The 55,294-nt window shown below is 68.6% G+C and carries 50 protein-coding genes and 2 pseudogenes (1 of these 52 cut by a window edge); 21 read left to right on the top strand and 31 right to left on the bottom strand.

Translation table 11 applies throughout. The features are described from left to right. Positions 1-186, top strand: partial view of a 3-oxoacyl-ACP reductase FabG gene (gene fabG / locus ACAD63_RS22170; RefSeq protein WP_133095610.1) — the 3' end only. Its footprint begins 546 nt before the window's first position; the window shows 186 of its 732 coding nt (coding positions 547-732); the start codon falls outside the window, past its left edge; the stop codon is at positions 184-186. A gap of 20 nt (positions 187-206) precedes the next feature. Next, a complete protein-coding gene (locus ACAD63_RS22165) occupies positions 207-1,421 on the top strand; it encodes a cation:proton antiporter (RefSeq protein WP_434034345.1) in 1,215 nt (404 codons plus the stop codon). Between the two features lie 60 nt (positions 1,422-1,481). Here the strand turns inward: ACAD63_RS22165 and ACAD63_RS22160 are convergent. The 5 genes and pseudogenes from ACAD63_RS22160 to argG all read right to left on the bottom strand — a co-directional run. After that, positions 1,482-1,556: pseudogene (locus ACAD63_RS22160) on the bottom strand (glutathione S-transferase family protein); the annotation flags it as partial. A gap of 32 nt (positions 1,557-1,588) precedes the next feature. Further along, a complete protein-coding gene (gene pip / locus ACAD63_RS22155) occupies positions 1,589-2,542 on the bottom strand; it encodes a prolyl aminopeptidase (protein WP_135703322.1) in 954 nt (317 codons plus the stop codon). 70 nt (positions 2,543-2,612) lie between these two features. Next, positions 2,613-3,002: a type II toxin-antitoxin system HicB family antitoxin gene (locus ACAD63_RS22150; RefSeq protein ID WP_135703323.1), complete on the bottom strand. Its 390-nt coding sequence runs from the start codon at positions 3,000-3,002 to the stop codon at positions 2,613-2,615. A 24-nt stretch (positions 3,003-3,026) separates the two neighbouring features. Then, positions 3,027-3,209: a type II toxin-antitoxin system HicA family toxin gene (locus ACAD63_RS22145; RefSeq protein WP_135703324.1), complete on the bottom strand. Its 183-nt coding sequence runs from the start codon at positions 3,207-3,209 to the stop codon at positions 3,027-3,029. Between the two features lie 128 nt (positions 3,210-3,337). Beyond that, positions 3,338-4,663, bottom strand: coding sequence for an argininosuccinate synthase (gene argG / locus ACAD63_RS22140; RefSeq protein WP_135703325.1), 1,326 nt, complete (start codon positions 4,661-4,663; stop codon positions 3,338-3,340). Between the two features lie 301 nt (positions 4,664-4,964). Between argG and ACAD63_RS22135 the strand changes: the two genes are divergently transcribed. Genes ACAD63_RS22135 through ACAD63_RS22125 form a run of 3 tightly spaced genes read left to right on the top strand, consistent with a single transcriptional unit; the run spans position 4,965 to position 7,941 of the window. Then, a complete protein-coding gene (locus ACAD63_RS22135) occupies positions 4,965-6,128 on the top strand; it encodes a CaiB/BaiF CoA transferase family protein (RefSeq protein ID WP_135703326.1) in 1,164 nt (387 codons plus the stop codon). A gap of 41 nt (positions 6,129-6,169) precedes the next feature. Then, positions 6,170-7,141, top strand: a complete 972-nt coding sequence (locus ACAD63_RS22130; protein ID WP_135703327.1) for a Bug family tripartite tricarboxylate transporter substrate binding protein — start codon at positions 6,170-6,172, stop codon at positions 7,139-7,141. Positions 7,142-7,164: 23 nt separating this feature from the next. Further along, positions 7,165-7,941: an enoyl-CoA hydratase gene (locus ACAD63_RS22125; RefSeq protein ID WP_135703328.1), complete on the top strand. Its 777-nt coding sequence runs from the start codon at positions 7,165-7,167 to the stop codon at positions 7,939-7,941. Positions 7,942-7,963: 22 nt separating this feature from the next. Here the strand turns inward: ACAD63_RS22125 and ACAD63_RS22120 are convergent, their stop codons facing one another. Further along, positions 7,964-8,899: a LysR family transcriptional regulator gene (locus tag ACAD63_RS22120; protein WP_133095603.1), complete on the bottom strand. Its 936-nt coding sequence runs from the start codon at positions 8,897-8,899 to the stop codon at positions 7,964-7,966. A 258-nt stretch (positions 8,900-9,157) separates the two neighbouring features. Here ACAD63_RS22120 and ACAD63_RS22115 point away from each other — a divergent pair, with 258 nt between their 5' ends. The 3 genes from ACAD63_RS22115 (at position 9,158) to ACAD63_RS22105 (ending at position 10,551) form a co-directional block, all read left to right on the top strand. Further along, positions 9,158-9,583: a VOC family protein gene (locus tag ACAD63_RS22115; protein WP_133095602.1), complete on the top strand. Its 426-nt coding sequence runs from the start codon at positions 9,158-9,160 to the stop codon at positions 9,581-9,583. Positions 9,584-9,680: 97 nt separating this feature from the next. Then, on the top strand, positions 9,681-9,884 hold the full coding sequence (locus tag ACAD63_RS22110; protein WP_133095601.1) for a SlyX family protein: 204 nt from the start codon (positions 9,681-9,683) through the stop codon (positions 9,882-9,884). A gap of 109 nt (positions 9,885-9,993) precedes the next feature. Beyond that, positions 9,994-10,551: a DUF1439 domain-containing protein gene (locus tag ACAD63_RS22105; protein WP_135703329.1), complete on the top strand. Its 558-nt coding sequence runs from the start codon at positions 9,994-9,996 to the stop codon at positions 10,549-10,551. Here ACAD63_RS22105 and ACAD63_RS22100 read toward each other — a convergent pair. From ACAD63_RS22100 to ACAD63_RS22085, 4 genes are all read right to left on the bottom strand, one after another. Continuing rightward, the gene (locus tag ACAD63_RS22100) at positions 10,548-11,462 is read right to left on the bottom strand and encodes a DMT family transporter (RefSeq protein ID WP_195430349.1); all 915 of its coding nucleotides are present in this window, start codon (positions 11,460-11,462) and stop codon (positions 10,548-10,550) included. The two genes, ACAD63_RS22105 and ACAD63_RS22100, sit on opposite strands and share 4 nt — an antisense overlap. A gap of 298 nt (positions 11,463-11,760) precedes the next feature. Further along, on the bottom strand, positions 11,761-12,663 hold the full coding sequence (locus ACAD63_RS22095) for an NAD-dependent protein deacetylase (protein ID WP_434034344.1): 903 nt from the start codon (positions 12,661-12,663) through the stop codon (positions 11,761-11,763). Beyond that, positions 12,660-12,875, bottom strand: a complete 216-nt coding sequence (locus ACAD63_RS22090) for an oxidoreductase-like domain-containing protein (protein ID WP_371704433.1) — start codon at positions 12,873-12,875, stop codon at positions 12,660-12,662. The genes ACAD63_RS22095 and ACAD63_RS22090 overlap by 4 nt, the downstream gene beginning before the upstream one ends. Before the next feature lie 145 nt (positions 12,876-13,020). Next, on the bottom strand, positions 13,021-13,395 hold the full coding sequence (locus ACAD63_RS22085) for a hypothetical protein (protein ID WP_434034343.1): 375 nt from the start codon (positions 13,393-13,395) through the stop codon (positions 13,021-13,023). A 211-nt stretch (positions 13,396-13,606) separates the two neighbouring features. On the opposite strand from ACAD63_RS22085, the gene ACAD63_RS22080 reads away from it, so the two are divergent. The 3 genes and pseudogenes from ACAD63_RS22080 (at position 13,607) to ACAD63_RS22070 (ending at position 17,308) form a co-directional block, all read left to right on the top strand. Continuing rightward, positions 13,607-15,937, top strand: a complete 2,331-nt coding sequence (locus ACAD63_RS22080; protein ID WP_135703331.1) for a patatin-like phospholipase family protein — start codon at positions 13,607-13,609, stop codon at positions 15,935-15,937. Between the two features lie 291 nt (positions 15,938-16,228). Then, positions 16,229-16,345, top strand: a pseudogene (locus ACAD63_RS22075) (YeeE/YedE family protein); the annotation flags it as partial. A 114-nt stretch (positions 16,346-16,459) separates the two neighbouring features. Beyond that, on the top strand, positions 16,460-17,308 hold the full coding sequence (locus tag ACAD63_RS22070) for an IclR family transcriptional regulator domain-containing protein (RefSeq protein WP_135703333.1): 849 nt from the start codon (positions 16,460-16,462) through the stop codon (positions 17,306-17,308). 27 nt (positions 17,309-17,335) lie between these two features. Here ACAD63_RS22070 and ACAD63_RS22065 read toward each other — a convergent pair whose 3' ends face one another. Both ACAD63_RS22065 and ACAD63_RS22060 read right to left on the bottom strand, forming a co-directional pair. After that, positions 17,336-18,103 carry a flagellar brake protein gene (locus tag ACAD63_RS22065; protein WP_133095594.1) on the bottom strand — a complete coding sequence of 256 codons (768 nt, stop codon included), beginning with the start codon at positions 18,101-18,103 and terminating at the stop codon, positions 17,336-17,338. Positions 18,104-18,301: 198 nt separating this feature from the next. Next, positions 18,302-19,213 (bottom strand): LysR family transcriptional regulator, encoded by a 912-nt coding sequence (locus ACAD63_RS22060; protein ID WP_434034342.1) that lies wholly within the window; start codon positions 19,211-19,213, stop codon positions 18,302-18,304. A gap of 152 nt (positions 19,214-19,365) precedes the next feature. Here ACAD63_RS22060 and ACAD63_RS22055 point away from each other — a divergent pair, with 152 nt between their 5' ends. Then, positions 19,366-20,001 (top strand): LysE family transporter, encoded by a 636-nt coding sequence (locus ACAD63_RS22055; protein WP_434034341.1) that lies wholly within the window; start codon positions 19,366-19,368, stop codon positions 19,999-20,001. On the opposite strand, the gene thpR is transcribed toward ACAD63_RS22055, so the two are convergent. Genes thpR through ACAD63_RS22040 form a run of 3 tightly spaced genes read right to left on the bottom strand, consistent with a single transcriptional unit; the run spans position 19,985 to position 22,548 of the window. Beyond that, on the bottom strand, positions 19,985-20,554 hold the full coding sequence (thpR, locus tag ACAD63_RS22050) for an RNA 2',3'-cyclic phosphodiesterase (protein ID WP_135703335.1): 570 nt from the start codon (positions 20,552-20,554) through the stop codon (positions 19,985-19,987). The genes ACAD63_RS22055 and thpR overlap by 17 nt on opposite strands. Before the next feature lie 9 nt (positions 20,555-20,563). Beyond that, on the bottom strand, positions 20,564-21,067 hold the full coding sequence (locus tag ACAD63_RS22045; protein WP_135703336.1) for a methylated-DNA--[protein]-cysteine S-methyltransferase: 504 nt from the start codon (positions 21,065-21,067) through the stop codon (positions 20,564-20,566). Beyond that, positions 21,064-22,548, bottom strand: a complete 1,485-nt coding sequence (locus ACAD63_RS22040; RefSeq protein ID WP_135703337.1) for an AlkA N-terminal domain-containing protein — start codon at positions 22,546-22,548, stop codon at positions 21,064-21,066. Before ACAD63_RS22040 ends, ACAD63_RS22045 begins: the two co-directional genes overlap by 4 nt. A 180-nt stretch (positions 22,549-22,728) precedes the next feature. On the opposite strand from ACAD63_RS22040, the gene ACAD63_RS22035 reads away from it, so the two are divergent. Together ACAD63_RS22035 and ACAD63_RS22030 are read left to right on the top strand one after the other, a co-directional pair. Further along, positions 22,729-25,581 (top strand): M16 family metallopeptidase, encoded by a 2,853-nt coding sequence (locus ACAD63_RS22035; protein ID WP_135703338.1) that lies wholly within the window; start codon positions 22,729-22,731, stop codon positions 25,579-25,581. Between the two features lie 193 nt (positions 25,582-25,774). Next, positions 25,775-26,164 (top strand): PHA-granule associated protein 4, encoded by a 390-nt coding sequence (locus ACAD63_RS22030; RefSeq protein ID WP_135703339.1) that lies wholly within the window; start codon positions 25,775-25,777, stop codon positions 26,162-26,164. Positions 26,165-26,243: 79 nt separating this feature from the next. Here ACAD63_RS22030 and ACAD63_RS22025 read toward each other — a convergent pair whose 3' ends face one another. From ACAD63_RS22025 to ACAD63_RS22015, 3 genes are all read right to left on the bottom strand, one after another. After that, positions 26,244-26,807, bottom strand: coding sequence for a hypothetical protein (locus ACAD63_RS22025; RefSeq protein WP_135703340.1), 564 nt, complete (start codon positions 26,805-26,807; stop codon positions 26,244-26,246). Between the two features lie 32 nt (positions 26,808-26,839). After that, complete coding sequence (locus ACAD63_RS22020; RefSeq protein WP_133095585.1) at positions 26,840-27,997, bottom strand: acyl-CoA dehydrogenase family protein; 1,158 nt, start codon at positions 27,995-27,997, stop codon at positions 26,840-26,842. 119 nt (positions 27,998-28,116) lie between these two features. Beyond that, entirely contained in the window at positions 28,117-29,913 is a 1,797-nt protein-coding gene (locus ACAD63_RS22015) for an OPT/YSL family transporter (RefSeq protein WP_135703341.1), read from the bottom strand. A 192-nt stretch (positions 29,914-30,105) separates the two neighbouring features. On the opposite strand from ACAD63_RS22015, the gene ACAD63_RS22010 reads away from it, so the two are divergent. From ACAD63_RS22010 to ACAD63_RS22000, 3 genes are read left to right on the top strand one after another with little or no spacing between them, the layout of a single operon-like run. Beyond that, entirely contained in the window at positions 30,106-31,806 is a 1,701-nt protein-coding gene (locus tag ACAD63_RS22010) for an FAD-dependent oxidoreductase (RefSeq protein WP_135703342.1), read from the top strand. Next, positions 31,796-31,975 (top strand): hypothetical protein, encoded by a 180-nt coding sequence (locus ACAD63_RS22005; protein WP_135703343.1) that lies wholly within the window; start codon positions 31,796-31,798, stop codon positions 31,973-31,975. Before ACAD63_RS22010 ends, ACAD63_RS22005 begins: the two co-directional genes overlap by 11 nt. Positions 31,976-32,008: 33 nt before the next feature. Then, positions 32,009-32,476 (top strand): MarR family winged helix-turn-helix transcriptional regulator, encoded by a 468-nt coding sequence (locus ACAD63_RS22000; RefSeq protein ID WP_135703344.1) that lies wholly within the window; start codon positions 32,009-32,011, stop codon positions 32,474-32,476. Between the two features lie 22 nt (positions 32,477-32,498). On the opposite strand, the gene ACAD63_RS21995 is transcribed toward ACAD63_RS22000, so the two are convergent. From ACAD63_RS21995 to zwf, 6 genes are all read right to left on the bottom strand, one after another. Further along, complete coding sequence (locus ACAD63_RS21995; protein ID WP_133095580.1) at positions 32,499-32,954, bottom strand: YccF domain-containing protein; 456 nt, start codon at positions 32,952-32,954, stop codon at positions 32,499-32,501. Positions 32,955-33,167: 213 nt separating this feature from the next. Further along, the gene (locus ACAD63_RS21990; protein ID WP_195430365.1) at positions 33,168-34,502 is read right to left on the bottom strand and encodes a sensor histidine kinase; all 1,335 of its coding nucleotides are present in this window, start codon (positions 34,500-34,502) and stop codon (positions 33,168-33,170) included. Next, entirely contained in the window at positions 34,502-35,197 is a 696-nt protein-coding gene (locus ACAD63_RS21985) for a response regulator (protein ID WP_434034340.1), read from the bottom strand. Before ACAD63_RS21985 ends, ACAD63_RS21990 begins: the two co-directional genes overlap by 1 nt. Before the next feature lie 2 nt (positions 35,198-35,199). Then, positions 35,200-36,237 carry a glucokinase gene (glk, locus tag ACAD63_RS21980; RefSeq protein ID WP_135703347.1) on the bottom strand — a complete coding sequence of 346 codons (1,038 nt, stop codon included), beginning with the start codon at positions 36,235-36,237 and terminating at the stop codon, positions 35,200-35,202. A gap of 30 nt (positions 36,238-36,267) precedes the next feature. Further along, positions 36,268-36,948: a 6-phosphogluconolactonase gene (gene pgl / locus ACAD63_RS21975; protein ID WP_195430375.1), complete on the bottom strand. Its 681-nt coding sequence runs from the start codon at positions 36,946-36,948 to the stop codon at positions 36,268-36,270. A 15-nt stretch (positions 36,949-36,963) separates the two neighbouring features. After that, a complete protein-coding gene (gene zwf, locus ACAD63_RS21970) occupies positions 36,964-38,421 on the bottom strand; it encodes a glucose-6-phosphate dehydrogenase (RefSeq protein ID WP_133095575.1) in 1,458 nt (485 codons plus the stop codon). A gap of 216 nt (positions 38,422-38,637) precedes the next feature. On the opposite strand from zwf, the gene edd reads away from it, so the two are divergent. Beyond that, positions 38,638-40,467, top strand: coding sequence for a phosphogluconate dehydratase (gene edd, locus ACAD63_RS21965; RefSeq protein ID WP_434034339.1), 1,830 nt, complete (start codon positions 38,638-38,640; stop codon positions 40,465-40,467). 268 nt (positions 40,468-40,735) lie between these two features. On the opposite strand, the gene ACAD63_RS21960 is transcribed toward edd, so the two are convergent. Both ACAD63_RS21960 and ACAD63_RS21955 read right to left on the bottom strand, forming a co-directional pair. Next, positions 40,736-41,626 carry a helix-turn-helix domain-containing protein gene (locus ACAD63_RS21960; RefSeq protein ID WP_135703349.1) on the bottom strand — a complete coding sequence of 297 codons (891 nt, stop codon included), beginning with the start codon at positions 41,624-41,626 and terminating at the stop codon, positions 40,736-40,738. 237 nt (positions 41,627-41,863) lie between these two features. After that, entirely contained in the window at positions 41,864-43,111 is a 1,248-nt protein-coding gene (locus ACAD63_RS21955; RefSeq protein WP_434034338.1) for an MFS transporter, read from the bottom strand. Positions 43,112-43,441: 330 nt separating this feature from the next. Here ACAD63_RS21955 and ACAD63_RS21950 point away from each other — a divergent pair, with 330 nt between their 5' ends. Then, a complete protein-coding gene (locus tag ACAD63_RS21950; RefSeq protein WP_434034337.1) occupies positions 43,442-45,601 on the top strand; it encodes a TonB-dependent receptor family protein in 2,160 nt (719 codons plus the stop codon). A 136-nt stretch (positions 45,602-45,737) separates the two neighbouring features. Here ACAD63_RS21950 and ACAD63_RS21945 read toward each other — a convergent pair whose 3' ends face one another. Next, positions 45,738-47,351 carry a peptide chain release factor 3 gene (locus tag ACAD63_RS21945; RefSeq protein WP_434034336.1) on the bottom strand — a complete coding sequence of 538 codons (1,614 nt, stop codon included), beginning with the start codon at positions 47,349-47,351 and terminating at the stop codon, positions 45,738-45,740. Between the two features lie 125 nt (positions 47,352-47,476). Next, positions 47,477-48,613 (bottom strand): YhjD/YihY/BrkB family envelope integrity protein, encoded by a 1,137-nt coding sequence (locus ACAD63_RS21940; protein ID WP_371704425.1) that lies wholly within the window; start codon positions 48,611-48,613, stop codon positions 47,477-47,479. A gap of 1,159 nt (positions 48,614-49,772) precedes the next feature. Here ACAD63_RS21940 and ACAD63_RS21935 point away from each other — a divergent pair. Further along, the gene (locus ACAD63_RS21935; protein WP_135703352.1) at positions 49,773-50,180 is read left to right on the top strand and encodes a hypothetical protein; all 408 of its coding nucleotides are present in this window, start codon (positions 49,773-49,775) and stop codon (positions 50,178-50,180) included. Positions 50,181-50,327: 147 nt separating this feature from the next. Here the strand turns inward: ACAD63_RS21935 and ACAD63_RS21930 are convergent, their stop codons facing one another. From ACAD63_RS21930 to ACAD63_RS21920, 3 genes are all read right to left on the bottom strand, one after another. After that, the gene (locus tag ACAD63_RS21930; RefSeq protein WP_133095567.1) at positions 50,328-51,695 is read right to left on the bottom strand and encodes a sigma-54 dependent transcriptional regulator; all 1,368 of its coding nucleotides are present in this window, start codon (positions 51,693-51,695) and stop codon (positions 50,328-50,330) included. A gap of 119 nt (positions 51,696-51,814) precedes the next feature. Then, positions 51,815-52,288: a hypothetical protein gene (locus ACAD63_RS21925; protein ID WP_133095566.1), complete on the bottom strand. Its 474-nt coding sequence runs from the start codon at positions 52,286-52,288 to the stop codon at positions 51,815-51,817. An 802-nt stretch (positions 52,289-53,090) separates the two neighbouring features. Then, on the bottom strand, positions 53,091-54,455 hold the full coding sequence (locus tag ACAD63_RS21920) for an NCS2 family permease (RefSeq protein WP_135703353.1): 1,365 nt from the start codon (positions 54,453-54,455) through the stop codon (positions 53,091-53,093). 416 nt (positions 54,456-54,871) lie between these two features. Here ACAD63_RS21920 and ACAD63_RS21915 point away from each other — a divergent pair, with 416 nt between their 5' ends. After that, positions 54,872-55,075 (top strand): cold-shock protein, encoded by a 204-nt coding sequence (locus ACAD63_RS21915; RefSeq protein WP_010811149.1) that lies wholly within the window; start codon positions 54,872-54,874, stop codon positions 55,073-55,075. Positions 55,076-55,294: the final 219 nt, after the last annotated feature.

Below are 55,294 nucleotides of genomic sequence, written 5' to 3'. Positions count from 1 at the left end.
GCGCCCGGCCTGATCGACACCGACATGGTCGAGGCGCACGTGCGCGAGGAAGCGCTGCGCCTGATCCCGGCGCGGCGCATGGGCACGCCGGACGAGGTTGCCGCCACCGTCGCCTTCCTGCTGTCGCCCGATGCCGGCTATATCACGCGGCAGGTGATTTCGGTCAACGGCGGGATGTTCGGGTAAGGCATGGCCGGGGAGATCCGATGAACGCGGTAAGCATCTTCTTCCTGCAGGCCATGCTGGTGGTGGCGCTTCCCTACCTGCTGTGGCGCGGCGCGGGCCTGCAGGCCGCCTTTCCGCTGGTGGCGGTGCAGGTGCTGGCCGGCATCCTGCTCGGGCCGTCGGTGTTCGGCCAGCTGGCGCCCCAGCGCTGGTCGGCGCTGTTCGGCCCCGATCACCTGCCGATGCTGTCCGGCCTGCAATGGCTCGCCGTGACGCTGTTCTGCTTCCTGACCGGCCTGCATTTGCGCGAAGACGCGGCGACGACGCACTGGCATGACACCCTGCGCATCTCGCTGGGCAGCATCGCGGCGCCGTTCGTGCTCGGCGGCGTGACGGGATGGTGGATGATCCGCGCCGGCTGGCCGGTGGCGGGCGAGCATGCCGATCCCTACTGGTTCGCCTGCGCGATGGGGATCTGCACCGCGGTCACCGCGCTGCCCGTGCTAGGCGCGCTGCTGCGCGAGATGCGGCTGACCGGCACGCCGCTGGGCCAGCTCGCGCTGCGCTGCGCGGCGGTCAATGACGCGTGGGTGTGGCTGTTCCTGACGCTGGTGCTGCTGCAGCAGGGCAGCCAGCAAGGCGCCAGCGCGCTGGTGACCGGAGTGCGCGCCGGCGCCTACCTCGCCTTCATGTTCGGCGTGGTGCGCCCCGCGCTCGCCTGGCTGCTGCGCCGCGCGCAGGACACGGAACTGCTGCTGGCGGTCGCCTTCTTCCTGGTGCTGGCGTCGGCATTCCTGGGCGAGCTGGCCGGGCTGCATCACGTGATGGGCGGCTTCGTCGCCGGGCTGGCCTGGCCGTCGCAGGCGGCACAGCGCGTGCGCCAGCAGCTGGAACCGATGACGGTGGTGGTGCTGTTGCCATTCTTCTTCCTTGCCGCCGGGCTGCGTACCGAGATTTCGCTGCAGGAACCGATGACGCTGTGGATCGCCGCACTGTCGCTGGTCGTCGCCATTGCCGGCAAGATGGCCGGCGTTGCGCTGCCGGCGCTGCGCGCGGGCATGGGCTGGCGCAAGTCGCTCGCGCTGGGCGCGCTGCTGCAGACCAAGGGACTGGTCGAGGTGGTGGTGCTGACCGTGCTGCTGGACGCGCGCGTCATCAGCACGACGGCATTCTCGGGGCTGCTGCTGATGGCGCTGGCCAGTACACTGCTGGCGCGTCCTCTGACCTTGCTCGCGACACATGGCCGCTTGCGCTGAGCGGCGGCCGGAGGCGCGAATGGCATCCTGTCGCTTGCCGCCGGCGATCGCCGGCTGCTTTCAGTCCCGGTCCGGCGCGCCCGGCGGAAAGAGCGAGCGATAGGGCCGCGCCTCGTCGACGGCGCGTGCGAAGAGCTGCATCGTGGTCTCCTGTCGGCGCGCCAGCACTACGCCGCGGCGAAGCGGTCCGTGGCGGCGATCAGCTGGTCCATGATCCCCGGTTCCGTCCACGCATGGCCCGCCCCTTCGATCAGGTGAAAATCGGCCTTCGGCCAGGCCTTGTGCAGGGCATGCGCATAGCGTACCGGGCACGGCATGTCATAGCGGCCATGTACGATGACCCCGGGAATATCCGCCAGCCTGTACGCATCGCGCAGCAGCTGGCCATCCTCCAGCCAGCAGCGGTGCGTGAAGTAATGGTTCTCCAGCCGCGCAAAGGCAAGCGCGAAGTGGCTGTCGTCATGCTTGGCGCTGTTGCCGGCATCCGGCAGCAGCGTGATGGTCTCGCCTTCCCACACGCTCCAGGCACGCGCGGCTTCGACCTGCTTGTCCTTGTCGTCGCCGGTCAGCAGCTTGCGATAGGCCGCCATCATGTTGCCGCGCTCCGCTTCGGGCACCGGCGCCTGGAAGCGCTCCCATTTCTCGGGGAACATCTCGGACACGCCATACTGGTAGTACCAGTCCAGCTCTGCCTGCGACACCGTGTAGATGCCGCGCAGCACCAGTTCGCTGACGCGCCGCGGATGCTTCTGCGCATAGGCCAGCGCGAGCGTCGAGCCCCAGGAGCCGCCGAAGACCAGCCAGCGCTCCACGCCGGCAAGTTCGCGCAGCCGCTCGATATCGTCGACCAGGTGCCACGTGGTGTTGTGCTCCAGCCCGGCATGCGGCGTCGATCGTCCGCAGCCGCGCTGGTCGAACAGCAGCACGTCATAGCGCGCCGGGTCGAACAGGCGCCGATGGTCGGCCGAGATCCCGCCACCGGGGCCGCCGTGCAGGAACACCGCCGGCTTGGCGCCCGGCGTGCCGACGCGCTCGTAATAGAGCACGTGGCCGTCGCCGACATCGAGCGTGCCGCAGTGGTAGGGCTCGATTTCGGGGTAGAGGGTACGGAGGGAGGGCATGGGGGGTGGCTCCGGTGGTCTCGAGGCCACAGTGTACGCTGCCGCAATGGGGAATCGCGTCAGCCGCCGATCAGCCTTGTTCCATCTCGTGCTGTGCCGCCAGCGCGAGAAATGCCGATCGGCTCATATGCCGGCTTTTGGCAGCATCATCGATTTGCTGGACCAAGCGCTCTGGCAAGCTGATGTTCACCCGTACGGCTCTTGTGTTGACGCGCGACAAGTCGATGTCGACCAGCATCCAGATGCCGCCCTGATACTGCGGATGATGAAACCAGCGCTCCGGACTGGATGGTTCGGGAATCGGCTCCCCGTCGGCAAAGTGGGCTTCGACAGCCTCCTGCGCGTTGGCTGGAATGTCCGCCCAGTCATCGGCAGCGGAAAAGCATCCGGGGAAATCCGGAAACGAGATGCCGTGGGCGTGCTTTGCGTCGCCGGGCTCGATATGGACGGGATATAGCATGGGGCGATCAGAAAAAATTTTCTGTTACCGGAGGCGGGCCTGCTTGAGGATGCTGCGCACCGTGCCGAGTGGCAGGTCTTTCTTCGGGTGAGGCACCGTTACCTTTCCTGGTTTGGTGGGGTGCCTGAACTGATGGTGCGATCCGACGATGTGCGTCAAATACCAGCCGTCGGACATCAGTTGCCTGATCAGGTCCGCGCTCTTCATTTGCGCAACTTTACACAACACGCGCTGAGCCGTCCAGCCGGTGTTGCCGGAGACGGCGAAAAAAAACCGGCACCCAAAGGCGCCGGTTTTGCTTACCTGGCAAATCGTGCCAACCGGCGCGACCCCACTCAGTCTTCCAGCTTCGGCAGCGAAGCGCTCACCTGCGTCGACAGCAGGCCGGTCTTGGCGTACGTCTGCAGCTTCTCGCGCGTATCGACGATATCCAGCGTGCGCATGGTCAGCTGGCCGATCCGGTCCAGCGGCGTGAACATCGACTCGCCCTTTTCCATCGTCAGCCGTTCCGGCTTGTAGGTCAGGTTGGGCGAGGTGGTGTTCAGGATCGAGTAGTCGTTGCCGCGGCGCAGTTCGATGGTGACTTCGCCGGTGATGGCGCCGGCCACCCAGCGCTGGGCGGTTTCGCGCAGCATGATGGATTGCGGGTCGAACCAGCGGCCCTGGTACAGCAGGCGGCCCAGGCGGCGGCCGTTGTCGCGGTACTGCTCGATGGTGTCTTCGTTGTGGATGCCGGTGATCAGGCGCTCGTAGGCGATGAACAGCAGCGCCAGGCCCGGGGCTTCGTAGATGCCGCGGCTCTTGGCTTCGATGATGCGGTTTTCGATCTGGTCGCTCATGCCCAGGCCATGGCGGCCGCCGATGCGGTTGGCTTCCATGAACAGGTCGACGCTGTTGGCGAAGGTCTGGCCGTTCAGCGCGACCGGCTGGCCTTCCTCGAAGCGCACGGTGACTTCCTCGCGCTTGACTTCGACGTCATCGCGCCAGAACTGCACGCCCATGATCGGCTGGACGATGCGGATGCCCGAATCCAGGTGCTCCAGGTCCTTGGCCTCGTGGGTGGCGCCCAGCATGTTGGAGTCGGTCGAGTACGCCTTTTCGGCCGACATCTTGTAGTCGAAGCCGTTCTGGCGCATGAACTCGGACATCTCGGCGCGGCCGCCCAGTTCGTCGATGAACTGCTGGTCCAGCCACGGCTTGTAGATCTGCAGGCCGGGGTTGGTCAGCAGGCCGTAGCGGTAGAAGCGCTCGATGTCATTGCCCTTGAACGTGCTGCCATCGCCCCAGATGTTGACGCCATCTTCCTTCATCGCGGCGACCAGCATGGTGCCGGTGACGGCGCGGCCGATCGGGGTGGTGTTGAAGTAGGTGATGCCGGCGGTGGAAATGTGGAACGCACCGCACTGCAGGGCGGCGATGCCCTCGGCCACCAGTTGCGTGCGGCAGTCGACCAGGCGGGCTTCCTCGGCGCCGTAGGCCTTGGCGCGGCGGGGGATATCGTCGTAGTCGGGCTCGTCGGGCTGGCCCAGGTTGGCGGTGTAGGCGTAGGGGACGGCGCCCTTCTGGCGCATCCAGAGGAGTGCCGCGCTGGTGTCAAGGCCGCCGGAGAAGGCGATACCGACGCGCTCGCCGGTAGGAATGTGCTGCAGGATGGTAGTCATCGCCAGAAATCTAAGTGAATTTGTCGGCTCTTGGGCGGGCTCCCGCCGCGTCGCCCGGAAGGGTGCCAGCGCGCGGAAGCACGGCGACGCGGCCGGCCGAGTCACGGGCCGAGTCAGTGCCAAACGCGAATTGTGACACGGCAGCGCCCACGCGCCAAACGCAGGCCAATGCCGGGTCGCGGGCCGCACCCCGGCGGAGCGTTGAAAAGCCGCGAACGCGCCCTTCAAAACTCTCGACTGGTTAGCTCCCGGGACCCCTCCCTATACTGCGCCGCATCGTCGTTTTGAGAGCGGAGTCGTCATGCTGCATCGCGCCCTGCAAGGGATCCGGGTCCTGGACCTGTCGCGCATCCTCGCCGGTCCCTGGTGCACCCAGAACCTGGCCGACCTGGGCGCCGAGGTGACCAAGGTCGAACATCCCCGGCGCGGCGACGACACCCGCGGCTGGGGCCCGCCCTACCTCGACGCGCCGGCCGGCACCGAAGGCGGTCCGCGCCTGTCGGGGTACTTCATCTGCTGCAACCGCGGCAAGCACTCGGTGGCAATCGACTACAGCACGCCGGAAGGCGCCGCGCAGGTGCGCGAGCTGGCGCGCGAGGCCGACGTGCTGGTCGAGAACTACAAGGTCGGCACGCTGCGTCGCTACGGGCTCGACTACGAAGCCCTAAAGGCAATCAACTCACGCCTGGTCTACCTGTCGATCACCGGCTTCGGCCAGGACGGGCCGATGGCCGACAAGCCCGGCTATGACTACGTGTTCCAGGGCATGGGCGGCTTGATGAGCTATACCGGCCAGCCCGACGGCGCCCCGGGCGCGGGGCCGCTGCGCACCGGCGTGGCGGTGGTGGACCTGAGCACCGGCATGTATGCGACCTCGGCGGTGCTGGCCGCGCTGTACCAGCGGCAGTCGACCGGTGCGGGCGCGCATCTCGATATCGCGCTGCTCGACGTGGCCGTGGCGATGAATGCCAACCAGGCCGCCAACTACCTGGTCTCTGGTCAGAACCCGCAGCGCAGCGGTAATGCGCATCCCAACTGCGCGCCGTATGAAGTGTTCCGCTGCGCCGACGGCCACCTGATCCTGGCGATCGGCAATGACGGCCAGTTCGCGCGCTTCTGCGCGGTGGCGGGCATGCCCGAGCTGGCGCAAGACCCGCGCTACGCCACCAATTCGGCGCGCATCGAGCACCTGCCGGCGCTGCGCGCGCTGCTGGCCGAGCTTTTCCCCACGCGCACGCGCATCGAATGGACCGAAGCGTTCGACGCCAACGGCGTGCCCTGGGGCCCGATCCACACCATGGACGAAGTCTTCGCCCACCCGCAGGTGCAGCACCGCGGCCTGATGCGGGTAGCGGAGCATCCCGTCATGGGCCGCGTGCCGATGGTGCGCAACCCGATGCTGGCGGGCCACGACGGCCCGCTCATGCCGCCGCCGCTGCTGGGCGAGCAGAGCGCCGCGAATTGATTGCCCTGCAAGACACACAAACCCTGCTCCGGAGACAACCGATGAAGCCAGTCCTTTCCACCGTTGCCCTGTTCGCAGCGCTCGCCACTGCCGGCGCCGCGCAGGCCAGCGCCTACCCCGACCGCCCGATCAAGCTGGTCGTGCCCTACGCCGCGGGCGGCACCACCGACATCATCGCCCGCATCGTCGGCACCCATCTGGGCCCGGTGCTGGGCCAGCCGGTGGTGGTCGAGAACCGCCCGGGCGCCGGCGGCGCGGTGGGCAGCGCCTATGCCGCCAAGCAGCCCGCCGACGGCTACACGCTGGTGATGGAGGTGGAAAGCTCGCACGCGGTCAATCCCAACGTCTACGTCAAGACCGCGTATGACCCGGTGAAGGACTTCGCACCGATCAGCAACCTCGCCGACGTGCCGAACGTGCTGGTGGTCAACCCGTCGTTTCCGGCCACCGACCTGCAGGCGTTCATCAGGCTGCTGAAAGCCAATCCCGGCAAGTACTCGTTTGGCTCGTCGGGCAACGGCGGCCTGAGCCACATGAACGGCGAGCTGTTCATGAACGCCACCGGCACGCGCATGCTGCATGTGCCCTACAAGGGCCTGGGCCCGGCGCTCAACGATGCGGTCGCGGGCCAGATCCAGGTCGTGTTCGACAACATCCCCTCGTCGTCCGCGCTGATCCAGGGTGGCCGGCTGAAGCCGCTTGCGGTTGCGGCGAAGCAGCGCCTGAAGGTGCTGCCCAACGTGCCGACCTATGCCGAAGCCGGCCTGCCGGCGATGAACAACCCGTCGTGGTTCGGGCTCGGCGCGCCGGCCGGCACGCCCGCCCCCATCCTCGACAAGCTGAACCAGGCCGTGCGCAAGGTGCTGGCCGAACCCGACGTGATCGCCGCGATCGAGAAGCAGGGCGCGATCCCCGCGCCCACCTCGCGCCAGGCCTTCTCCGACCTGGTGCGCGGGCAGAATGCGCACTGGAAGAAGGTCGTCGACGATATCCGGTTCACCAGGCTCCAGTAAGCCAGCCACCAGCAAGGAACGACATGAGCGAAACCATCCAGGAACAATACGCCGGCGTCGACGTCGACGCGCGCGGCATTGCCACCGTCACCATCCGCGACGCGGGTTCCCTCAACATCCTCGGCACGCCGGTGATCGCCTCGGTCACGCGCGCGATCGAGGCGCTGGCCGCCAACGATGCGGTGCGCGTGGTGGTGCTGCGCGGCAGCGGCGACAAGGGCTTTGTCGGCGGCGCCGATATCAAGGAAATGGCCGCGCTGGACCGCGCCAGCGCGCAGGCATTCATCAGCGGCCTGCGCCGCCTTTGCGACGCGGTGCGCCATTGCCCGGCGCCGGTGATCGCGCGCATGCCGGGCTGGTGCCTGGGCGGCGGGCTGGAGCTGGCGCTGGCGTGCGACATCCGCATCGCCGCCGACAATGCGCAGCTCGGCATGCCCGAGGTCAAGGTCGGCATCCCGTCGGTGATCCACGCGGCGCTGATGCCGCGCCTGATCGGCAATGCGCGCGCGTCATGGCTGCTGCTCACGGGCGAGATCGCCAACGCCGAAGACGCGCTGCAGTGGGGGCTGGTCAGCCGCGTGGTGCCGCTGGATGCGCTGGACCAGGAGGTCGAGCGGGTGGCCGCGCTGCTGGCGGGCTTCGGTCCCGTTGCCGTGCGTCAGCAGAAGCGTTTATTGCGCGAATGGGAAGATGCGCCGGTCGATGTTTCGATCAACAACAGCGTGGCGGAATTCGGCAGCGCGTTCGACACCGGCGAGCCGCAGCAGCATATGGCCACGTTCCTGAACCGGAAGCGCTGACCTGCGCGCCCTGGTTGCGCTATTACGGCGCCGTGCCGGCCACGGCGCCGCCCTCGCGCGTGGCCACCACGCGCGGATCGTTGAGCAGGAACTGCGCGAACGCCTCGGCAAATGACGGCAGCTTGCCGTCGGCGCGCACGATCAGGTTGAGCTCGCGCAGTGCCCAGGGCTCGGCCAGCCGCACCCCCGCCACGCGCGCATCGCGCAGCGCTTGTGCCGCCACGCTGCGCGGCACGAGTGCCACCCCGACCCCCGCCTCGGCCAGCGACAGCACCGCGTCGAAGCTGTGCGCATGCAGGCGCACGTTAGGGCTCTTGCCCGCGCGCTGCGCCATGTCGCGCAGGAACAGGAAGTTGCTGCTGGTGCGGCTCATGCACACAAAGTCGAAAGCCAGTGCCGCGCCGAAGCGAACCTCCGGCTCGCGCGCCAGCGGATGCTCCGCCGCGACCGCCAGGATCAGTTCGTCGCGCGCATAGCGCACCGAGCGCACGCCGGTGGTCTCGAAGTCGCCGGCGAGAATGCCGACGTCGGCTTCATGCGCCGCGACCGCGGTCAGGATCGACTGGCTGGCGCGTTCTTCGAGGTCGATGTTCACGTCCGGGTTGGCCAGCAGGAAGCGGCTCACGCTCGGGATGATGAAGCCATTGAGCGAGCTGCTGTTGGCCAGCAGCCGGATATTGCCCTTCAGTCCCGCCGAGAAACGGCCCACCTCGCCGTGCATGCGCTCGACGCCGAGCAGCAGCTCGCGCACATGGACCAGCAATGTCTCGCCGGCCGGCGTCAGCTCCATGCCGCGCGCGGTGCGCACAAACAGCGGCGTGCCCATCGCATGCTCGAGGTTCTTCAGCCGGTAGCTGGCCGCCGACGCGGTGATATGCGTGGCCGAAGCGCCGCCGGAAAGACTTTGTGCATCGGCGATCGCCTGGAACAGGCGCAGGTCGGTCAATTCGTAACGCAAGGCAGCTCCGGATGTCTAAGGTGTTCAGGCGAGAGCCGGATAGTGACGGTTCGCGGGCATTCTACAGCCCGGCATGCACGCCCCAGCCGAGGCCGATCCCGCATTGATGTGGACACCAGCCACTTGGTTTGCTAAGGTATTGTGGACGGCGTACACAAATCGTTGCGCCCGTTGCCGGATCCCCGAGGCCATCGTCCGTACGCCGGCTAGGTTCTTCCTGCCTGCCCCGCCCGGGAGGCTCTCTCTACAGGAGTTGTCATGCAAGTCCAGCCCTATCTCTTTTTTGAAGGCCGTTGCGATGAAGCTGTCGAGTTCTACAAGAAGACCCTTGGCGCCAAGGTCAATATGCGGATGACGTTCAAGGAAAATCCCGAGCCGCAAAAGGCCGACCCCGGCTGCCAGGCGCCTCCGGGAACGGAAGACAAAGTCATGCACATGGAATTCCAGATCGGCGACAGCGTGATCATGGCTTCCGACGGCCGCTGCTCGAACCAGCCCAAGTTCGAGGGCTTCGGGCTGACAATCAGCTTTGCCGACAAGGCCGGGGTGGAAAATGCCTTCAACGGCCTGAAGGAAGGTGGCCAGGTGGTGATGCCACTGGACAAGACTTTCTTCGCCGAGCAATTTGGCATGGTGAGCGACCGCTTTGGCGTCATGTGGATGCTGATCACCGAGCAGAAGTAAGCGCGGCGCGTGCGGTTTCGCCGGCGGCATCGGCATACGGGATTACAATGCGCGCCGCCAGCCGGAGAAACCGGCGAACCCACGACAGCCACGCGCCATGGACGAACGCATCACCGAACTCGAAATCAAGCTCGCCTTCCAGGAAGACCTGCTCGAAACGCTCAACACCACGGTGGCGCGCCAGCAGCAGCAGATCGACCTGCTGCAGGAGCAGTTCCGCGCGCTGTACCAGCAATTGCGCAGCGCCACGTCGACGGCGGCAGAGTCCGATCCCCTGCAGGAAATCCCGCCGCATTACTGACCTGCGCGCATGCGCGCCGGGGCTATGTGACGGAACGCCATCCCGCGCGCGCGGTCTGACTGGCTGACTCCATCCACGCCGCGCCGTCAAGGCGCGCACCATCCGCCACATGCGCCTGCGCCCCTCCCTGCTCCTTGCCGCCGCGGCCGTCTTCGCCGCGGCTACGCCCGCGCTGGCCGGCTACAACGTCTGGACCGGCGAATACACGCTCACCCGCCAGGAACTGCAGGCCGCGCTGGATCAGCGTTTTCCCGCCACGCTGCGCTACGCGGAAGTGGTGACCGTACAGCTTAGCCACCCCCGGCTGGTGCTAGACGAGGCCAGCAACCGGCTCATCACCCATGTCGAGGCCCGCCTGACCAACGCGCTGCTGCCCTCGCCGCCGGTCGACGGCAAGCTGGCGCTCAACAGCGGCGTGCGCTACGACTCCGGCAAGCGGGCCGTGCTGCTCGACAACCCCACGGTGCAACAGGTGGAAGTTGCCGGCATGGCCCAGTACCGCGAGCAACTCAACGCCATTGGCGCGGTCGTTGCGCAGCAGCTGCTGAAGGACTATCCGGTCTATACCTTCAAGCCCGAGGAACTGCACTTCGGCGGCAAGGAGGTCGAGCCGGGGACCATCACGGTCGGCAAGGAAGAAGTGCGGGTTGAAGTGAAGAACCGCTAACGCCGCGCCGTTTCGCGCGCGCCGCGGAACACCAGCGCCAGTCCCGCCAGCACCGCCGCCATCCCGGCAAGCGCCAGCGGCGCCATCCGGTTGCCCAGCAGCAGGTAGTCCAGCACCGCGGTGCCCGCAGGCACCAGGTAGAACAGGCTGGTCACATTGACCAGGTTGCCCGCGCGGATCAGGCGGTAGAACAACAGCGTGGCGCCGATCGAGATGCCGAGCGTCAGCCACAGCAGCGGCAGCGCGAACGCCAGCGATACCTCGAAGGCAAAGGGCTGGAACGGCAGGCACAGCAGGCATGCCGCGAGGCTGGCGCCATACTGCAGCGGCAACACCTGCGCCGGCGCGCGCGCGATGCGCTTCTGCAGGATGGCGCCGACGGTCATGCAGGCCAGCGCTGCCAGCCCGCACGACACGCCCGCCACAGAAAGCCGTGCCAGCAGCAGGCTGTCGGCGACCACCAGTGCCAACCCGGCGAGCGCGAGCGCCAGGCCCGCGATGCGGGTGGTGCTGTAGCGTCGCTCGGTCAGCAGCAGGGTCAGCATCGGTTGCGCGCCCAGCACGGTGGCCAGCACACCAGGCGTCATGCCATGGTCGAGCGCAAGGAAGTAGAACACGGCGTAGCCGCCAATCAGCAGCAGGCCGGTCAGCGCCACATGCAGCCGTTCGCCGCGCGGCGGCAGCAGGTGGCCGCGTGCCAGGCCGATGGCGCCAAGCACCGCCAGCGTGATGGCGAAGCGCAGCGTCAGCAAGGCAAAGGGCGTGGCATGGTCCAGCCCGAGGCGCGCCGCGATGGCGCCGCTGCTCCACAGCAGCACGAACAGGGGTGTGGCCCAGAACGCGGCGGATACCGCATGCCGGGCGTGGGTCGCGGCGCCCAGTTGCGCCGCGCAGTCTTTTTCGGTGGTCATGGATGTCATCTGTCGAAAGCCTGGCAGACCCCGGCGCGCAAGCGCGCATAGCAACTGCGGCAGCCGGCAGCGGCGCACAGGCGCGCGGCTGCCGTGCCGTCAGGCACGCGCAGGCGTGAAAACCGGGGAGCTGTGATGCGGGCCGCGATGCGCGCCCGTCAGCCGCGTGGCGGCGGGGGCGGATGCGCGCCGGCGGAGAACGGCGGCGGTGCGACAGCGACGAACGCAGGCTGGCGACGCACGCGCGGCATCGCGTCGCACGGTGGCGCGGCGATGACGGGGCGTTGGCGGTCTGCGTTCATGACGAAATCGGGAAAGGATTCGAAGATCTGGCGATGCTATGCCTGCAAGGCGGCCGCGTCAACGGGTGGTGTGCCGGGTCGCGCCGGAGTTCGAGCTGCGCCACCAGCGCCTGCAACGTGGGCGCGCAGCCGGCTTCGACCTTCAGCGCCAGCATATCGTCCGCGCGCGTGGTGCCCAGGTTGAGCGCCGCCACCTGCTTGCCCATCTGCCCGGCCCAGACACAGAAGCGGTAGCCCGAATACACCATCAGCGACGAGCCCACCACCAGCACCGCGTCGGCGGCCTCGAGCGCCGCGCGCGCGGCATCGACGCGCACGCGCGGGACCGACTCGCCGAAGAAGACCACGTCAGGCTTGAGGATGCCGCCGCAGCGCCCGCACTCGGGCACGCGGAACTGCGCGAACAGCGGCGATTCGAAATGCACGTCGCCATCGGCGGCGGGCTCGGCGATCACGTCGCGCAGCGCGGCGTTCTGGTCCAGCAGCCAGTCCTGCAGGCCGGCGCGGTCATGGCGTGCGCCGCAGTCCAGGCAAATGGCGCTGGCCAGGCTGCCGTGCAGCTCGATCACGTCGCGGCTGCCGGCGCGCTGGTGCAGGCCGTCGACATTCTGCGTGACCAGCGCGCCCAGGCGGCCATGCTCGCCCAGCCGGGCGAGCGCATGGTGCGCGCCGTTGGGCCGCGCCTGCCACGCCACCGGCCAGCCAAGCATGCTGCGCGCCCAGTAGCGCTGGCGCCCGGCGTGCGAGCCTAGGAAGGCCTGCAGCGTGATCGGTTGCGAACGCTGCCACTGGCCGCGCGCGTCGCGATAGCCGGGGATGCCGGAATCCGTGCTGATGCCGGCGCCGGTCAGCACGAACAGGCGCGGATGGCGCCGCACGAAGTCGAGCAGCGCGTTCAACTGGCCGGATCCTCCGCGTGCCGCGCCGCGTGGCGCGCCTCCCACGCGCGCAGTTCCTCGCGATAGCGGTCCAGCTCCTGGTAGTAGAAATCGAAGATGCACGGATCGCAGCCGGAGCCGCAGCATTCGTCGTCGCCGGGCCGTTCGGGCGGCACGGGGCGCGGGTCGTCCGCGGGGTTGGCGACAGGGTTGACGGGAGACACTTGGGACACGGACTGCACGCCGCTGCGGGCGGAAATGGCGGATCAGCCGCCAGTATATGCCGCCGGCGCCAACCACGCCGCCCCCACGCCGCCCACCACGCCGCCGACCACCCCGCCACCCGCCACGTGGCTGCAGCGCCGGGCCAAGTGGCGCTCAGTGGTTCAGCAGCACGCTTCCGACCGGGATCACCAGCGCGGTGCCGGACAGGCAGGCGATGTCGTCGTCGGCAAGCCAGCGCGCCACCACGTCTGCCAGCCGCGCGCCGATGCGGGCCAGCTCGGCCGGGTCGGCCAGGTAGACGGCGTCAATCACGTCCTGGTCGAATGCCAGCGACGCGCTGATGCGGCAGCGGCCGGGCGAGCCGGGCGGCTCGGCCTGCCAGCTCACCTGCACCTCGCTGCCCCCGGCGCGATGGTATTCGGCCGACATCGGGAACAGCCGGCAGGTATGTTCGCGGGTCCACTCCACCAGTGCGGTCATGGCGATTCCCCCTCTCTGCGGGCTGCGCCCGCCCTGGTCTGCGTTCATCTTAGTCACTGCAAGCGGCCTGTGCAGTGCGCTCCCGGCAGCGGATACCGATCTGCACGCTTCCGAGCGGCATGATGAATTGTTTTGCGGCGCGCACTCCAGGCGGCCCGTGCGCCGCGTTTTGCCCGAAGATAAGCCGACGCCCATCCCGGCCGCGCACAGACCGGGCAACCGGCGCCGCATTGCGGCTGCCTGCTGAACGGACGACGACATGAAGGCAGCCACACCCTGGGGGTTGCGGATCCTGCGGCTGGCAGCGCTCGCGCTGGCGGCTTGCCTTGCCGTTGGCGCCCGGGCCGCGCCGGACGCAGCGCCGGACGCAACGCCTGACTCCGCACTCGCGCCGGCACCAGCGATCATGCCCCCGGCACCCGCCGCGATCGACACACCCGCCGTGAGCGCCGCGCCGGCCCGCGGCGCGCGTCCGCGCATCTGCCTGGTGCTGTCCGGCGGCGGTGCGCGCGGCGCCGCGCATATCGGTGTGCTCAAGGTGCTGGAGGATCTGCGCGTGCCGGTGGACTGCATCGCCGGCACCAGCATGGGCTCGCTGGTGGGCGGCGCCTATGCCACCGGCATGTCGCCCGCCGAGATGGAACGGCTGGTCAGCGGGCTGAGCACCGAAAAGCTGTTCAAGGAACGCCCGCCGCGCAAGGACCTGACCGTGCGCCGCAAGCAGGACGATTTCACCAACCTGTTCACGCCCGAGATCGGCGTGCAAACGAGAGGGCTGCTGCTGCCCAAGGGCGCGGTCTCGGGCGTGCAGCTTGAGACGGTGCTGCGCCAGCTGGCGCGCACGCCCGGCTACCGCGACTTCGACAAGCTGCCGATCCCCTACCGCGCCGTCGCCACCGACCTCGTCGCCGGCACGCCGGTCGTGTTCAACGCCGGCGAGCTGGCCAACGTGATGCGCGCCAGCATGTCGGTGCCGGGCGCGGTGGCGCCGGCGGAATACCAGGGAAGGCTGCTGGTCGACGGCGGGCTCACCGACAACCTGCCGGTCGGCGTGGCGCGCGCGATGGGCGCCGATGTCATCATCGCCGTCAACCTCGGCACGCCGCTGATGAAGCGCGAGGAGTTGACCTCGGTCATCGGCGTGACAGGCCAGATGCTCAACATCCTGACCGAGCAGAACGTGCGCGCCTCGCTGGCCTCGCTGGGCCCCGCCGACGTGCTGATCGAGCCCGCGCTCGGCGATTTTTCCGCGACCGACTTCGACCACCTGACCGCCACCATCCCCATCGGCGAAGCCGCGGCGCGCAAGGTGGCCGAGCGCCTCGCGCCGCTGGCACTGCCGCCGGCGCAGTATGCGCAGCTGCGCGCGGCGCAGCAGGCGGTGTCGCCGCCCGACACGCGGCCGGTGGATGCGATCGAACTGGCGCCGCTGCACCGCGTCAATCCCGAGTTTGCGACGGCGGTGATGGAGACCAAGCCGGGCGAGCCGCTTGACCAGGCCACGCTCGACCAGGACATGCGGCGGCTGTTCGGCACCGGCGACTTCGAGCACGTCAACTACGGCATCATGGAAGAGCCGGGCAAGCGCATCCTAGTGGTCAATGCGGTCGAGAAATCGTACGGGCCGGACTACCTGCGCTTTGGCCTCGGGCTCAGCACGGACTTCCGCGGCGATGCGTTCTTCAACCTGATCGGCAGCTACCGGCGCACCTGGCTGAACTCGCTTGGCGCCGAATGGCGCACCGATCTCCAGGTGGGCCAGACTACTTCGCTGACGAGCGAGTTCTACCAGCCGCTGAACACGCGCCAGTACTTCTTCATCGCCCCGCGCATCGAGCTGGAGCGCCGCCCGGTCAACGTGTTCCAGGGCAGCACCCGCCTGGCCACCTATGACCTGCGCCGCCTTGACGTAGCGCTGGACGTGGGCAGCCAGTTCACCAAGTACGGTGAGCTGCGGCTGGGCGTGCAGACCGGCACGCTGGACGCCACGCTGAGCACCGGCCCGGAGGCGCTGTCGCCGGGCCCCGGCAGGATCAAGCGCGGCGCAATTACCGGCCGGCTCTTCTTCGACCAGCTCGACAGCGTCGACTTCCCGCGCTTCGGCTATGCTGGCTCGTTGCGGGTCTATGCCTCGCAACCGGGACTCGGTGCCGACGATTCCTATATCAAGGCGCAGGGCGACCTGGTGTATGCCCATTCGATCGGAAACCATACCGTGTCGCTCGGGCTCAAGGCCGGCACCAATGTCGGCAACCCGCTGCCGCGCTATGACCTGTTCCAGTGGGGCGGCTTCCTGCAGCAATCCGGCTATGCGACCGGGCAACTGCTGGGCGGCAACCTGCAGTTTGCGCGGCTGGTCTACTACAACAAACTGGCGCGGCAGACGCTGCTGCAGGGCATCTACGCCGGCTTCTCGCTGGAGGCAGGCCGCATGGGTGCGCCGCTGGTGCCGGGAAGCCCGACCGGGCTGCTCAAGTCGGGATCGCTGTTCCTGGCGCTGGACAGCCCGCTCGGGCCACTCTATTTCGCCTATGGCCGGGCCGCGGCCGGGACATACAGCTTCTACCTCTTCCTCGGCAAGCCGTTCTGAGACGCGGGTCCACCGCAACGTGGGCCGCGCGTGTGATGCGAGCGTACCCCACCGAAGTTGTATGTAATGTCTTAATTCAAAGGTCTATACTTTTCCCGTCAGCAAGACCCCCTCTTGAATGACGACCCTTCCCCGGTCGCCGCTGCCCCAGCGGCGACTTTTTTATGGGCGGTCGCCGCATTCGGGCAACGGCCGCGAGCATGGTTGCCCACCTCCTATCCCCGCCTCGGGCCGCGCTGCCGGCCGCACTCGCGGAGGTTTCCATGCAGATCGGTTTCACCATTTCACAGCGGCCTGTCGCGTGGTCCGGTGCGCTCGCTGGTGGCCACGCTGACCTTCATGGCGGCGGGCTTCCTGACGGTGCTGGTGCAACGCCACCTGCTCGGGAGGTATCGCATCGATCACTAAACGCGCATCGTGGCCACCGGGACACAGTTGGATGCACGCAATGCTGGCCCGTTGCGCCAAGCCGGTTTAAGATTGCGCGATTATCGAACAACGAACCCGGACAAGCACAGCCCAATGGAAGTCCTCCGCCCCATCGGTCTCGGCCATGCACAGGCCGACACCGTCCGCGTCGCCCGGCCGCAGGCCGATTTGCTGAGCAGCTTTGCCGGCGATCCCAATTTCATGCTGTCGCTGGCGCGCGGGCTGACCGTGCTGGAGGCCTTCTCGGAACGCAAGCGTCCGCTGACCATCTCGCAGGTGGCGCAGCGCACGCAGCTGTCGCGCGCCTCGGTGCGGCGCTGCCTCTATACGCTGGAGCAGCTTGGCTATGTCAGCCAGCAGGAGGGCCAGTTCGCGCTGCGCCCGCGGGTGCTGCACCTGGGGCATGCGTATTTCTCTTCGACCTCGCTGGTGTCGCTGGCGCAGCCGATCCTGGACAACCTGAGCGCGCGCATCCACGAGACCTGCGCGCTGGCCATCCTCGACGGCACCGACATCCTCTACCTGGTCCGCTCCGAAGTGCAGCGGGTCCTGAACTACTCGCTGGGCATGGGCAGCCGCCTGCCGGCCTACTGCACCTCCAACGGCCGGCTGCTGCTGGCGCACCAGCCGGCCTCGGTGCTCGACGGCTTTTTCGAGCATGCCGAGCTGCGTCCGCGCACGCTGCAGACCAAGGTGTCGCGGCAGGAGCTGGAGGCATGCTTCGCGCGGGCACGCGAAGTCGACTACGTGATCGTCGACGAGGAGCTGGAGCCGGGCCTGCGCGCGATTTCCGTGCCGGTGCGCTCGGCCTCCGGCATCGTGCTGGCTGGCCTGAGCGTGAGCGTGCGCGCCGCGCGCGTACCGGAAAGCGAGATGATCACGCGGCTGCTGCCGCCGATGCGCGAAGCCGCGGCGGCCATCGGGCGGCTGATCGGCTCCTGACGGGCCGCGCCTCGCGCGCCGGGATGTTCAGCCCCGGTGCGCCAGCTCCAGCGCGAATACCAGCCGCTGCAGGAAGTTCTCCATACGGCCGTCCGGATTGATAAAGGCGCAGCCGAAGTGGTGGATGGCGTTGCCGTCATGGCCGACCAGCCAGTGGCCAACCACCTGCAGGTCGAGCTCGACCTTGCCCAGCTCGCGGAAGTCGAGACGGCACTTGGCCACGGTGGTACCGACCGGCAACTGTTCCTCGGTGACGCTCTTGGAGCGCAGCCCGACGCCGGACAGCGACAGGTCGGCAATGTCCAGGCACAGCAGCGCATTGTCGGCGCCCCGGATTTCGCAGCGGTAGCCCTTGGTCACCAGTGTGCGCGCGCGGAAATGGCGGCGGCGCTGGAAGTGATAGAGCTTCTCCGGAAATTCGACGACAAAGGCCGGGCCTTGCTCGAAGCGGGTCGCGGCCGGCTGCCCCACCATAAAGTTCACCGGCACGCCGCGCAGCAAACCCGAGAATGCATTCTCTTCCGAGGTCATCAGCGACTGCCGCTCGGCGTCGGCATTGCACCAGTCGAACACGAAGGTCCGGTTGACCGGATCGACCTGCAGGATCGAGGTGACGAACTGGTGCCCGGTACGGGTGCGCACGCTCAGCATGCACTTCTGCCACGACAGGTCGCGCAGCACGGTGCCGATCTGGGAGTTGTGCGTGAGGCGGTAACGATCGTCCGCCGGCGTGTCGGCGGCGGCAGTGTCGGTCTCGGTTCCGGTGCCGGCCCCGGTGGCTTCGTGCTGATTCATGGATTCACGCAACGTCTGGTATAGCGGGATGCCGCCGGCTGGGGGTGTAGTGGGGGCGCGGCAGCCAGTCGGCCTGCCGGCCGCGCGCCGCATGTTAAGCGCGTGCCCCCGCGTCCGGCAAGACTCATGGCGACACCTTCGGCAAAACTGTGGCAGAACTTGAGCACAGACTTACGGGGGGTAGCGCCTGCGCCGCTTTCAGGCGTCCTTCGGCTCCAATGGCGGCCCCGCCGGGGATGCGGCCGGCGCCAGCATTGCCTGCGCCTCGTCGCGCAGCCACGCGAGCAGCAGCAGCCGGCGCGTGTCGTGCTCGAACGGCGCCGGCGACAACAGATGGTACGCCGACCCGTCCGGCGTGAAGCCGAACGGGGCAGCCAGGCGCCCGTCGGCGATCTCGTCGGCGGCCATCAGCCGCGAAGCCATGGCCCAGCCGAGGCCCGCCGCCGCGGCCTGCAGGCTCAGGTAGAAGTGCTCGTACCAGGCATCGCCCTCGAAGCGGACGGCCTGCGCGTCAGGGCCGGCGGCAGCCAGCCAGCGTTGCCAGGCATAGGGCCGGGTGCGCGTATGCAGCCGTGCCGGAACAGCGGCGGGACCCTGGGCCAGCAGCGGGCGGCACACCGGCCCGACCCATTCCTGCGCCACCTCGCGCGCGTGCCAGCGCGGCTCGAAGGCGAAGTCATTGCGCCGCAGCGCCAGGTCGGCGCCGCTGCGCGCGAAATCGATCGGGCCGCCCGCCGCCATCAGGTGCAGCGGGATGTCAGGGTGGCGCGCGGCAAAGCGCGGCAGGCGCGGGATCAGCCAGCGCATTGCCACGGTCGGCTCGCACGACAGCACCAGCGCCCGGCCAGGCGGCTGGGTGCGGATGCGCGCCGCGGCGCCGGCCAGCATCTCCATTGACTGTGAAGCGGCGGCGAACAGCGTGCGCCCCGCATCGGTCAGGAAGACGCCGCGGTTGCGCCGCTCGAACAGTGCCACGCCGAGCGTGTCTTCCAGCTGGCGGATCTGCCGGCTGACCGCGCCGTGGGTCAGGTGCAGTTCTTCGGCCGCGCGCACGAAGCTCTCGTGGCGTGCGGCAGCCTCGAAAAAGCGGATCCAGCCCAGCCAGTGCATCGGGATTTTCAGTCAGTTTTTCTCACGTATTTGCGCGAGTATATATCGGTTGTGAGTCTCGTTTGTGGCACGCAGAATTGGGTACGCTTTGCCGTGCCGGCCTAGTCCGGCGGCGGCGATCGGCTCTCAACCCCAACGTAACCTCACACAAAATGATTCCAGTTGCCCTTCCAGTCGTCGAACCGCTGGCGGTCGCCGCCGTGACCGTGCTCGCCGTGGTCAGCCCCGGCCCGGATTTCGCCATGGTGACCCGCAACAGCTACCTGTACGGCCGCCGCGCCGGGCTGCTCAGCGCCCTTGGCATCGCAATGGGGGTGCAGGTCCATGTGCTGTACACGATGTTCGGCGTGGCGCTGCTGATGGCGCATGCGCACAGCGTGCTGACGGTGGTGAAGGCGCTGGGCGCGGCCTACCTGGTGTGGATCGGCCTGCAGACGCTGCGCCGGCGCGCGCCGCTGGCGGTCGACCTGCACGGCGCCCCGGCACTGCGGCCGGCCGCGGCCTTGCGCATGGGCTTCCTGACCAATGCGCTGAACCCGAAATGCACGCTGTTCGTGGTCAGCACCTATACGCAGGTGGTCGACGCGCACACGCCGGTGCCGGTGCAGTTCGGCTACGGTGCGTTCATGTCGCTGGCGCACCTGGCGTGGTTCAGCCTGGTGGCCGGTGTATTCGCCGCGCCGGCGTTGCGGGCGGCGATGCTGCGCCGCCAACGTCTGCTGGACGGCGCCATCGGGTCGGTGCTGTGCGGGCTCGGGGCCGCGCTGGGGCTCAGCAACCTGGCGTAGCAGCAGGCCGGGCCAGTGGCCACGCCTGCAGCACGAGGTGCTCCGCGCCCTGCGGTCCCAGCCGGCTTTCGAACAGCACCAGCCGCTGCACCGGCCAGGGATCGCTGGCGAGCATCCGTTGCGCGTCGAGCCAGGCGCGCAACATGGCCTCGGGTACCGTCGGGCGGCAGCGTGCCAGCGTCAGGTGTGGGTGGTAGCGGCGGCGCTCCGGCTCGATGCCGGCGGCCTGTGCCAGCGCCTGCCCCACCGCGGCATGCAGCGCGCGCAGTGCGTCAAGCCCGGGACCCGGCGCGAGGCCGGCCCACAGCACCGAGCCCTGGCCGGTCCGGAAGCGGCCGGTGCCTGCAGCCTGCAGCGTGAAGGCGGGCGCTGCGAGTCCGTCGAGCGCGGCGTTCAGCTGCGCCTCGGGCACGCCGCATTCGCCGAGGAAATGCAGGGTCAGATGAACCTGCGTGGCCGGCACCGGGCGCAGGCCGGTCGCCTCCGGCAGGGTCGACAGCAACCGCTCCGCCCGCGCCGGCGGCACTTCCACGGCGAAAAACAGGCGCGGCATGGCGCCGGCTCAAGCGCCCGCCGGGCCGACACCCTCGCGCCGCAACAGCGCGCGCTTGCGCTCGATGCCGCCGGCGTAGCCCGTCAGCGCGCCGGCAGTGCCGAGCACGCGATGGCAGGGCACGATGACGGACAGCGGGTTGCGCCCCACCGCGCCGCCGACCGCGCGCGCGTGCGTCGGCGGCAGGCCGAGGGCGCCGGCCAGTTCGCCGTAGGACGCCGTTGCGCCGCATGGAATGGCCTGCAGCGCGTGCCAGACGCGCTGCTGGAACGGGCTGCCCGCGAAGCGCACCGGCACGGTAAAGGCGTCGCGCTTGCCGGCGAAGTATTCGGCCAGCTCCAGCGCGGCGCGTTCGAGCACGGCCGCCTCCTGCAGCGATGCTTCGCCACTGCTTGCTGCGACGTTGGCGGGATAGTACTTCTGCCCCGCGAAGAAGACGCCGGTCAGGTGCGTCCCTTCCGCGCGCAACAGCATGGTGCCCAGCGGGCTGTCGATCTGGCGATAGCTGCTCATGTCATGGTCTCCGGTTCGGACGCGGCGGGCGCGTCCTTCATGGTCTCATAGCGATGCCACAGGTGGACCGCCGCATAGGCGCGCCACGGCGCCCATTGCGCAGTGCGCGCGTGCATTGCACTGACGGTGCCGACGCCCAGCACCTTGCGCAGCGCATAGTCGGTGCCAGGGAAGGCATCGGGCCAGCCCAGCGCGCGCATGGCGACGTACTGCGCGGTCCAGTCGCCGATGCCGTCGATGGCGCGCAGCGCCGCGACGGTCGCTTCGGGCGGCGCGTGCGCGTCAAGCGCGAGTGTGCCGTCGGCCACGCGCTGCGCCAGCGCCTGCAACGTGTGCGCCTTGCCCGCCGGCACGCCGGCGTCGCGCAGGTCCTGCGGCGGCATGGCGGCGATGGCGGCGGCGCTCGGGAACAGGTAGCGCAGACTGCCCGGCAGGGCATCGGGCAGCGTTGCCGCCGAATCCGCGCGCTGCGCCAGTGCGGCCAGGATGCGGCGCGCGTGCGCCACCGAAATGACCTGACCCACCACCGCACGCACGGCAATCTCAAACCCGTCGACGCTGCCCGGCAACCGCATGCCCGGCACGGCCTGCGCGAGTTCGCCGAGATGGCGGTCGACCACATCGGGGCGGCAGCCCAGGTCGCACAGGCGCCGCACCTTGCCCAGCGCCTGCGGGATCGCGCGCGCCAGCGACGCCGACAAGGTCACGCGCAACACCATGCGGCGCGGCACATGCTCAATGCGGACCCAGCCGTCATGCACGGTGCCGCCCGCTTCCACGCGCAGCGTGCGCGCATAGGCGCCGTCGCGGATCTCTTCGATGCCATCCACCGCGCGCGCGGCCAGGAAGCCCAGCAGCGCCTCCCACGCCAGCGGCGGCCGGTAGCCAAGCTCGAACACGAGCCGGTCGGCCACGCCGTCGGCAGCGCGCCGGCGCAGCGCGAGCGGGGTCAGGCCGTAGCGCGTCTTCAGCACATCGTTGAAGCGGCGCACGCTGCCGAAGCCGGCCGCCAGCGCCACCTCGGTCACCGGCAGCGCGGTGTCGGCCAGCAGGCGCTTGGCCAGCAGCAGCCGCTGGGTCTGCGCGTACTCGAGCACCGAGACACCGAACTGCGCATCGAACAGGCGCCGCAAATGCCGCTCGGTCACGCCGATGCGCGCGGCCAGCGTGGTGACGCTGCCTTCGGCCATGAAGCCTTCGTCGATCAGCGTGGCGGCGGCCTGCGCGAGCCGGCCCGAGATATCGGCAAGCCCGTGCCCGGGCGCCAGTTCCGGGCGGCAGCGCAGGCAGGGCCGGAAGCCGTGCTTCTCGGCGGCGGCGGCACTTTCGTAGAAGGTGCAGTTCTCGCGCTTGGGGGTGCGTACTGCGCACACCGGCCGGCAGTACACACCGGTCGAGGAGACGCCTACGAAGAAGCGCCCGTCGAAGCGGCGGTCATGCGATGCCACGGCCTTGTAGCAGGTGTCGGGATCAAGGTTCATGCAGGCATGCTACCGCTTCGGCCGCCTGGGCACCGGCTGGATTCGGACATTTCCCTCTGGCATGCAGAGGTGGGCTGCGGCACAGTTCCGGGTATGGGCGGCGGCTAGAATTGCGCTTTGCGCCACTGCCGCGCCCCCCTTCAGCTCATTACCCGGCAGCCAGCCCACACCGGAGATGCCATGCGCCGTTTTGCCCTGCACCTGTCGATGCTTGCCTTGCTGGCCCCGCTGCCCGCGCCGGCGCAACCCGTGCAGCCGGTGCCGGCGGCATCGCCTGCGCAGGCGCAGCAGGTCGCCACTGTGGAGGGCATCACCGAATACCGCCTGCCCAACGGCCTGCGCATCGTCATGGCCCCGGACGCGGCCAAGCCCACCACCACGGTCAATATCACCTACCTCGTGGGCAGCCGCCACGAGAACTATGGCGAGACCGGCATGGCCCACCTGCTCGAGCACCTGCTGTTCAAGGGCACGCCTTCGCTGCCGGGCAAGGCCATTCCGACCGAGTTCGCGCGGCGCGGCATGAGCGTCAACGGCACCACCACGCAGGACCGTACCAATTATTTCGGCACCTTTGCCGCCAGCGACGAAAACCTCGACTGGGCGCTGCGCATGGAAGCGGACCGCATGGTGAACAGCGTGCTGTCCAAGGCCGACCTCGACAGCGAGATGACTGTGGTGCGCAACGAGATGGAAATGGGCGAGAACAGCCCGTCGCGCATGCTGATGCAGCAGACCATGTCCGCCGCATACCGCTGGCACAACTACGGCAAGGCACCGATCGGCGCGCGCAGCGACGTCGAGAACGTCAGCATCGACAACCTGCGCGCGTTCTACCGGCGCTACTACCAGCCGGACAACGCGGTGCTGGTGGTGGCGGGCAAGTTCGATCCCGCCGCCACGCTGGCACGCATCGAGCGCTACTTCGGCCCGATCCCGCGCCCCACGCGCGTGCTGCCGCCCGAGCATACGGTCGAGCCGGCGCAGGAAGGCGCGCGCGAACTGGTGATCATGCGGCCCGGCGACAACAGCCTGGTGGCCGCGCAGTACCACGTCAGCCCCGGCGCACATCCCGACACCACGGCGCTGTCGCTGCTGACGATCATCCTCGGCGACACGCCCGGCGGGCGCCTGTACAAGGCGCTGGTCGAGCGCGGCCAGGCCGCTTCGATCGGCAGCGCGTTCTATGCGATGAAGGACCCCGGCACGCTGCTGTTCATGGCGGAGACGTCCAGGGACCAGTCGCTGGCAGCCGCGCGCGCGGGCCTGATCACGCAGGTCGAAGGCTTTGCCGAGGCCCCCGTGACCGAAGCCGAGCTGGAACGCGCACGCGTGCGCATGCGCAATGCCTACGACCACTACATGAGCGACCCCGGCGCGCTTGGCATCGCCCTGTCGGAGGCCATTGCAAAAGGCGACTGGCGGCTGTTCTTCCTGAACCGCGATCGCATCGAGACCACCACGCTGGCGGACGTGCAGCGCGTGGCACAGAACTACCTGCAGTCGTCAAACCGCACCGTGGGCCTGTTCGTACCGTCCGCGCAGCCAGCCCGCGCGCAGGTGCCCGGCAAGCCTGATGTCGCCGCGATGGTCAGCGGCTACCAGGGCAAGCCGGCGCTGGCCGCGGTCGCGCCGTTCGACCCCAGCCCCGCCAATATCGACGCACATACCACGCGCCAGACGCTGGCCAACGGCATGCAGCTAGCCCTGTTGCCCAAGCCCGCGCGCGGCGAGGTGGTGCATGGCGTGCTGGTGCTGCGCATGGGCGACGTGCAGAGCCTGCAAGGGCTGACCACGGTGGGGGCGATGACCGCGTCAATGCTTCGGCGCGGCGCCGCCGGCATGAACCGCGAGCAGATCGCCGATCGCATCGAGGCGCTGCGCGCGCGCGTCGGCATCGGCGGCAGTTCGGAGCGCGTGACCGTCAGCTTCGAGACACGCCGGACGCAGCTGCCCGAACTGCTGGCACTGCTGCGCGAGATCCTGCGCGCGCCGGACTTTCCCGAAGCGGAGTTCGAGACGCTGCGCAAGACCAGCATCGCGGATATCGAAAGCATCCAGAGCCAGCCGGGCGTGATGGCGTCGAACGCACTGGGCCGTCACGGCGATCCGTATCCCATGGGCGATCCGCGCCACGCGCGCAGCTTTGCCGAGAACATCGCCGACCTGCGCGCGGCCACGCTGGCGCAGGTGCGCGATTTCCACGCGCGTTTCTACGGCGCGGGCAATGCGCAACTGAGCCTGGTAGGCGACTTCGATGCGCCGGCCGCGGCGGCGCAGGTCGCGCAGCTGTTCGGCGACTGGACCGCGGCGCAGCCGTTTGAACGCGTCGACCGGCCGTTCGTGCCGATTGCGCCGGCCGAATTCACGCTGCCCGCGCCGGGCAAGGCCAATGCCGTCTACGTGGCCGCGGCGCCGATCGACCTGACCAGCGACTCGCCGGACTATGCGCTGATGATGATCGCAAACCGCGTGCTGGGTGGTGCCAGCCTGCGCAGCCGGCTGGCCGACCGCCTGCGCCAGCAGGAAGGGTTGAGCTATGGCGCCAGCAGCTGGGTACAGGTGGGCGCGCTCGACCGCGCCGGCCGCTTCGGCGTGCAGGCGCAATACGCGCCGCAGAACCTCGCGCGCTTGCAGCGCGCGGTCGCCGACGAGCTCGAGCGCTTCACACGTGACGGCATCACCGCACCGGAACTGGCAGAAGCGGTCAGCGGCCTGCTGCAGCAGGGCACGGTCAGCCGCAGCAATGACGCGGCGCTGGCGGGTGCGCTTGCCAACCAGCTCTACCTGGGCCGCACCATGGCCTTCACCGCGGAACTCGAGGCTCGGCTGCGCGCGGCCACGACGGAATCGGTCAACGCCGCGATCCGGCGCTATATGCAGGCGGGTGGCATGTCGCGCGTCTATGCGGGCGACTTCAGCGGCGCGCCTGCGGCGCAGCCGACTCAGGCACGCGAGGCGGCCAGCGGCAGCCAGGCAGGCGGCGGGGCGAACACTGAAGCCGCCGGCGCCACATCGGCCGCGCAGCCCTGACATACCGGGGAAACAAAGTTCGGCTGCACTGGCGGGAAGCGCAGGACCGGCCAGGCAGCAGCTGCCCGGGCGGCTAGGCTAACGGCCGGGGCGCGCAAGGCCGGGCATGTAGGCATCGCCGCGGTGCAGGCTCTTGCCGCGACCCCGGGTTGACTGTATATTCGTACAGTATAAGTCGATACAAGAGGTGTGGATGTCAATCGTGCGAGCTGGCAGCAAGGCAGAAGCGCTCCGGCTTCTGGCCTCGGAAAACGTGCTGGCGCTGGAGCTGGACTACGAGACAGGCTGGCAGGATGCGGTCGAACTCGGCAGGCTCGGAGAAAAGCGCGGTATCAAGGTGCAGTATCGCGGACAGGAAAGCATCGCCGTCCGCTCCCGCGAAGCCCTGATCGAAGGGCTTGCCAAACCCAAGGGCACGTTCCGCCAACGCAATCTCTATTGCCAGTTCGATCTCGGCACGCTGGCGGACCATGAACTGCTCGACCTCGAGGCCAAGGCCACGCGGCTCGGGGACTATATTCTCGCGGGCCACCTGCTGCGCGATGTCGATGGAGTGTGGCCGCAGCCAAAAAGCGAGCAATAAGCGAGCAATAAGCGCTGCAACCAAAAGCAAAGGCCGCCATGCCGGCGGCCTTCGACCTTCTATATTGCACGCGGCGCGATCAGTGCCAGACCCGCGTCGCGTTGGCCCATCGCGCCGCGCACGATTGCGTGGCGGCAGCGGCGATTGACTCGGCCGCATCATCGGCAAGCTCGCCGGCATCGGCCGGCGACACCTGCGCGGCGCTGTCCAGCGCCGTGCGCCACATGACTGCCGACACCAGCGTCTTGCATTGGCGGCGTTCGCCATGCGCCAGCGCCAGCAGGCGCTCGTAGCCTTCCATCACGATCAGGCGGTCGCCGCGGCATGGCTGCAGCTGCAGCGTGTACAGGTGATCGCATTCGCAATGCAGGCTGCCGCCGCTTACCGCCAGCACGATCGCGCCGGGCAGCGCAATGCCGCTGGCCTGCACCTTGCCGCGCAAGCGCGCCAGGTGCGCGTGCGCGCGCGGGTCGCTGTCCTGCGCCATATTGGCCGGCACCGCGCCCAGCGCCATCAGCTCCGCGGGCGATACCGCCAGCGTGTACGCCTGTAGCGCAGTGCGATAGGACGCCACCACCGCGCGCAGGCGGTGCGGCGTGTCAACGTCATGGCCTGCCGGCCCGCGATCCTGCCAATCGTCCATGTCGACTCCTGCCGCGCCGGGCGTTTGCATGGTCAGTCGCGCAGCAGCTGCTTGGCGATGATCAGCTGCTGGATCTGCGTGGTGCCTTCATACAGGCGCAGCAGGCGCACGTCGCGGTAGAAGCGCTCAGCCTTGTACTCGGCGATATAGCCGGCGCCGCCGTGGATCTGCACCGCGCGGTCGGCCACGCGGCCCACCATCTCGGTACAGAACATCTTGGTGCAGGAGGCCAGCATGCTGACTTCCGGATCGCTCTTGCCGGCGGGCTTGGCGTCGTAGCGCTGCGCGCAGTCACGCACCATCGACAGGCCGGCGTAGAGCTCGGCCTGGCTGTCGGCCAGCATCGCCTGGATCAGCTGGAAGTCGCCGATGGGCTTGCCGAACTGCTTGCGCTCCTTGGCATATGCCACCGCGTCGGTGATCAGGCGATGCGCCATGCCGCAGGCCAGTGCCGAGATATGCAGGCGGCCGCGGTCGAGCACCTTCATGGCGGTCTTGAAGCCCACGCCCGGCACGCCGCCGATGATGTTGGCGGCGGGCACGCGCACGTTCTCCAGCACCACGTCGCAGGTCTTTGTGCCGCGCTGGCCCATCTTCTTGTCCGGCTTGCCCAGCGAGATGCCCGGGGTGTCGGCCGGCACGATGAAGGACGAAATGCCCGAGGCACCCGCACCGCCGGTGCGCGCCATCAGCGTGAAGGCGCCGGCGCGCGGTGCGTTGGTGATAAAGCGCTTGGTGCCGTTGATGACGTAGTGGTCGCCGTCAAGCTCCGCCCTGGTCTGCAGCGAGGCTGCGTCGGAGCCGGCATTCGGTTCGGTCAGCGCAAACGAGATGATCAGGTCGCCGCTGGCGATACGCGGCAGGTAAGACTGCTTCTGCTCCTCGGTGCCATCCATCAGGATGCCCTGCGAGCCGATGCCGACGTTGGTGCCGAACACCGAGCGGAAGGCAAACGCGGTGTGGCCGAGGTCATACACCACATCGCATTCCTGCGACATCGACAGGCCGATGCCGCCGTAGTTTTCGGGAATGGAGATGCCGAACAGGCCCATCTCCTTCATGTCCGCGACGATATCGGCGGGGACGTCGTCGGTCTCTTCCAGCGTGTCCTCGGCGGGCTTCAGGCGTTCGTCGATGAAGCGCTGCACCGAGGCGCGCAGCAGGGCAAAGGATTCTTGGTCAAGGGCCATGAGGATTCTCCGGGTCAGGCAATACGTCGGTCTGGCCGACATGGTACGCCGGCGGCGCGATTTGACAATCCACTGGAGATTGGACAGAAGCGTCAACAAAATTTGACAATCCGCCTGTGTCAGTTCCACGTCACTGCGAGCAGCCCGGCCAGGCCGAGGGCCAGTGCCGCCAGCGCGTCGCCGGCGATCAGGCCGCCACCCAGCAGCGATGCGGTGCTCATGTCCTCGGGCAGCGCCTGCCGCTCACGCCTCGCCCCAGGCCTGCGCCCGGCCAAAGCGCCGCCGACGCTTGCCGCCACGCCGCCCGCGGCCATCCAGCCGGCCGCCGCCAGGTTGACGAAGCCGCCGAAGGACGATGCATAGGGTGACGGCAACAGCACCGCATCCAGCAAAAAGTCCGCCACCCTGCCCCGCCGGCCAGACTGCGCGAAGCGCTGCCACGCCGGGCCGCCCAGGATGACCTTGCGCAGCACCGCCGTAGCCAGCCCCAGGGCCAGCCCGAGCGCGACCGCGGCATGCTGGGCGGCGCGCGGCTGCGCCAGCCCGTGCAGCACGCCGACGATCTTGTAGGTCATGGCCGAGGCCCAGCGCGCCGGCTGCTGGTCCGCCGGCAGTTGTGTCTGGTCCAGCGCCAGCACCGGATACGCCTGCATGAACAGCCGCGCCATCGCCACGGCCACAAGCGCGCCTACCACGATGCCGGCAACCTGGTAGCCGAACTGCACCATGCGGTCGCTGCCCAGGCGCCAGCCGGTGGAGCGGTCCTGCTGCATGTCGCTGGCTTCGGCGGTCGCCACCAGCAGCACCGTCGCCGCGATCAGGCCGACATGCGGCGCGCGCAAGCCGGCCGCGGCCATCAGGATCACCGTCAGCACGAAGGCGGACGAGATCGGGTTCTGGTCGACCATGCCGACCGAGATGCCGTTGACCAGCGCGAACACCAGCACCAGCAGCACCGCCATCAGCTGGAAGACCGGCGGCTGGCCGAACCACGCGACGCCCGCCGCGACCGTGGCGGTGCCCCACAGCAGCGCCCACGCGGCCACCCAGGCCATGCCGGGTCCACGCCGCGCCTGCGCCTTTCGCGGGGCCCGGCTACGCCACTGCCGCCACGCCTGCGCCAGCAGCAGCGCGACATCGAGCGCGGCCGCCCCCATGATCATCCCCAGCGCCACCAGGAAGGTGGCCTTGCGATATGGTTCGCCAGGCGCGAGCCATCCCACCGACACGAACCACGGCGTCAGCGCCCAGCCGGCAAGGCCGCCCACCAGCGCGGCAATGCCGATGCGCGCCCCGACGATCATGCCCGCGCCGAATGTCGCCGCCGACAGGTCCAGCGCCGCCAGCCACGACACGCGCGCCGCGCCCAGGCCGCTGGCCAGCCCCAGCGCCATGCCGCCGCCCAGCCGCGCCACCGAGCGCCGCAGCAGCACCGGGTCGGTCAGCGCGCGCAGGATATTGGCAACCGCCAGTCCCGACGGGAACGTCAGCTGCATCCGGTCCACCAGCAACGGCGTGTACAGCATGCCGATGCCCACGCCGTACATGCCGATGCACAGCATGTAGAGCACCAGCTGCCACAGCGGCGGCTGTGCCAGGCCGAGCCAGGTCATCGCCTGCAGCACCACCGCCATGCCGCCCATGCCAGCCACCGATGCCGCCGCGGTCTGGATGTAGTTGGCGCCATGCCGGCCCGGGGCGCCGTAGCTGGCCGTCACCACCGAGCCGAGTATGCCGGCCAGCACCTGGCCACCGACAAAGAAGCCCAGCGAGAAATTCATGTAGGCGGCGGCAATGCCGCCAAGTGGACCGAGCACCAGCATGCCGGCCGCGCCCAGCAGCGCGTGGTAGCGCCAGCTGCCGGCAGCGGGCAGCCAGCTGGCGCGGTGCACGGCGTCGGTGGGCAGGGTTGGCATGGCGAAGGTTCGCAGGCAGCAGTAGCGGGGTGCGTTCTGCGAAGCATAGGCCACGGTACCGGGTAGGCGATGTGCGACTTGTCTCTCTTTACAGGGCGGCGCCGCCGAGCCAGCCGGGTAAACACTGGTTTCGTGCGCAACCATCTGGGATATAGTTGCGTACGAAACCAATTACATCAAACGAGACCAGCCATGACCGACTCCACCGCACCACGCGCGGCCGTGCCACCGGTACCGCCTCCCGCGACGCCGCGCCCCTGGCCCCGACACGTACCCGTGCTGATCGCCGGCGGCGGCCCGGTCGGGCTGGCGCTGGCGGCACTGCTGGCGCGCTACGGCGTCGCCTCGCTGGTAGTGGAGGCCGACGACGGCTACTGCGCCGGCAGCCGCGCCATCTGCATGTCGCGCCGCTCGCTCGAGATCCTGGGCTGGGTCGGCGCCGACCAGCAAACGGTCGAAACCGGCCTGCCCTGGGTAGGCGGCCGCAGCTACTACCGCGACGCCGAGGTGCTGCATTTCCGCATGCCGAGCGAGCCGGACGAGCGCTTTGCGCCGATGGTCAATATCCAGCAGTACTACCTCGAAGCATTCGCGCACGAGGCCGCGCTGCGGGGCGCCACGCCGGCCGAGGTGCGCTTCGGCGCGCGCGTGCGCACGGTGCGTCCGCATGACGGCGGCGTGGTCGCGGAAATCGAGAGCGCCGACGGCGTGGTGCAGGTCGACGCGCAATGGCTGGTCGCCTGCGACGGCGGGCGCAGCACGGTGCGCGAGCAACTGGGCCTGCGCATGGAAGGCACCCAGTACGAAGGCCGCTATGTCATTGTCGACATCGTGCAGAAGACCCGGCGCGAGGTGGAGCGGCTGGCCTGGTTCGACCCGCCGTCGAATCCGGGCTCGACCATCCTGATGCACCGCCAGCCCGACGATGTCTGGCGCATCGACTACCAGATCCGCGACGACGAGGATGCCGAGGAAGCGGTCAAGCCGGAGAACGTGCTGCTGCGCGTGCAGAGCCACCTCGACATGATCGGCGAGACCGAGCCCTGGCAGCCGCTGTGGATCTCGATCTACAACGCCAAGTGCCTGACGCTGCAGGACTATCGCCACGGCCGCGTGCTGTTCGCCGGCGACGCCGCGCACCTGGTGCCGATCTTCGGCGTGCGCGGGCTCAACTCCGGGCTGGATGATGCCGGCAACCTGGCGTGGAAGCTGGCAGCGGTCGTGCGCGGCCAGGCCGCGGACAGCCTGCTCGACTCCTATTCGGCCGAACGCGTCCACGCCACCCGGCAGAACATCGCCTACGGCGCCAAGAGCACCGAATTCATGGCGCCCCCCGACTTTGCCTTCCGCCTGATGCGCGAGGCCACGCTGCGGCTGGCGCAGGGCGGCAGCCCGGTGCGGTCGCTGATCAACCCGCGCCAGTCGGCACCGATCGCCTATGCCGGTTCGCCGCTGAACGGCGCCAGCGACTTCGGCGCCGACTGCCCCGGCGCCGCGCCCGGGTTGCCCGCTCCGGAGGCGCGCGTCGCCAGCGCGGAAGGCATCGGCCACCTGACGCAATGCTTCGGGCAGCGCTTCACGCTGCTGTACTTCGGTGATTCGCCAACGCTGCCTGCCCCGCTGGCCGCGCTGGTGCAGGCCTATCCGCATACACTGCAGGCCCGCGTGATCGTCAACGGTAACGCCGGCCCCGCGCAGGGCGCACTTGCCGATGTCGCCGGCCAGGCGCAGGCGCGTTACGGTGCCCGGCCGGGTACGCTCTACGCGATCCGCCCCGACGGGTACGTGCTGTCGCGCTGGCGCGCGCCCGCATGGGACGAGGTCGGCGCAACCCTCGCCCCCCTGATGCAAACCCCGCAATCCCAACCCGCCGGAGCCCGCCATGCAAGCTGATGACCTCGACCTCGCCTATACCCGCCTGTGCGAGGCCTTGGGCCGCGTTGGCGAAGCACGATCTCCGCTGCTGCTGGCGATGATGTGCCTGGGGCTGATGAGCCGGCAGGATTCGCTGGCACCGGTGCTGGCATTGATCGACGAGGCGGAGGCACGCAGCCAGGCGTAGGCACTACAATGCCGACGCCGACCGGACATCGCCATGAAACCACTGCCACGCCTGGACCAGTTCCTGACCTACCGCCTGCACCAGGTCAACAAGCTCAGCGACAAGGACAGCGCCGCCGCCTACCTGGAGCAGTGCGGCCTGCTGCTGAGCGAAGGCCGTTGCCTGGCCGCGATCGGCGCGTTCGCGCCGCTGTCGGTCAACGCGCTGGCGCACCGCGCCAACCTGACCAAGGGCCAGGCGAGCCGCTCTGCGCAAGCGCTGGTGGAACGGGGGCTGGTCAGCAAGGAAACCAGCGCCGCCGATGGCCGTGGCGTGGTGCTGTCGCTAACCGCGCAGGGCAAGCCGCTGTACCGGCAGGCGATCGCCATGATTGCGCGGCGCAATGACGAGATCTTCGGCTGCCTGAGCGAGGATGAGCAGGCGCTGCTGGGCAGCCTGCTCGACCGGCTGGTCGCGCACGCTGCCCGGCAGGACGGCGCGGCGGACAGCGACGAGGACTAGCCGCAAAGACCAGCGACGACGCCTAGCGACGCAAGCCGTCCACGTGCGCGCGCGCACCGTCGCGGCGCGCGGCGTCGGCTACTTCGTTGGTGACCACGGTCTGGCCGATCGGCGCCAGCGCGATGCCGGCCAGCTTCAGGTGCTGGATCGCGAACGGGATGCCGATGATGGTGACGAAGTTGGCGACCGCCGCCATCACGTGGCCGATCGCCAGCCACACGCCGGCAAACACAAACCACAGCACATTGCCCACCAGCCCCAGCGCGCCGGTGCCGACATCGTCGCGCCCGGTCAGCTCGCGCCGGCTGATGGCCTGCTTGCCGAACGGGAAGAAGGTGAAGCCGCCGATCACGAAGCAGGCCTTGCCCCACGGGATGCCGACGATCGAGATAAAACAGAGCAGCCCGGCCAGCCACCAGGCCAGGCCCATCACCACGCCGCCGAGGATGAACCAGAGGAAGTTGCCGATTGCGCGCATGCGAGCCTTTTGTATGTGAACAGGAGAGGACTTCGATGATACGCGCGGCGAGGGAGCGTACCCGTTTCTGCGTGCCCGTTTCTGGCCACTGGCAATGACTCCTGTGCATGGCTCGCGGGGCTGAATTGCGATCGCAAACCTGCAGCGGCGCGCCGCATGGCATTGCGTCGCACCTGCAAAGCGTACCCATTTCTGCGTGACTTTGGCCGGGGCTCAGGCCGCTGGAAATACAACCCTGACACGCAGCCCCGGCCGCGCGTCTTCCAGCGCCACGCGCGCCCCGTGCGACTGCGCGATCTCCGCCACGATCGCCAGGCCCAGCCCGCTGCCGCCGGTCGGCGCCTCCGGCACGCGGTAGAAGCGGTCGAACACGCGTTCGTGCTCCCCGGCCGGAATGCCGGGGCCGTTGTCGCTGACCACCAGCTCGACCGAACGCCCGTCGCTGCCGCGCGCGACCTGCACGTCGACGCGGCTGCCGGCCGGGATATAGGCCAGCGCGTTGTCCAGCAGGTTGGTCAGCAGGATGCGCAAGGCATCGGCATCGCCATGCACAATGGCAGGCGCCGCGTCGGCGTCGGCATCGCCATCCACGCCCAGGTCGATATCGCGATCCAGCGCAGCCTGGGCCAGCTCCGCCACCACGCCGGTGGCCAGCGCGCGCAGCGCGACCGGCTCGTGCGGCGGCGTGGCAGCGCCGGGCTCCTGCCGCGCCAGAGTGAGCAGCTGCGTGACGAGATGGGTCAGCCGCTCCAGCCCCTGGCGCAGCTTTGCGAGCGCCTCGTCGCGCGCAGCGCCGCTGTCGGCACGCTCGACCAGCTGGGCCTGCAGCTGCAGCGCGGCCAACGGCGTGCGCAGCGCGTGCGCGGCGTCGGCCACGAAGGCGCGCTGCGTGTCGATGGCGTGCGAGAGCCGCGCCAGCAGCTGGTTCAGCGCGGCGCTGAGCGGCGCGATCTCGTCCGGCATCTGCCGCAGCGCCAGCGGCGCGAGCGTGGTGGCGTCGCGCGCGCGCACTTCGGCAGCAATCTCGCGCAGCGGCCGCAGCCCGCGCCCCACCGCCATCCACACCAGCCAGCCCAGCAGCGGCAGCAGCAACAGCAGCGGCGCCACGGTACGCAGCGCCATGCGCGCGGCCAGCGTGCGGCGCGCGCTCATCGGCTGCGCGATCTGCACCACGGTGGGCCCGAGCTGCATGCTGTACAGCCGCCATTCGCCCTGCTGCGTGGTCACATTGGAGAAGCCCAGCTCGGCGCGCGCGGGCAGCGCCGGGTGCGAGTGCGACAGGTACAGGCTGCGCCCGGAGCCGTCCCAGATATGGATGACGACATCCTCGTCGGCATGCGACAGGTCGCCGGGCGAGCCGATGAAGGGCGGCACCACGGGGTTGGCAAACTGGCTCGGCAGCGCCGCGGCCATCTGCTTCATCTGGTAGTCGAACAGCGCGTTCGCTTCCTGGCGCGCCTGGCCGTAAATCAGCGCGGTGGCGATGGCAATGCCGGCGAGCAGTCCCGCTGCCAGCCACCACAGCAGCGTTCGCTGGATGGAGCGCATCAGCCGGGCTCTCCCTCGCCGTCCAGGCGCGGCACCACGTAGCCCACGCCGCGGATATTGCGGATCAGCGCGGTGCCGAATTTCTTGCGCAGCGCGTGGATATAGACCTCGACGGTATTGCTGCCGACCTCGTCGTCCCAGCCGTACAGGCGCTCCTGCAGCTGCGGCACCGACCAGACCTTGCCCGGCCGCGACATCAGCGCCGACAGCAGCGCGAACTCGCGCGCCGACAGCCGCACCGGCTCGCCGCGTTGCGTGACCTCGCGCGTGGACGGGTTGAGCACGATCTCGCCATAGGTCACCAGCGGCTCGGCCCGTCCCGCGGCGCGGCGCGCGAGCGCGTGCATGCGCGCGGCCAGTTCCTGCAGGTCGAAAGGCTTGACCAGGTAGTCGTCGGCGCCGGCATTGAGGCCGGCGACGCGGTCGGCGACCGCATCGCGCGCGGTGAGGATCAGCACCGGCGTTGGCACGCCGCGCGTGCGCAGCGTGCGCAGCACGTCCAGCCCCGAGCGGCGCGGCAGGCCGAGGTCGAGCAGCACCAGGTCGTAGCAGGCCTCGCCGTCCTGCGACGACGTGGCCGCGGCCAGGCCGGCGTCGCCGTCGCGTACCCAGTCGACGGTGAAGCCCTCCTGCCGCAGCGCCTGCCTGACGCTGTCGCCGATCATGGCGTCGTCTTCCACCAGCAGCACGCGCATGGCTAGGCGTTCCCCGCTTCGCGGTCCAGGCGCTCGGCCAGCGCGCGCGCCAACCCCGGCAGCGCGGGGTGGCGCGCGGTGACGACATGGACCGGCACGTCTTCGAGCCAGCCGCGCATGCGGCCCTTGGCGACAAAGCGCTCGGCGAAGGTGGAGGCCTGCAGCGCCGGCACGAAGCGCGGCAGGATGCCGCCGCCCAGATAGACGCCGCCGCGGGCGCCCAGCACCAGCGCGATATCCGCCACGACCGAGCCCAGCAGCCCGAAGAACACCGTCATGGTGCGCTGGCATAGCGGGTCGTTGCGCTGGAACGCGCCGTCGGTGACCTGCTCCGGCTGCAGCGGCGCGAGCAAAAGCGTACCCGTTTCTGCGGCCAGCGCGGCATGGATCTGCGACAGCCCGGCACCCGATAAAAGCCGTTCCGCGGACACCCGGCCGAGCTGGCGATGCACCGCGCGCCACGCCACCCATTCATCGTCGGTGGCCGGCATCAGTTCCATATGGCCACCCTCGCCGGCCAGCGCCACCATCTGCCCGCCCGGAGCGGGGACCAGCCCCGACACGCCCAGCCCAGTGCCCGGCCCCACCAGCGCCAGCGGCGCGGTCGGCACCACGGTGCCGCTGCGCACCCGCGCCAGGCCGTCCGCCGGCAGGTGCGGCAAGGCCAGCGCCAGCGCGGTGAAGTCGTTCAGCGCCACCAGAGTCTGCAGGCCGAGCGCGCGGCGCATGCCCTCGATCGAGAACGACCAGTTGTGGTTGGTCAGCTTGACCTGATCGCCGGTGACCGGATTGGCCAGCCCGACCGCCGCATGGCGCGGCAAGCGCTGCCCGGTGGCCGCCAGGCCATCCAGGAACTGGCGCATTGCGGCTTCGAGCGAGGGAAAGTCGGCGACCTTGAGCGCGGTCACCGGCCCGATCTGCATCGGCGCGGACTCGATCGCGAAGCGCACGTTGGTGCCGCCGACATCGCCGAGCAGGCGCGGGAAGGTGGCGCTGGCGCTGGCGCGGGCGGTCGCGGGAGTGGAGGCGGTGTCAGCCATGGCGTCGGTCACGTCCCCTTCAGTCAGAATTCAGGCCTTGAACACATCGAATCCATGCCGGTGGCGCGACGCCACCAGGCTCACCGGCAGCGCCGGCGTCGGCCCCTGCAGCACGCGTTCGAGCACCTTTGCCTTGGCTTCGCCAGTGACGGACAGGAAGGCGCGTTCGGCCGCCAGCAGCGCGGCCAGGTTCAGCGTGATCCGCGCATGCGGCGCGGTGCCCGGATGCGTCAGCAGGTAGGCCGGCTGCGGATCGCTCAGCGCGTCCTGGAGTTCGGGCGCGTCCGGGAACAGCGACGCGGTATGCCCATCCTCGCCCATGCCGAGCACCACCACGTCAGGCTGGCGGAACGCGCGATTCGCGCGCGCCACCGCCGCGGTTGGGTCGGCCACGTCCTGCGCATCGGCTACCAGCGGGATAAAGGCGGCGCTGCCCGCGGCCTCGCGCAGCAGGTGCGCGCGCACCAGCGCGGCATTGCTGTCGGGGTGGTCGGGCGGCACCACGCGTTCGTCGACCAGCGTCACCGTCACCGCTTCCCAGCGCAGCGGACGGTAGCGCAGCCGCTCGAACATCGGCACCGGCGAGCGTCCGCCGGACACCGCCAGCACCGCCCAGCCGTTGACGCGGATGGCGAGTTCGAGCGCATTGCTGATCGAGATGGCCAGGGCCTCGGCCTGGTCCATCGGGGTGGGATGTTCAAACAGGCGCATATGGTTCCCTCTGGTTCAGGCTTCTTCGTGCCACAAGCCGCCGTCGCGCGACATCAGCGCCGACGACGCGGCCGGGCCCCAGGTGCCGGCGGTGTAGGGCTTGGGCGGTACCGTGCTGGCTTCCCATGTATCGATGATGGGCTCGACCCAGCGCCACGCCTGCACCTGCTCGTCGCGGCGCACGAACAGACCCAGCCGGCCGCGGATCACGTCCAGCAGCAGCCGCTCGTAGGCGCCGGCGCGGCGCACCTTGAACGAGTTGGCGAAGTCGAGGTCGAGCGAGGTCGGCGTCAGCTCGAGCGTGTCGCCGGGCTGCTTGACCAGGCAATACAGCCGGATGCTTTCTTCGGGTTGCAGCTGGATCACCAGCCGGTTCTGCGGCGACAGCGTCAGCGGGCGCGGAAAGATCGCGTGCGGCACGTCGCGGAAGTGGATCACGATCTCGGCCACGCGTGCCTGCATGCGCTTGCCGGTGCGCAGGTAGAACGGCACGCCTTCCCAGCGCCAGTTGGCGATCTCCGCCTTGATCGCGACAAAGGTCTCGGTGCGGCTGTCCGCGGCGATGCCGGCCTCATCGGTGTAGCCCGGCACCGGCTTGCCGCCGATGGCGCCGGCGCGGTACTGGCCGCGCACGGTTTTCTCGGCGACGTCCTGCGGCGTGATCGGCTTGAGCGCCTTCAGGATCTTGATCTTCTCGTCGCGGATGGCGTCCTCCGATAGGCTGGCGGGCGGCTCCATCGCCACCATGCACAGCAGCTGCAGCAGGTGGTTCTGCACCATGTCGCGCAGCGCGCCGGTCTGGTCGTAGAAATCGCCGCGCGTTTCCACGCCGAGCTCTTCGGCGATGGTGATCTGCACGTCCCGGACCCACTCGCGCCGCCACAGCGGCTCGAACAGGGCATTGCCAAAGCGGATCGCCATCAGGTTCTGCACCGACTCCTTGCCGAGGTAATGGTCGATACGGTAGATCTGCTCTTCGGCGAAGTAGTTGGCTACCGCCGAATTGATCGCCTCGTTCGAGTCGAGGTCATGGCCCAGCGGTTTTTCCAGCACGATGCGTACGTTTGGCGCCGTGCGCGTATTGAGCCCGGTGCGGGCGAGCTGCTCGCAGATCGACACGAACAGGTGCGGCGCGGTGGCGAGATAGCACACCACCACTTCCGGCCTGCGCGACAGCACCTTGTCGGCAAGCGCATCGAAATGCGCGGGCACGCGTGCGTCGGCCTGCACGTAGGTGATGCGCGCGCAGAACTTCTCCCATGACTCCGGCGGCGCATGGGCCAATGCGGGCCGCACGGTCTGCTCCAGCGACGCGAGGTAGTCGCCGGTCGACAACGGCTGGCTGCCGGTGGCGAGGATACGCGCAGCCGGATGCAGCAGGCCGGCGTGGTGCGCGTCGAACAGGGAAGGCAGCAGCTTGCGCCGCGCCAGGTCGCCGGTGCCGCCGAACAGCACCATGTCGAAATCAGGCATGCTCACCCTGTGCTCCTTGAGGATTCGGGAGGATTCGAGTTGTGGCGGCCATCGCGCGCTGGCGGGCCGTGTTGCGGCAAGTTTACGTGAGTCGCTACGGCTTGGCGAGGCAAGCGTACCCATTTCTGCGTGGCGCGCCCGGGCCGCGGGCGGGCCTCCGGCGTGCAGCGCCCGGCAAAGTGCGCTAGGCTGAAAGCTCCCCCGCAGGAGAACCCCATGCCACGTCATCCAGTGCTCGAGCGGGTCACCGCCCGCATCGTCTCCCGCAGTGCCGCCACCCGCCAGGCGTACCTGGACCGCACCCGCGCCATGGCCGGGCAGAAAGTGGAACGCGCCCAGCTCTCCTGTACCAACCTGGCCCACGCGGTGGCCGCGATGCCTGACGAAGCAAAGATCCGGCTGAAGGCCGACGAGCGGCCCAACCTGGCGATCGTCTCCGCCTACAACGACATGCTGTCGGCGCACCAGCCGCTGGCGGCCTATCCCCAATGGATCAAGGAAGCCGCGCTGGAGTCCGGCGGCACCGCGCAGTTCGCGGGCGGCACGCCGGCGATGTGCGATGGCGTGACGCAGGGCCAGGACGGCATGGACCTGTCGCTGTTCTCGCGCGACGTGATCGCGCTGGCTTCGGCCGTGGCGCTGTCGCACCAGATGTTCGATGCCGCGCTGTACCTGGGCGTGTGCGACAAGATCGTGCCCGGCCTGGTGATGGGCGCGCTGTCGTTCGGCCACCTGCCCGCGGTGTTCGTGCCGGGCGGGCCGATGACCACCGGTATCAGCAACGACGAGAAGGCGCGCACGCGCCAGCTCTATGCCGAAGGCAAGATCGGGCGTGAGGCGCTGCTCGAAGCCGAGACCCGCTCCTATCACGGCCCCGGCACCTGCACCTTCTACGGCACCGCCAATTCCAACCAGATGCTGATGGAAATGATGGGGCTGCACCTGCCGGGCACCGCCTTCGTCAACCCCGGCACGCCTCTGCGCGAGGCGCTCACGCGCGAGTCCGCGCGCCAGGCGCTCAAGCTGGTGCATGGCGGCGAGCGCTACACGCCGGTGGCCGAGGTGCTGGACGAACGCGCCTTCGTCAACGGCATCGTCGGGCTGCTGGCCACCGGCGGCTCGACCAACCACACGCTGCACCTGATTGCGATGGCGCGCGTGGGCGGCATCGTGCTGGGGTGGGACGACTTTGACGAGCTGTCCGCGGTGGTGCCGCTGCTGGCGCGCGTGTACCCCAACGGCAAGGCGGACGTAAACCAGTTCCAGGCGGCCGGCGGGCTGCCGGTGGTGATCCGCGGGCTGCTGTCGCTGGGACTGCTGCATGACGACGTGACCACCATCTTCGGCCGCGGGCTGGAGGACTATACGCGCGAGCCAGTGCTGCGCGACGGCAAGCTGGGCTGGATCGACGGCCCGGCGGCGCCGCTCGATGACAGCATCGTGCGCAGCGCCGACAAGCCGTTCTTGCCGGACGGCGGCATCAAGGTGCTGGACGGCAAGCTGGGCCGCGCGGTGATCAAGACCTCGGCGGTCAAATTGGAGCACCAGGTCGTTCAGGCGCCGGCGATCGTGTTCGAGCGTCAGGACGACCTGCTGCACGCATTCAAGCGCGGCGAGCTGGAGCGCGACTTTGTCGCGGTACTGCCGTGGCAGGGCCCGGCCGCATGCGGCATGCCCGAGTTGCACAAGCTGACGCCGACGCTGACGGTGCTGCAGGATCGCGGCTTCCATGTCGCGCTGGTCACCGACGGGCGCATGTCGGGCGCATCTGGCAAGGTGCCGGCGGCGATCCATGTCTGTCCCGAGGCGTTGCGCGGCGGCACGATCGCGCGCGTGCGCACCGGCGACATGATGCGCGTGGATGCGCCCGCGGGCGTGCTTGACGTGCTGGTGCCGGAAGACGAATGGCGCGCGCGCGAGGCCGCCCATCCGGACCTCAGTGCCAACCGGCACGGCGTCGGCCGCGACCTGTTCGCGGCCTTCCGCAGCAATGTGAGCACGGCCGAAAGCGGCGCCTGCACGCTGTTTGCCAACGAGGGCAAGTAGCGCACGTTCGGCGGTATTCGGCGGCAGCGTCTGCGTACCCGTTTCTGCGTGCTGTCACCGGGAATGCGGCGCCTCGCCGATAACCGGCGGACTCGCAAATTTTTATGTAATTAGTGAATATTGATCGCGCGATGTCAGACGATCACAGACAAAGACATGGCGCGCCACACCGAAAGGGCATAACCGGGCGCCAATTGGTTTCCCGCACAATCCGCCAGCAGTGCGTACCCCGTCTCCCCAGCCCTTGCCCGGCAAGGCTGGCGGCGAGTCACGCGGAGCGCGACGATCCCGCGCGCCAGGTGCCGGGCGTGACCCCGAACGCGGCACGGAAGCGGTGGCTCAGGTGGCTGGCCGAGGCAAACCCGGCACGCACGGCTACTTCATGCAGGCCAGGCCATGGCTCGGCCAGCAGCTGGCGGGCGCGCTCGAGCCGCGCCCTCAGGATCCAGGCATGCGGCGGCATGCCAAACGAGACCCGGAACATGCGCGCGAAGTGGAACTCCGACAGGCCCGCCAGAGCGGCCAGCTCGCCCAGGGTCGGGTTGTGCGCCGGATGGGCCTCGATCCAGTCGCGCACCGTGCGCCTCGCCTGCGCCGACAGGCCGCCGCGCCAGTCCGCCGGCGCGGCGCGCCCGGCATGCTGCAGCACCAGGTGGCTGACCGCCTCGTGCGCCAGCGCATTGCAGGCCATGCGCGCATCGGGGTGGTGCCAGTCGAGCGCGGCCAGCCGCTGGCTCAATGCGTACAGGAACGGATCGTCGGCAAAGGTCAGGTCGCGCAGCGCCACTGAACGCGGCTCGCGGTCGAGCAGGCGCACGCAGTGCCAGGCCAGCATCTCCGGCCTGAAATACAGGTGAACGAAGCGCTGCGGGCCGCCCACGTGCCAGCGCGACTCATGGTCCGCCGGCAACAGGCAGAGCCGCCCGGGCGCGCCCTTGTTGCCGGGCTGGTCGCGCCGGTAGGTGCCAAGGCCGCCTTCCAGGTAGACCGAAACCGTGTGATGGCCGGGATGGGCGTAGGCGGTATCGTCGTCCCGGTTGCGCCATAGCGCCACGCCCAGCCCATCGCCCAGCATGGCCGCGCGCTCCAGCGACGCGCGCGAGCCGGTGAGCGCGGCGAAGACCGCGTGGCGCTGGAGCGGATCGGACGGAGCGGCCATGTGACGGGGGCTGACAGGAGCTGGCGGGGCGACGTCGGCGGGGCGCCCCGGGGCAACTTTCAGCGACGAAAGTTGGTCCGGAAAGCCGCCGCACAAAGCTGGACTATACCGTCAGCCGGGCGGTGGCTGCTCATGCGGCAGCCAGCCAAGGACTAAGCAGGAGCTACGCAGAAACGGGTACGCTTCGTGGCCCCACCACAGCCTGGACAGATCTGGGCGGCGAACAATCTGCGCTTGTCAGGTGGCGAGTTCATGCAGCCGGTCGCGCGAGGCCAGCGCCGGGAACAACCGCATCCACACCGCCACCACCAGCAACGTGCCGACGCCCCCAAGGATCACCGCGCCCACTGGCCCGAACAGCGCGGCGGTCACGCCGGATTCGAACTCGCCCAGCTGGTTGGAGGCACCGATGAATACCGAGTTGACCGCGCCGACACGCCCGCGCATGTCGTCGGGCGTATCGAGCTGGACCAGCGTCGAGCGCACCACCACGCTGATCATGTCCGAGGCGCCAAGCACCACCAGCGCGGCCATCGACAGCGGCAGCCACGTCGACACCCCAAACACCACGGTGGCGACGCCGAACAGCGCCACCGCGCCGAACATGATGCGCCCGGAGCGCCGGTTCAGCGGATGGCGCGCCAGCCACAGCGCCATGACCAGCGCACCGACCGCCGGCGACGAGCGCAGCAGCCCCAGGCCCCACGGCCCGGTATGCAGGATGTCGCGCGCATAGATCGGCAGCAGCGCCACCGCGCCGCCCAGCAGCACCGCGAACAGGTCCAGCGAGATCGCACCCAGCAGCACCGGCCGGCTGCGGATATAGGCAAAGCCGGCAAACACCGTGCTCACGCTGACCGGCGCGGTCAGCCGCTGCGCGGCCTGGCGCAGCGTGATGCCGCTGACCAGCACCGCGGCGATGACGAACAGCGTCGCGCTCAGCGCGTACACCACGCCGGGGCCCGCCACATAGGCAAAGCCGCCGATGGCCGGGCCGATGATGATCGCAGTCTGCCCGGCGGAACTGGCCAGCGCCACTGCGCGCGGCAGCTGGCGCGGCGCCACCACGCTGGGCAGCAGCGCCTGCAGCGTGGGGTTCTCGAACGCGCGGGTGGCGCCGATCAGTGCCACGAAGATAAAGATGTGATGGCTGTCGATCCAGCCGGTAAGGCTGGCCACCGCCATGCCGGCGGCCAGCAGCGCTTCGATCGACTGGCACGTGCGCACGATGCGGCGCCGGTCGAAGCGGTCGGCAACGTGGCCGGACATCAGGATCAGCACCACCGAGGGCAGGAACTGCACCAGCCCGACCATGCCCAGCATCAGCGGGTCGCGCGTCAGGTCGTACATCTGCCAGCCCACCGCCACGGTAAAGATCTGGTAGCCGATGGTGGTGCACAGGCGGGCGAACCAGTAGCGGCGGAACGCGGCGTCGCCAAAGACGCTATCCGGCTCGGCGGCCGGGACGGTGGCAGGGGAAGACATGGATGCGAAGGACGGGATCGGACTGCGAAGGCGCCGCGGCAAAGCGCAGCAATGTGCTGCAAAGGCGCCCGGCAAGCGGCGGAGTAAAGCCACGATTTTACGGTGGCTGCTGAATTAGTGCATACACGTGCATGCCCTGCGCGCCAGCAGTCAAGATAAGTGGATCTTTTGTCATATTTTACAGTGCAAATGTATCCAAGCTGATGCATGGATGCGACAAACGTCCCCGTTTGATCTGACTAATCGCGTCTGAGAATCACTCGCACTTATAATCCGGCCCCATTCGGCGCATCCGCCAGTGGACTGCGCTGCCCTTTCAGGATTTTCATCTTGCAGCCCGCTTTCCGTCCCACCGCCGGTGCCATCGGCGCCGCCCTGTTGTTCGCCCTCCCCGTCCATGCCCAGAACGCAGCCACGGCTCCCGCAGCCGGCAGCGCCAACGCGGAAACCACCCTCAATGCCGTCACCGTGGTCGGCAACTGGCTCGACAACGCCGATGAAGCCAAGGTGCTGGAGCACCCCGGCGCCCGCACCATCGTCGACCGCGTGACTTTCCAGGAAGCCGGCGCCAACAACGTGCGCGAAGTGCTGCGCCGCGTCCCGGGCGTGCAGGTGCAGGAGAACAACGGCACCGGCGGCAGCGATGTGTCGCTGAACGTGGGCGTGCGCGGCCTGACTGCGCGCCTGTCGCCGCGCTCGACCATCCTGATGGACGGCGTGCCGCTGGCGGTGGCGCCCTATGGCCAGCCGCAGCTGTCGATGGCGCCGCTGTCGCTGGGCAACCTGGAAAGCATCGACGTGGTGCGCGGCGCCGGTTCGGTGCGCTACGGCCCGCAGAACGTGGGCGGCATCATCAACTTCGCGACGCGGTCGATCCCGCAGACCTTCGCGGCCGACGCCTCGGTCTCGACCGACATCTACAGCCACGGCGGCAACGTCAAGACCAACCCGACCGCGTTCATCGGCGGCACCAACGACAACGGGCTGGGCGGCGCGCTGCTGTATTCGGGCATCCACGGCAACGGCTATCGCGAGAGCAACGACCACGTCAATATCGACGACCTGCTGCTCAAGGGCAACTACCGGATCTCGAAGACCGACGAACTGAGCGCTGCCTTCCACTACTACGAGGGCAGGGCCGGCATGCCCGGCGGCCTGACCCCGGCGCAGTACGCGGCCGACCCGTTCCAGTCGGTGCGGCCCTATGACAATTTCGACGGCCGCCGCAACGACTTCAGCCTGAAGTACAGCCATAACGACAACAACCGCAAGTTCGAGGTGCTGACGTACTACACCGACAGCTTCCGCGGCAGCAATATCGAGCAGCAAGGCACGGGCGCACAGGCCAACCGGCGGCGCCTGACCTCGGCGCCGCGCAACTACCATACGTTCGCGATCGAGCCGCGCTACTCGCAGCTGTTCCGCGGCGAGAACATGAGCCATGAGGTCAGCGTCGGCTACCGCTTCCTGCGCGAAGCCAGCGACGAGAAGGCCTCGCGCACGGTGTTCTACACGCCGGGCACCATCGATCCGACCACGCTGCCGTCGCCGGTGTACCAGTCGCGCACGGGCGGCACCACCGCCAACGCGGTCTATATCGACGACACCATCAACGTCGGCAGCTGGACCATCACGCCGGGCCTGCGCTACGAATTCATACGGTCGTACGTGACCGACAACTTCACCGGCGCGCGCAACGATGTCTCGTCCAACGAGCCGCTGCCCTCGCTGGCGGTGATGTACCACGTCAGCGACCAGTGGAAGCTGTTCGCCAATGCCGGCGTCTCGTTCGGGCCGCTGCAGTACTTCCAGATCGCGCAGACCACCAACGGCCTGACGCCGGAGAAGGCGAAGACGTACGAAATCGGCACGCACTTCAACAGCAACGGCTGGGGCGGCGAGCTGACGCTGTTCAATATCGACTTCGACGACGAGCTGCAGCTGCGCGGCGGCACCGGCGGCGCGCCGGACGCGTGGACCAACCTCGGCGCCACCACGCACCGCGGCGTGGAATCATCGCTGCGCTATGACTTCGGCGCGCTCGACAAGTCGCTGGCCGGCCTGTCGGCGTATGCGACCTACACCTTCACCGAAGCCACCTACAACCAGGGCAACTTCGCCGGGCGCGACCTGCCGTTCTATTCGCGCCATGTGGCCACCGTGGGCATGCGCTATGCGCGCAACCGCTGGGCGTTCAATATCGACGGCTACGCGCAGTCGAAGCAGCATTCGCCGGGCGACCCGAGCACGTCGACCACGTACCAGACCGCGGAGAGCGCCAATGGCGCGCTGGGCGACATCCCTGGCTATGCACTGCTGAACATGCGGCTGGGCTACGACTTCGGCAAGTCGGCGCAGAACCTGAAGGTGGCGGTGGGGGTGAAGAACCTGCTAGACAAGCGCTATTTCACGCGCTCGACGGACAACAATGCGGGCAAGTATGTGGGGATGCCGCGGACTTTCTATATCCAGGCGTCGCTGGCGTATTAAGCTGGCGCAAGTAAGGCGGCGTGTTTGCTCCCCTCTCCCCCGGCCCCTCTCCCGCAAGTGGAAGAGGGGAGCAAATCCCCCGAATGCAAAACGGCTCGCCAAGGCGAGCCGTTTTGCATTGTCAGCGACGGGATCGTCAAACGATCTCGCGTGTCTCCAGGAACTGCAGCTCCGGGAACCGCTCCTGCGTCAGCCGCAGGTTCACCATGCTCGGCGCCAGGTACACATGGTCGCCGGCGCCGTCCAGCGCCACGTTATGCCCGGCCTTGGCGATCAGCTTCTCGATCTCCGCGGGCGAACCCTTGAGCCAGCGCGCCGTGGCGCACTCGTGCGACTCAAAGATGGCATCGACGCCGTACTCATGCTCGAGCCGGTGCGCCACCACGTCGAACTGCAGGATACCGACCGCGCCCAGCACCAGGTCGTTGGAGGCGAGCGGACGGAACATCTGCGTCGCGCCCTCTTCCGCCAGCTGCTGCAGGCCCTTCTGCAACTGCTTGACCTTGAGCGGGTTATTCAGGCGCGCGCGGCGGAAGAACTCCGGCGCGAACGACGGGATGCCGGTGAACTTGAGCGGCTCGCCTTCGGTAAAGACATCGCCCAGGCGGATGGTGCCGTGGTTGGGCACGCCGATGATGTCGCCGGCGTAGGCCTCTTCCGTCGTGTTGCGGTCCTGCGCCATGAAGGTGATGGCGTTGTTGATCGCGACGGTCTTGCCGGCGGAGACGTGCAGCAGCTTCATGCCGCGCTCGAAGCGGCCCGAGCAGACGCGCACGAAGGCGATGCGGTCGCGATGGCGCGGGTCCATATTGGCCTGGATCTTGAAGACGAAGCCGGTGAACTTGCCTTCGTTCGGCTCGACCACGCGCGTGTCGGTGTTGCGCGCCAGCGGCGGCGGTGACAGCTCGCACAGTGCGTCCAGCAACGACTGCACGCCGAAGTTGTTGATCGCCGAGCCGAAGTAGACCGGGGTCTGCTTGCCGGCGAGGAACGCTTCCTTGTCGAAGGTATGCGACGCGCCGCGCACCAGTTCGATCTCGACGCGCAGCTCGTCGGCCTGGCTGCCGAGGATGCGGTCCAGTTCCGGGTTGTCCAGGCCATCCAGGATCGCCGCGGTGCCCTTGTCGCCTTTCGGGTCGAACAGCTGCACCTTGTCGTCGATCAGGTGATACACGCCGCGGAACTGCTTGCCCATGCCGATCGGCCAGGTCATCGGCGCGCACTGGATCTGCAGAACGTCCTCGATTTCATCGAGCAGCTCGATCGGCGAGCGGCCCTCGCGGTCGAGCTTGTTGATGAAGGTGAGGATGGGCGTATCGCGCAGGCGGCAGACATTGAGCAGCTTGATGGTCTGCGCTTCCACGCCGTTGACCGAGTCGATCACCATCACGGCCGAGTCGACCGCCGTCAGCGTGCGGTAGGTGTCTTCCGAGAAGTCCTCGTGGCCAGGCGTGTCGAGCAGGTTGACGATGTTCTCCTGCGCGTTGCGGTCCGCGTTGTTGCTGGCATGCCCGCGGCCATACGGGAACTGCATCACCGACGAGGTCACCGAGATGCCGCGCTGCTTTTCCAGTTCCATCCAGTCGGAGGTGGCATGGCGGTCGGCCTTGCGCGCGCGCACCTCGCCCGCGACCTGGATGGCGCCGCCGAACCACAGCAACTTTTCGGTCAGGGTCGTCTTGCCCGCGTCGGGGTGGGAGATGATGGCAAAGGTGCGTCGACGCGCAATTTCGGATACGAGCGAGCTCACGGAATCTGGCTGGGAATAGGTAGAGGGAACAGAGGGTGCGGCATCAGCCGGCACCCGGACCGGCGCCGCCGCAGGCGGCATTGCGCCGGGCCCTGCGGGACTTACGGAAGGAATGGGGCGCTATTTTACCGGTTCACGGGCCAGGCCGGGGGTTTGCCTTCGCCCTTGCCATCCCCCTCCCCTCCCATGCCCGGCACGCCGCGCAGGCTGCCGAACTGAAGCGCGTACTGGCGCGTCAGCTCGGCGCCGAAGAAGAAGATCTGCGCCGAGTAGTAGATCCACAGCATCAGCGCCACCACCGAGCCCGCCGCGCCGTATGAAGAGGCCACGGCACTATTTCCCAGATAGAGGCCGATCAGCCGCTTGCCCACCGAGAACAGCAGCGCGGTTATGACGGCGCCCATGGTCACGTCGCGCCAGGCGATGCGCGCGTTGGGCAGCATCTTGAAGATCACGGCGAACAGCGCGGTCACGACCGCAAAGGAAAACGCCGTCGAGATCACGTCTGCCACCGGGGCGAACCAGGACTGCGTCCACAGCTGGCCCCAGATGCGCTCGACCACCGCCAGCGCGGCGTTGACGATCAGCGACACCAGCAGCATGAAGGCCAGCACCAGCACCAGGCTGAACGACAGCAGCCGCGCGCGCAGCAGCGTCTGCCAGCCGGCGGTCTTGGGCACCGGCACATGCCAGATGTCGTCGAGGCTGCTCTTGAGCTCGGCAAAGGCGCTGGTGGCGCCGACAAACAGGATGCCCATGGCGATCAGTGCGGCCATGCCGCTGCCGCCGGCGCGGTGCGTGGCGGCCAGGATCTGCTGGATCGCCGTGGCGCCCTGTTCGCCGACCAGCCCTTCGATCTGGGTGAAGATCTCGCCGCGCGCCGCCTCGGCGCCGAAGAACAGGCCGGCGATCGAGATCACCAGCACCAGGATCGGCGCCAGCGAGAACAGCATGTAGAAGGACAGCGCCGCGCCCTTGCTGGCGGCGCGGTGATCGAACCAGGAGGCCACCGCCGCGGTGACCACGCGCAGCGTGCGTCCACCGGTGTGGCGGTCCGGCAGCCAGTGAGGGCGGCGGGGCCGCGGCTGCGGGGATTCGGTGCCAGGGGACGATGCGGGACGGTGTTCGGAGTTGTCGTTCACGGCCTTGGGTTTGCCAGGTTCGGGAGCCCTGGTACGCAGGGACGGAGCCGGAACGCCTGGCGCGAGCGGCCGCGGCACGCTCCGGCAGCAAGGGTAGCTTGCGTTCATCATACTGCGCATTGTGCGGCTTGCCCAAGCAGCACCCCCGGGGCGACCTGCTACATTAAGATCAGGCACACCTGCCGGCGCATCCGTGCCAGCGCGCCGGCGCAAGGAGGCATCTGTGATCCGTTCCCTCTCCGCACGCCCGGTGGCCGCCATGCTTGTGATCGGGATGCTGGGTGTTGCCGGCTGCGAGCGCAGCCAGCCCGGCCCCAAACCCATCTCAGGCACTGCCACGGCCTCGTCCTCCGCTGCCGCTCCCGCCCTGCCAGCGGCACCCGCCCCGCCGGGCCAGTCCCGCTGACGACCACGGCGGCCGCTAGCCGCTTGCCGCGCCCTGCCATGAGGGACGCCCGCTGCGTACCCGTTTCTGCGTACTGCGCCGCGCGTCGCCGCAGCGCCGGGCGGGCAGCGCGCTCGGCAATGTTCAAGGCCCGGTCCTCAGGTCCCCGGAACCTTTCTTTGTCTTCCACCGTGTCCCCCGCTGTTACGCCAATGCAAGGCTGAAGTAACTCCAGTTTCAAAGATGCAACCCGGTGCAATGCGAAGAATGCGCCGCTGCCGGGGCACGCTATCCCGCACCCGGCGTGCATGTCAGGCGGCCATGCCCGCACATGCGCGGGCGCGCCCGGCGGTGGCGCTCGCCGCACGCGTTGCAACGGCGAAACCGAATGGCCCCGTGGCGCCGCCCCGGCCGCGCACGGCACGACCGGACGAGCCGCAAACCCGCATGGGATATACCTTTGCGGCCATTGGCACACTTGTCGCTCAGCATCCGCAGGGACGCCGTGCGCGTCCGGGCCATCAACCAGCCACTACTGCGGAGAGAGACCAGCCATGCGTCATCCGCCTTCACGCATGACGGCGCGCCGGCGCTCATACCGGTTGGCGGGCCCCCCGCCTACGGTGACGGACCTGCTTTCGCCGCCACTGCTGCCCTACCCGCGCGCGCGGGTCGAGCCGGCACAGCTGGACACGGCCAGCGCGCCGTGCCCCGGCGGTGCGCGCCGGGCGCGGGGTCCGTCCTGCACGCGCGCAGCCGGCAGGCGCCCGGCCGGAAGGCGGCGCGCCTGACCGGGAGCTGGTGCGATATTGAGTGGGCACGCGGGCCAGCGTGCCCGCGCGGATTTGTGCTCCGTCCCCCGGCGGGCACTTTTTTCCACAAGGAGGAGACGCCATGAAAGCCGCAATCCCTGCCGCAGGCGTGCTGGCCGCCTTGGCGGTCTTCTCGGCCCCTGCCGTGGCAGCCAGCTATGCCTGGTTCGATCGTCCCGACGACGCCAGCGCCAACAGCCACGCGGCGGTCAGCAATGATGTGTACGTGCGTGGCTTCGGCTGGGCCTGGGGCGAACTGCATATGCAGCAGGATACCTCGCCAGGCGCGGCCGCACCTGCGGCGCCGCAAGGCCGCCGACAGGCGCGCGACTACCCCGACCGGCGCGACGCGCCGCCGTGGCTGCAACGGGATGACAACGGCCCGCCGCGCACGCCGCGCGGCAAGATCAGCATGAATCTCGCGGCCGCCCCGGCGGATGGGACGATTGGAGGAGGCACGGCCGGCCAGCCTCGCGTGGTTGTGCGCTGACGTGCCAGCGGGCACGGGGAAAGGCGGAACCGGCGAGCGGACGTCGGCGGTTCCCCTTTCCTGTGGCGCGCTGCCCGAGGCTCGACTGTTTGCAGTTCGATAGCTGCGGACAGCGGTGACCGGCGCTTGCGCTGCGCACTTGCCAGCCTACTCGCCCGCGGCGGGCTGGCTCTCCACGCGGATATTGTGCTTGTGCATCAGCCGGTACAGGGTCACGCGCGACACGTTGAGTTCGCGCGCAGCCGGCACGACGTGGAAGCCATGGCTGGCCATCACGTTGCGGATCGCCTCGCGCTCGGCCTCCTCGCGGATCGCGTCGAGGGTCTTGCGCGGCAGTTCCGCACCGCCGTGCAGCTGCAGGTCCTCGGCCGTGATCTTGCGGTTGTCGGTCATCACGATGGCGCGGCGCACGCGGTTGATCAGCTCGCGCACGTTGCCCGGCCATGCGTACTGCATCATGGCCTGGGTCGCGCATGCCGAGAAGCCGCGGATACGCCGGTGCGCCTCGTGCCCATGCTCGGCCAGCACGGCGTTGGCCAGCTGGAGGATGTCCTCGCCGCGCTCGCGCAGCGGCGGAATGCTCAGCGTCAGCACGCACAGCCGGTGGAACAGGTCGGAACGGAAACGTCCGTCGCCCTGCGCGGCGACCAGGTCCACGTGCGTGGCCGAGATGATGCGCAGGTTCAACGGGATCGACTGATGCCCGCCCAGGCGCGTGATGGTGCCCTGTTGCAGGAATCGCAGCAGCGCCACCTGGCTCTCCAGCGGCAGGTCGCCGATCTCGTCGAGAAACAGCGTGCCGCCCTGCGCCTGCTCGATCCAGCCGATCTTGCGCTGGTTGGCGCCGGTGAACGCGCCCTTCTCGTAGCCGAACAGTTCGGACTGCACCAGGTGCGAAGGGATGGCGCCGCAGTTGATGGCGATGAACGGCCCCTTGCGCCGGCTCGAGGCATCGTGAATCGCCTGCGCGGCGAGTTCCTTGCCGGTGCCGGATTCGCCGGAGATGAATACCGGCGCCTCGTTGTGCGCCACCTTGGCGAGCGAGCGGAACATGGCGCGCATGGCCGCGCACTCGCCGATCATGGTGCCGCGCGACGCCGTCTCCTGCACGCGCACGCCATGCAGCGACGCCATGCCATGCGCGTGCTTGAGCGTGTAGATCAGCTCCTGCACCGAGAACGGCGTGCGCACGTAGTCCACGCAATAGTCGCGGATCAGCCCGCGCACTCGCTCGTCGGCAAGCATCGCGTCGCAGGTGATGGCCACCCAGGCGACATGCAGATGCTGCAGCGCAAGTTCGAGCTGGCCAAGCTCGGCATCGCTGTATTCCGCCTGCAGGTCGATCACGCCAGCGCTGGGCGGGCTCGCGCGCACCACGCGTTCGGCGTCACGGATCTGCTGCACGCGGCGCAGTTCCCATCCGGGGCCGAAGCTGGACGGGTCAAAACCAAAATCTTCATGACGCGACACGACTACGATCTGCGCAGTGCGTGGCGCCTTGCACAGTCGGTCCATCACGATCTCCCGGACGTTTGGCTTGTTCTTGGTTCCGGCACCCGGCGCCGGGGCCTGTGGCCGTGGCGCGGACTGGCGCTGGACTGGCTGCGGTTTGGCGCCCGCAGGCAACGTCGGTATCACGAGGTGGACAGACTGCGGGACGGCTCCTCGGGCGCGGCGAGATAGCCGCTGCCACCCTGGAGCTGTTCGCGGATGCGTCGGCGCACCGCTTCCTTCTCGCGCATCAACTCTACGCGCGGTGCCTCGGGGGTCTGTCCGGAGTACTGGTAGTAGAGCGACTTGTAGGTGAGCTGGCTCAGGATCCATTCCTGCAGCATGGCGCGCTGGCGCGCCAGTTCGTCCTCCAGCAGGCGATGGCGGCGCAGCAGGTTTTCCACCGCGGCACGGGCGCTGTCGCTGAGCGCACTGTCCTCGGCCAGCAGGGCCGCCACGTCGGCAGCAGCGCCGTCGCGGCTGGCGCGGTGTGCGGGTGTTTCGCCTGCGGCTTCCCCCAGAGCAGCCCAGGCTTGGTGGATGGATCGGCTATTGGATCGGCTTATGGACTCCCTGACGGGCCCGATGGCGGGTCGCCGAATCTCTCCTGCGGTCATGATTATCCCCGTTGAACAACATCCCCCGGCACTACACGTCTGCGGATACCACTTGTCAGTCTTGGAATTATTTGTCTCTGCGTGGCGTACGTGTTTCCGCACGCTCCCTGGTCGTGGCCGTGCCGCCTTGCCTGGCGGTCTCATCCGAACTGTCCCCAGACTAGCGGACGGCGCCAACGCGCGCTCGGTGTGCTCCGGCAATCCAGCCGCATGCACCGGAGTCAAGAAGGGGCGCCTTGCCGCGCCCCTCTTTGCCACGCCTATAGTTCAGTGCATTTGGGGCGGTTTGTCCAGCCCTGAGTGGGTGACTTACACCCAATCTCATACTTTGGAATGAGCCGGCCTGCACACCGTCGATCTGGCCCGCCGGAAGCGGCTTGCGGGCTGGTTCGTGACAGATTCGCGACCGAATTTCGAGCCAAATTTCGGACCGAATTTTGGACTAAATTTCGGACTGGATGCGGCCCGCCTGTCGTGCCGCCGGCGCGCCGTTTCCACGCCCGCATGGTACGCAGAAACGGGTACGCTCTCGCACCCCGAACGGGTGATGGCAGAGCTCTCGTTAGCACGCGTGGCCAATGCGCGAGGTGGTATGGCTCGCGGCAAGGCATGTCGAAACGCAGCCCGCAGAAACAGGTACGCTGCGAACGCTCGTGCGGCCGCGGAAGGGCCGCAGAAACGGGTACGCTTTGCGCGCGTTCCGATGCTCCGGCCTTGCGACCTTGCCGCGAAGGGGCAACGGGGGTGTGCAATCAAGAATGGGCGGCCCACGCCGCCCATTCTTGATTGCCGCCAGGAATGCTCAGTGGCCCGGCAGGTAGTAGAACTTGAAGACAAAGACCGCGGCGATGATCCAGACCATCACCGGCACGCTGCGCGCGCGCCCGGTCAGCAGCTTGAGTGCCGCGTAGCTGATGAAGCCGAACGCCACGCCATTCGCCACCGAGTATGTGAAGGGCATGCCCAGCGCGGTCATGACCGCCGGCACGACTTCGGTGACATCGTTCCAGTCGATCTCCAGCAGCTCGCGCAACATCAGGCAGGACACATACAGCAGCGCCGGCGCGGTGGCGTAGGCCGGAACCGTGCCCGCCAGCGGCGCGATGAACAGCGCCGCCAGGAACAGCACCGCCACCGTCACCGCGGTCAGCCCCGTACGCCCGCCGGCCTGCACGCCGGAAGCGCTTTCGATATACGCAGTCGTCGACGACGTGCCGAGGAACGAGCCGGCCATGATGGCGGTGCTGTCAGCCATCAGCGCCTTGTTCAGCCGGTCCATGCGGCCCGCCTTGAGCAGGCCGGCGCGGTTGGCCACGCCCATCAGCGTGCCGGTGGCATCGAACAGCTCGACCAGGAAGAACACCAGCACGACATTGATGATGCCGATCGACAGCGCCGCCGAAATATCGAGCTTCAGCAGCGTCGGGCTCAGCGAAGGCGGCGCCGAAAACACGCCGTGGAAGGTGTTGCCGGCAAAGGCAAAGCTCAGCAGCGTGGTCAGCAGGATGCCGATCAGGATCGCCCCCTTCACGCGCAGGTGGTCCAGCGCGACGATCACGAAGAAGCCGACGATGGCGAGCACCGCCGGGGGTTGGTGCAGGTCGCCGAGGGTAACCAGCGTTGCCGGGCTCGCGGCGACGATGCCGGCATTCTTCAGCGCGACGATTGCCAGGAACAAGCCGATGCCCGCGGTGATCGCCACGCGGATGGAATGCGGGATGCCGTTGACGATCATCTCGCGCACGCGGAACAGCGTCACCAGCAGGAACAGGCAGCCCGAGATAAAGACCGCGCCCAGCGCCGCCTCCCACGGAAATCCCATGCCCTTCACCACCGTGTACGCAAAGTACGCGTTCAGGCCCATGCCCGGCGCCATCGCAATCGGGTAGTTGGCGTAGAACCCCATGATCAGCGTGCCGATCGCTGCGGCCACGCAGGTCGCGACGAAGACCGCGTCCTTGGGCATGCCGGCGTCGCCCAGGATCGACGGGTTGACGAAGATAATGTACGCCATCGTCAGGAAGGTGGTGATACCGGCGAGGACCTCGGTGCGGACATCGGTCTGGTGCTCGCGCAGCTTGAACAGGCGCTCTAGCAGCGTCGGCTGGCCGCGCGAGGGGTTGACGGAAGGCGTACCCGGCTTGGAAGCGGGTTCCGGCATCGACATGACTAAGTCTCCAGTATCGTTATCGTGTCCGCGGCAGGGATCCCTGCGCGGCATGGCCGCGTGGCGCGCCATCATGCGGCATGCGTACTCTGGTCCAGCATGGGCCCGATACGCCACGGCGCACACGAATAAGCGATATGCAAAAAGCGTGATGATCCCACAGCGGATACCGGGCGCACAGGGCCCGCGGGGGCGCCGGGCCCGCCCGCGCGTGGCCGGGGTTGGGGCTGGCCCCAACTTGACGCTGGCCCCAATCCCCCGTATAAACCCGGCTAGATTCAAGCGACGAGGCAACAGTTCATTCGTTAGCCACCGTCTGGTACTTCGGTTGTCCATGGTGTCCTTTCCTTGAGTTCCCCTGTCGGATGGCGCGCGCGTCATGCGACGTTTTATATCCTTTTTCTGGAAAGCAAATCATGCAAACCGGTATCGTCAAGTGGTTCAACGACGCCAAGGGTTTTGGCTTCATCAAGCCGGACGCAGGTGGTGACGACCTCTTCGCCCACTTCTCGGAAATCCGCGCCGACGGCTTCAAGTCGCTGCAGGAAAACCAGCGTGTGCAGTTCGAAGTCAAGAACGGCCCGAAGGGCCTGCAGGCAGCGAACATCACCCCGCTGTAAGCGTTGCCCGCGGCGCGCCACGTGCGCGCCACGCAACGGAAGAACCCCGCCTCGGCGGGGTTTTTTGTTTTCTGTCGGCTTGCGCTGCCGGCGGCGCGTGGGTTGCCCGCCGGGAGGTCCGCCGCTCTCCCCGCCTCCCGCTTCCCCGCCTCCCGCCTCCCGCCTCCCGCCTCCCGCCTCCCGCTTCCCCGCCTCCCGCCTCCCGCTTCCCGCTTCCCC

Source organism: Cupriavidus sp. a3 (genome assembly GCF_051015765.1).
Classification (GTDB): Bacteria; Pseudomonadota; Gammaproteobacteria; order Burkholderiales; family Burkholderiaceae; genus Cupriavidus; species Cupriavidus oxalaticus_A.
This window is presented reverse-complemented; position numbering and strand designations above follow the sequence as displayed.

What these genes read in the sequence shown, in the direction of transcription:
- ACAD63_RS22165 (WP_434034345.1), top strand. Translation starts at nt 207, where the DNA reads ATGAACGCGGTAAGCATCTTCTTCCTGCAGGCCATGCTGGTGGTGGCG.
- pip (WP_135703322.1), bottom strand. Translation starts at nt 2,542, where the DNA reads ATGCCCTCCCTCCGTACCCTCTACCCCGAAATCGAGCCCTACCACTGC.
- ACAD63_RS22150 (WP_135703323.1), bottom strand. Translation starts at nt 3,002, where the DNA reads ATGCTATATCCCGTCCATATCGAGCCCGGCGACGCAAAGCACGCCCAC.
- ACAD63_RS22145 (WP_135703324.1), bottom strand. Translation starts at nt 3,209, where the DNA reads ATGAAGAGCGCGGACCTGATCAGGCAACTGATGTCCGACGGCTGGTAT.
- argG (WP_135703325.1), bottom strand. Translation starts at nt 4,663, where the DNA reads ATGACTACCATCCTGCAGCACATTCCTACCGGCGAGCGCGTCGGTATC.
- ACAD63_RS22135 (WP_135703326.1), top strand. Translation starts at nt 4,965, where the DNA reads ATGCTGCATCGCGCCCTGCAAGGGATCCGGGTCCTGGACCTGTCGCGC.
- ACAD63_RS22130 (WP_135703327.1), top strand. Translation starts at nt 6,170, where the DNA reads ATGAAGCCAGTCCTTTCCACCGTTGCCCTGTTCGCAGCGCTCGCCACT.
- ACAD63_RS22125 (WP_135703328.1), top strand. Translation starts at nt 7,165, where the DNA reads ATGAGCGAAACCATCCAGGAACAATACGCCGGCGTCGACGTCGACGCG.
- ACAD63_RS22115 (WP_133095602.1), top strand. Translation starts at nt 9,158, where the DNA reads ATGCAAGTCCAGCCCTATCTCTTTTTTGAAGGCCGTTGCGATGAAGCT.
- ACAD63_RS22110 (WP_133095601.1), top strand. Translation starts at nt 9,681, where the DNA reads ATGGACGAACGCATCACCGAACTCGAAATCAAGCTCGCCTTCCAGGAA.
- ACAD63_RS22105 (WP_135703329.1), top strand. Translation starts at nt 9,994, where the DNA reads ATGCGCCTGCGCCCCTCCCTGCTCCTTGCCGCCGCGGCCGTCTTCGCC.
- ACAD63_RS22100 (WP_195430349.1), bottom strand. Translation starts at nt 11,462, where the DNA reads ATGACCACCGAAAAAGACTGCGCGGCGCAACTGGGCGCCGCGACCCAC.
- ACAD63_RS22085 (WP_434034343.1), bottom strand. Translation starts at nt 13,395, where the DNA reads ATGAACGCAGACCAGGGCGGGCGCAGCCCGCAGAGAGGGGGAATCGCC.
- ACAD63_RS22080 (WP_135703331.1), top strand. Translation starts at nt 13,607, where the DNA reads ATGAAGGCAGCCACACCCTGGGGGTTGCGGATCCTGCGGCTGGCAGCG.
- ACAD63_RS22070 (WP_135703333.1), top strand. Translation starts at nt 16,460, where the DNA reads ATGGAAGTCCTCCGCCCCATCGGTCTCGGCCATGCACAGGCCGACACC.
- ACAD63_RS22065 (WP_133095594.1), bottom strand. Translation starts at nt 18,103, where the DNA reads ATGAATCAGCACGAAGCCACCGGGGCCGGCACCGGAACCGAGACCGAC.
- ACAD63_RS22060 (WP_434034342.1), bottom strand. Translation starts at nt 19,213, where the DNA reads ATGCACTGGCTGGGCTGGATCCGCTTTTTCGAGGCTGCCGCACGCCAC.
- ACAD63_RS22055 (WP_434034341.1), top strand. Translation starts at nt 19,366, where the DNA reads ATGATTCCAGTTGCCCTTCCAGTCGTCGAACCGCTGGCGGTCGCCGCC.
- thpR (WP_135703335.1), bottom strand. Translation starts at nt 20,554, where the DNA reads ATGCCGCGCCTGTTTTTCGCCGTGGAAGTGCCGCCGGCGCGGGCGGAG.
- ACAD63_RS22045 (WP_135703336.1), bottom strand. Translation starts at nt 21,067, where the DNA reads ATGAGCAGCTATCGCCAGATCGACAGCCCGCTGGGCACCATGCTGTTG.
- ACAD63_RS22040 (WP_135703337.1), bottom strand. Translation starts at nt 22,548, where the DNA reads ATGAACCTTGATCCCGACACCTGCTACAAGGCCGTGGCATCGCATGAC.
- ACAD63_RS22035 (WP_135703338.1), top strand. Translation starts at nt 22,729, where the DNA reads ATGCGCCGTTTTGCCCTGCACCTGTCGATGCTTGCCTTGCTGGCCCCG.
- ACAD63_RS22030 (WP_135703339.1), top strand. Translation starts at nt 25,775, where the DNA reads ATGTCAATCGTGCGAGCTGGCAGCAAGGCAGAAGCGCTCCGGCTTCTG.
- ACAD63_RS22025 (WP_135703340.1), bottom strand. Translation starts at nt 26,807, where the DNA reads ATGGACGATTGGCAGGATCGCGGGCCGGCAGGCCATGACGTTGACACG.
- ACAD63_RS22020 (WP_133095585.1), bottom strand. Translation starts at nt 27,997, where the DNA reads ATGGCCCTTGACCAAGAATCCTTTGCCCTGCTGCGCGCCTCGGTGCAG.
- ACAD63_RS22015 (WP_135703341.1), bottom strand. Translation starts at nt 29,913, where the DNA reads ATGCCAACCCTGCCCACCGACGCCGTGCACCGCGCCAGCTGGCTGCCC.
- ACAD63_RS22010 (WP_135703342.1), top strand. Translation starts at nt 30,106, where the DNA reads ATGACCGACTCCACCGCACCACGCGCGGCCGTGCCACCGGTACCGCCT.
- ACAD63_RS22005 (WP_135703343.1), top strand. Translation starts at nt 31,796, where the DNA reads ATGCAAGCTGATGACCTCGACCTCGCCTATACCCGCCTGTGCGAGGCC.
- ACAD63_RS22000 (WP_135703344.1), top strand. Translation starts at nt 32,009, where the DNA reads ATGAAACCACTGCCACGCCTGGACCAGTTCCTGACCTACCGCCTGCAC.
- ACAD63_RS21995 (WP_133095580.1), bottom strand. Translation starts at nt 32,954, where the DNA reads ATGCGCGCAATCGGCAACTTCCTCTGGTTCATCCTCGGCGGCGTGGTG.
- ACAD63_RS21990 (WP_195430365.1), bottom strand. Translation starts at nt 34,502, where the DNA reads ATGCGCTCCATCCAGCGAACGCTGCTGTGGTGGCTGGCAGCGGGACTG.
- ACAD63_RS21985 (WP_434034340.1), bottom strand. Translation starts at nt 35,197, where the DNA reads ATGCGCGTGCTGCTGGTGGAAGACGACGCCATGATCGGCGACAGCGTC.
- glk (WP_135703347.1), bottom strand. Translation starts at nt 36,237, where the DNA reads ATGGCTGACACCGCCTCCACTCCCGCGACCGCCCGCGCCAGCGCCAGC.
- pgl (WP_195430375.1), bottom strand. Translation starts at nt 36,948, where the DNA reads ATGCGCCTGTTTGAACATCCCACCCCGATGGACCAGGCCGAGGCCCTG.
- zwf (WP_133095575.1), bottom strand. Translation starts at nt 38,421, where the DNA reads ATGCCTGATTTCGACATGGTGCTGTTCGGCGGCACCGGCGACCTGGCG.
- edd (WP_434034339.1), top strand. Translation starts at nt 38,638, where the DNA reads ATGCCACGTCATCCAGTGCTCGAGCGGGTCACCGCCCGCATCGTCTCC.
- ACAD63_RS21960 (WP_135703349.1), bottom strand. Translation starts at nt 41,626, where the DNA reads ATGGCCGCTCCGTCCGATCCGCTCCAGCGCCACGCGGTCTTCGCCGCG.
- ACAD63_RS21955 (WP_434034338.1), bottom strand. Translation starts at nt 43,111, where the DNA reads ATGTCTTCCCCTGCCACCGTCCCGGCCGCCGAGCCGGATAGCGTCTTT.
- ACAD63_RS21940 (WP_371704425.1), bottom strand. Translation starts at nt 48,613, where the DNA reads ATGCGCAGTATGATGAACGCAAGCTACCCTTGCTGCCGGAGCGTGCCG.
- ACAD63_RS21935 (WP_135703352.1), top strand. Translation starts at nt 49,773, where the DNA reads ATGAAAGCCGCAATCCCTGCCGCAGGCGTGCTGGCCGCCTTGGCGGTC.
- ACAD63_RS21930 (WP_133095567.1), bottom strand. Translation starts at nt 51,695, where the DNA reads ATGGACCGACTGTGCAAGGCGCCACGCACTGCGCAGATCGTAGTCGTG.
- ACAD63_RS21925 (WP_133095566.1), bottom strand. Translation starts at nt 52,288, where the DNA reads ATGACCGCAGGAGAGATTCGGCGACCCGCCATCGGGCCCGTCAGGGAG.
- ACAD63_RS21920 (WP_135703353.1), bottom strand. Translation starts at nt 54,455, where the DNA reads ATGTCGATGCCGGAACCCGCTTCCAAGCCGGGTACGCCTTCCGTCAAC.
- ACAD63_RS21915 (WP_010811149.1), top strand. Translation starts at nt 54,872, where the DNA reads ATGCAAACCGGTATCGTCAAGTGGTTCAACGACGCCAAGGGTTTTGGC.